The 42,802-nt window shown below is 70.9% G+C and carries 43 protein-coding genes and 1 riboswitch (1 of these 44 running past the window's edge); of the genes, 25 read left to right on the forward strand and 18 right to left on the reverse strand.

Annotation, left to right across the window (positions count from 1 at the left end; translation table 11 throughout):
- Positions 1-1,886 carry the 5' portion of an ATP-binding protein gene (locus P0W64_RS09565; RefSeq protein WP_275479859.1) on the reverse strand. It extends 649 nt beyond the left edge of the window, so 1,886 of the gene's 2,535 nt are visible here — the first part of the coding sequence; the start codon lies at positions 1,884-1,886; its stop codon lies beyond the left edge, outside the window.
- A complete protein-coding gene (locus P0W64_RS09570) occupies positions 1,883-2,632 on the reverse strand; it encodes a DUF3027 domain-containing protein (RefSeq protein ID WP_275479860.1) in 750 nt (249 codons plus the stop codon). Before P0W64_RS09570 ends, P0W64_RS09565 begins: the two co-directional genes overlap by 4 nt.
- 71 nt (positions 2,633-2,703) lie before the next feature.
- On the opposite strand from P0W64_RS09570, the gene P0W64_RS09575 reads away from it, so the two are divergent.
- Complete coding sequence (locus tag P0W64_RS09575; RefSeq protein ID WP_275479905.1) at positions 2,704-4,488, forward strand: MFS transporter; 1,785 nt, start codon at positions 2,704-2,706, stop codon at positions 4,486-4,488.
- A 13-nt stretch (positions 4,489-4,501) separates the two neighbouring features.
- The gene (locus P0W64_RS09580; RefSeq protein ID WP_275479861.1) at positions 4,502-5,026 is read left to right on the forward strand and encodes a DUF2771 family protein; all 525 of its coding nucleotides are present in this window, start codon (positions 4,502-4,504) and stop codon (positions 5,024-5,026) included.
- A 7-nt stretch (positions 5,027-5,033) separates the two neighbouring features.
- Here P0W64_RS09580 and P0W64_RS09585 read toward each other — a convergent pair whose 3' ends face one another.
- Complete coding sequence (locus tag P0W64_RS09585) at positions 5,034-5,447, reverse strand: cold-shock protein (RefSeq protein WP_275479862.1); 414 nt, start codon at positions 5,445-5,447, stop codon at positions 5,034-5,036.
- Between the two features lie 78 nt (positions 5,448-5,525).
- Between P0W64_RS09585 and P0W64_RS09590 the strand changes: the two genes are divergently transcribed.
- The 4 genes from P0W64_RS09590 to P0W64_RS09605 all read left to right on the forward strand — a co-directional run bounded on the left by P0W64_RS09590 (position 5,526) and on the right by P0W64_RS09605 (position 8,074).
- Entirely contained in the window at positions 5,526-5,729 is a 204-nt protein-coding gene (locus P0W64_RS09590) for a hypothetical protein (RefSeq protein ID WP_275479863.1), read from the forward strand.
- Complete coding sequence (gene moaA / locus P0W64_RS09595; protein WP_275479864.1) at positions 5,726-6,718, forward strand: GTP 3',8-cyclase MoaA; 993 nt, start codon at positions 5,726-5,728, stop codon at positions 6,716-6,718. Before P0W64_RS09590 ends, moaA begins: the two co-directional genes overlap by 4 nt.
- Positions 6,719-6,730: 12 nt before the next feature.
- The gene (locus tag P0W64_RS09600; RefSeq protein ID WP_275479906.1) at positions 6,731-6,970 is read left to right on the forward strand and encodes a MoaD/ThiS family protein; all 240 of its coding nucleotides are present in this window, start codon (positions 6,731-6,733) and stop codon (positions 6,968-6,970) included.
- Between the two features lie 268 nt (positions 6,971-7,238).
- A riboswitch (cyclic di-AMP (ydaO/yuaA leader) is annotated at positions 7,239-7,418 on the forward strand.
- Positions 7,419-7,429: 11 nt separating this feature from the next.
- Complete coding sequence (locus P0W64_RS09605; RefSeq protein ID WP_275479865.1) at positions 7,430-8,074, forward strand: transglycosylase family protein; 645 nt, start codon at positions 7,430-7,432, stop codon at positions 8,072-8,074.
- A gap of 40 nt (positions 8,075-8,114) precedes the next feature.
- Here P0W64_RS09605 and P0W64_RS09610 read toward each other — a convergent pair whose 3' ends face one another.
- The 4 genes from P0W64_RS09610 to P0W64_RS09625 are packed head-to-tail and all read right to left on the reverse strand — an operon-like array spanning position 8,115 to position 9,684.
- Complete coding sequence (locus P0W64_RS09610) at positions 8,115-8,546, reverse strand: molybdenum cofactor biosynthesis protein MoaE (protein WP_275479866.1); 432 nt, start codon at positions 8,544-8,546, stop codon at positions 8,115-8,117.
- Positions 8,530-9,030, reverse strand: a complete 501-nt coding sequence (locus P0W64_RS09615) for a molybdenum cofactor synthesis domain-containing protein (RefSeq protein WP_275479867.1) — start codon at positions 9,028-9,030, stop codon at positions 8,530-8,532. The genes P0W64_RS09610 and P0W64_RS09615 overlap by 17 nt, the downstream gene beginning before the upstream one ends.
- Entirely contained in the window at positions 9,023-9,451 is a 429-nt protein-coding gene (gene moaC, locus P0W64_RS09620) for a cyclic pyranopterin monophosphate synthase MoaC (RefSeq protein WP_275479868.1), read from the reverse strand. Before moaC ends, P0W64_RS09615 begins: the two co-directional genes overlap by 8 nt.
- Positions 9,452-9,495: 44 nt before the next feature.
- Positions 9,496-9,684: a hypothetical protein gene (locus tag P0W64_RS09625; protein WP_275479869.1), complete on the reverse strand. Its 189-nt coding sequence runs from the start codon at positions 9,682-9,684 to the stop codon at positions 9,496-9,498.
- A gap of 63 nt (positions 9,685-9,747) precedes the next feature.
- Between P0W64_RS09625 and P0W64_RS09630 the strand changes: the two genes are divergently transcribed.
- Positions 9,748-11,973 (forward strand): helicase-associated domain-containing protein, encoded by a 2,226-nt coding sequence (locus tag P0W64_RS09630; protein WP_275479870.1) that lies wholly within the window; start codon positions 9,748-9,750, stop codon positions 11,971-11,973.
- Between the two features lie 3 nt (positions 11,974-11,976).
- On the opposite strand, the gene P0W64_RS09635 is transcribed toward P0W64_RS09630, so the two are convergent.
- Complete coding sequence (locus P0W64_RS09635) at positions 11,977-12,879, reverse strand: hypothetical protein (RefSeq protein WP_275479871.1); 903 nt, start codon at positions 12,877-12,879, stop codon at positions 11,977-11,979.
- A gap of 118 nt (positions 12,880-12,997) precedes the next feature.
- On the opposite strand from P0W64_RS09635, the gene P0W64_RS09640 reads away from it, so the two are divergent.
- Positions 12,998-13,774 carry an S-methyl-5'-thioadenosine phosphorylase gene (locus P0W64_RS09640; protein ID WP_275479872.1) on the forward strand — a complete coding sequence of 259 codons (777 nt, stop codon included), beginning with the start codon at positions 12,998-13,000 and terminating at the stop codon, positions 13,772-13,774.
- 116 nt (positions 13,775-13,890) lie between these two features.
- Positions 13,891-14,952: an NAD-dependent epimerase/dehydratase family protein gene (locus P0W64_RS09645; RefSeq protein WP_275479873.1), complete on the forward strand. Its 1,062-nt coding sequence runs from the start codon at positions 13,891-13,893 to the stop codon at positions 14,950-14,952.
- Here the strand turns inward: P0W64_RS09645 and P0W64_RS09650 are convergent, their stop codons facing one another.
- The 3 genes from P0W64_RS09650 to P0W64_RS09660 are packed head-to-tail and all read right to left on the reverse strand — an operon-like array spanning position 14,953 to position 18,024.
- On the reverse strand, positions 14,953-15,993 hold the full coding sequence (locus P0W64_RS09650) for a HAMP domain-containing sensor histidine kinase (RefSeq protein WP_275479874.1): 1,041 nt from the start codon (positions 15,991-15,993) through the stop codon (positions 14,953-14,955).
- Entirely contained in the window at positions 15,978-16,691 is a 714-nt protein-coding gene (locus P0W64_RS09655; RefSeq protein WP_275479875.1) for a response regulator transcription factor, read from the reverse strand. The genes P0W64_RS09650 and P0W64_RS09655 overlap by 16 nt, the downstream gene beginning before the upstream one ends.
- A 10-nt stretch (positions 16,692-16,701) precedes the next feature.
- Positions 16,702-18,024, reverse strand: coding sequence for a hypothetical protein (locus tag P0W64_RS09660; RefSeq protein WP_275479876.1), 1,323 nt, complete (start codon positions 18,022-18,024; stop codon positions 16,702-16,704).
- A 113-nt stretch (positions 18,025-18,137) separates the two neighbouring features.
- Between P0W64_RS09660 and P0W64_RS09665 the strand changes: the two genes are divergently transcribed.
- From P0W64_RS09665 to P0W64_RS09685, 5 genes are read left to right on the forward strand one after another with little or no spacing between them, the layout of a single operon-like run.
- A complete protein-coding gene (locus P0W64_RS09665; RefSeq protein WP_275479877.1) occupies positions 18,138-18,797 on the forward strand; it encodes a glycosyltransferase family 2 protein in 660 nt (219 codons plus the stop codon).
- Positions 18,794-19,450, forward strand: a complete 657-nt coding sequence (locus P0W64_RS09670; protein WP_275479878.1) for a DUF2064 domain-containing protein — start codon at positions 18,794-18,796, stop codon at positions 19,448-19,450. Before P0W64_RS09665 ends, P0W64_RS09670 begins: the two co-directional genes overlap by 4 nt.
- Positions 19,447-20,073, forward strand: a complete 627-nt coding sequence (locus P0W64_RS09675) for a class I SAM-dependent methyltransferase (RefSeq protein ID WP_275479879.1) — start codon at positions 19,447-19,449, stop codon at positions 20,071-20,073. The genes P0W64_RS09670 and P0W64_RS09675 overlap by 4 nt, the downstream gene beginning before the upstream one ends.
- Complete coding sequence (locus tag P0W64_RS09680; protein ID WP_275479880.1) at positions 20,052-21,188, forward strand: molybdopterin-dependent oxidoreductase; 1,137 nt, start codon at positions 20,052-20,054, stop codon at positions 21,186-21,188. Before P0W64_RS09675 ends, P0W64_RS09680 begins: the two co-directional genes overlap by 22 nt.
- Positions 21,185-21,583, forward strand: a complete 399-nt coding sequence (locus P0W64_RS09685) for a hypothetical protein (RefSeq protein WP_275479881.1) — start codon at positions 21,185-21,187, stop codon at positions 21,581-21,583. The genes P0W64_RS09680 and P0W64_RS09685 overlap by 4 nt, the downstream gene beginning before the upstream one ends.
- Here the strand turns inward: P0W64_RS09685 and P0W64_RS09690 are convergent.
- On the reverse strand, positions 21,573-22,061 hold the full coding sequence (locus tag P0W64_RS09690; protein ID WP_275479882.1) for an SRPBCC family protein: 489 nt from the start codon (positions 22,059-22,061) through the stop codon (positions 21,573-21,575). The genes P0W64_RS09685 and P0W64_RS09690 overlap by 11 nt on opposite strands.
- A gap of 222 nt (positions 22,062-22,283) precedes the next feature.
- Here P0W64_RS09690 and P0W64_RS09695 point away from each other — a divergent pair, with 222 nt between their 5' ends.
- The 4 genes from P0W64_RS09695 to P0W64_RS09710 are packed head-to-tail and all read left to right on the forward strand — an operon-like array spanning position 22,284 to position 28,786.
- Positions 22,284-23,222, forward strand: a complete 939-nt coding sequence (locus P0W64_RS09695; RefSeq protein WP_275479883.1) for a diiron oxygenase — start codon at positions 22,284-22,286, stop codon at positions 23,220-23,222.
- Positions 23,222-24,790: a 4Fe-4S binding protein gene (locus P0W64_RS09700; protein ID WP_275479884.1), complete on the forward strand. Its 1,569-nt coding sequence runs from the start codon at positions 23,222-23,224 to the stop codon at positions 24,788-24,790. Before P0W64_RS09695 ends, P0W64_RS09700 begins: the two co-directional genes overlap by 1 nt.
- Positions 24,791-24,806: 16 nt before the next feature.
- Positions 24,807-25,535 (forward strand): TetR family transcriptional regulator, encoded by a 729-nt coding sequence (locus P0W64_RS09705; RefSeq protein WP_275479885.1) that lies wholly within the window; start codon positions 24,807-24,809, stop codon positions 25,533-25,535.
- An 11-nt stretch (positions 25,536-25,546) separates the two neighbouring features.
- Positions 25,547-28,786: a BTAD domain-containing putative transcriptional regulator gene (locus P0W64_RS09710; RefSeq protein WP_275479886.1), complete on the forward strand. Its 3,240-nt coding sequence runs from the start codon at positions 25,547-25,549 to the stop codon at positions 28,784-28,786.
- Here P0W64_RS09710 and P0W64_RS09715 read toward each other — a convergent pair.
- Both P0W64_RS09715 and P0W64_RS09720 read right to left on the reverse strand, forming a co-directional pair.
- Entirely contained in the window at positions 28,768-29,586 is an 819-nt protein-coding gene (locus P0W64_RS09715) for an ABC transporter permease (protein ID WP_275479887.1), read from the reverse strand. The genes P0W64_RS09710 and P0W64_RS09715 overlap by 19 nt on opposite strands.
- Positions 29,587-29,589: 3 nt before the next feature.
- Positions 29,590-30,579: an ATP-binding cassette domain-containing protein gene (locus tag P0W64_RS09720; RefSeq protein WP_275479888.1), complete on the reverse strand. Its 990-nt coding sequence runs from the start codon at positions 30,577-30,579 to the stop codon at positions 29,590-29,592.
- A gap of 230 nt (positions 30,580-30,809) precedes the next feature.
- Between P0W64_RS09720 and P0W64_RS09725 the strand changes: the two genes are divergently transcribed.
- A complete protein-coding gene (locus P0W64_RS09725) occupies positions 30,810-31,616 on the forward strand; it encodes an alpha/beta hydrolase (protein ID WP_275479889.1) in 807 nt (268 codons plus the stop codon).
- 14 nt (positions 31,617-31,630) lie between these two features.
- On the opposite strand, the gene P0W64_RS09730 is transcribed toward P0W64_RS09725, so the two are convergent.
- Positions 31,631-33,013, reverse strand: coding sequence for an aspartate aminotransferase family protein (locus P0W64_RS09730; RefSeq protein ID WP_275479890.1), 1,383 nt, complete (start codon positions 33,011-33,013; stop codon positions 31,631-31,633).
- A 9-nt stretch (positions 33,014-33,022) separates the two neighbouring features.
- The gene (locus tag P0W64_RS09735) at positions 33,023-34,540 is read right to left on the reverse strand and encodes a CoA-acylating methylmalonate-semialdehyde dehydrogenase (RefSeq protein ID WP_275479891.1); all 1,518 of its coding nucleotides are present in this window, start codon (positions 34,538-34,540) and stop codon (positions 33,023-33,025) included.
- Between the two features lie 81 nt (positions 34,541-34,621).
- On the opposite strand from P0W64_RS09735, the gene P0W64_RS09740 reads away from it, so the two are divergent.
- On the forward strand, positions 34,622-36,196 hold the full coding sequence (locus tag P0W64_RS09740; RefSeq protein WP_275479892.1) for a PucR family transcriptional regulator: 1,575 nt from the start codon (positions 34,622-34,624) through the stop codon (positions 36,194-36,196).
- 79 nt (positions 36,197-36,275) lie between these two features.
- Here P0W64_RS09740 and P0W64_RS09745 read toward each other — a convergent pair whose 3' ends face one another.
- Positions 36,276-37,919 carry a long-chain fatty acid--CoA ligase gene (locus P0W64_RS09745; RefSeq protein ID WP_275479893.1) on the reverse strand — a complete coding sequence of 548 codons (1,644 nt, stop codon included), beginning with the start codon at positions 37,917-37,919 and terminating at the stop codon, positions 36,276-36,278.
- 26 nt (positions 37,920-37,945) lie between these two features.
- On the reverse strand, positions 37,946-38,710 hold the full coding sequence (locus P0W64_RS09750; RefSeq protein ID WP_275479894.1) for an SDR family oxidoreductase: 765 nt from the start codon (positions 38,708-38,710) through the stop codon (positions 37,946-37,948).
- Between the two features lie 116 nt (positions 38,711-38,826).
- Between P0W64_RS09750 and P0W64_RS09755 the strand changes: the two genes are divergently transcribed.
- The 5 genes from P0W64_RS09755 (at position 38,827) to P0W64_RS09775 (ending at position 42,763) form a co-directional block, all read left to right on the forward strand.
- Entirely contained in the window at positions 38,827-39,018 is a 192-nt protein-coding gene (locus P0W64_RS09755) for a helix-turn-helix transcriptional regulator (protein ID WP_275479895.1), read from the forward strand.
- On the forward strand, positions 39,008-39,412 hold the full coding sequence (locus P0W64_RS09760; RefSeq protein ID WP_275479896.1) for a hypothetical protein: 405 nt from the start codon (positions 39,008-39,010) through the stop codon (positions 39,410-39,412). The genes P0W64_RS09755 and P0W64_RS09760 overlap by 11 nt, the downstream gene beginning before the upstream one ends.
- A gap of 16 nt (positions 39,413-39,428) precedes the next feature.
- Positions 39,429-40,199, forward strand: a complete 771-nt coding sequence (locus tag P0W64_RS09765) for a deoxyribonuclease IV (protein ID WP_275479897.1) — start codon at positions 39,429-39,431, stop codon at positions 40,197-40,199.
- Positions 40,196-40,810 carry a class I SAM-dependent methyltransferase gene (locus P0W64_RS09770; protein WP_275479898.1) on the forward strand — a complete coding sequence of 205 codons (615 nt, stop codon included), beginning with the start codon at positions 40,196-40,198 and terminating at the stop codon, positions 40,808-40,810. The genes P0W64_RS09765 and P0W64_RS09770 overlap by 4 nt, the downstream gene beginning before the upstream one ends.
- A gap of 117 nt (positions 40,811-40,927) precedes the next feature.
- Positions 40,928-42,763 (forward strand): acyl-CoA dehydrogenase, encoded by a 1,836-nt coding sequence (locus tag P0W64_RS09775; RefSeq protein WP_275479899.1) that lies wholly within the window; start codon positions 40,928-40,930, stop codon positions 42,761-42,763.
- Positions 42,764-42,802: the final 39 nt, after the last annotated feature.

The following is a 42,802-nucleotide window of genomic DNA, read 5'->3' on the forward strand; positions in this document are numbered from 1 at the left end:
ACGCCCGGAAGTTCGGCGATGAGGGCCAGTGCGGGTTCCCAGTGGTCCACGAGGTCGAGGTCGCGCACGGCGACGAGCCGCTCCGGCTCCTGCATGAGCGTGTGCCACCACTCGTCTGCGTCCGGTAGCCCGTCGTCCGGGCCGGTGGGGAAGTCCTCGCGCAACACCCCGAAGGTCCAGCCGACGCCGATCGACCGCAGCGCCTCGACGCTGTGGCATGCGGCCCATTCGGGGTCGACCGCGGCGTAGGGATGGTCGTCTGTGAGCGCGGCCCGCAGCGGCGCGTCCGGCAGCAGAGCCTCGTCGGCGGGGACCAACTCACCGCCGGCTGGGACTGCGAGCGCACCCAGGCCGGCGGGCAGGTCGAGTAGGCGGTCACCGACGAGCGCCAGCACCGATTCGGTGAGTCCGAGGGCGCTATCGGGATCGTCTGTGTCGTAGTCGATCTCGTCCAACTCACGCTCGAGCGCAGGGTCGGAGAGCAGGTCGACGACGGTGGCCGTGCGCGCCCCGGCGCGTTCCAGCAGAGGGTGCCGGGCGCCGAAGTGGACCACGCGTGCCCAGGACGGTCCGGGGGCTCCGTCCGGTAGGTCTGTGATCGACAACGCGCCCCGCGCGCCCGTCACGACGCGCCCGTCGGCGAGCGGGACCGGTAGCGCGCCGAGCTCGCCCGCGTCCATGCCGGCACCGTCGAGGGCGTCGTAGAGGCGGCCGTACCACGCCGGGTCCCGGTCCCGCGGAACGGCGTCCGCGATATCCGCCGCGCCGAGCACCGCTACGCCCAGCGCCTGCAGCACGGGCACGTCACTCGGCCTCGACAGGTCCGGCGGCAGCAGCGGGAGGGAGTCCTCCAGCAGCTCGTACAGCTCTTGCGTCACGCCGGGCACCAGGACCGATCTATCCGGCCTGCGGGAGCCGGGGAGCCACGTACCCGAGCGCAGGTCACCCTCGATCGCCTCTCTGAGCGCGGCATCGACGGGGCCCGCCGGAGGCCTGCGCGGCGGCAACATCGCCAGGGGGTCCGGTTGCGCCGCGACGAAGTCCGCGTAGCCGCGCGCGGCCATCGCGATGTCCGCATCGGGGTGCAAGCGTCGCCGGTCCGCCGTGACCGGCAGGTCGGTCACCACCCGCACGGGCAGGGTCAGAGGCTCGTCGGTGCGCGTGGGCGCGTGCAGGACCGCCGCATCCGCCCCGCGTATCCAGCGCGCGTGTGGCCCTGCACCTTCCACGAGTGCCGGCCGCCGATACGCCGCACCGTCGACGACGACCGACTCCAGGGCAGGCAGGTCGATGAGTGTGTCCTCGGCCTCTTCGGCGAACCGACGCACCAGGCCGGCCGCCGCGTCGGCGAGCACGATCTCCGAGTCGAATCCGTCCGCGGGCGGCGTCGCGACCTGGAACGGTAGACGCAGTACGGGAGCCTCACCGCCCGCGAGCTCCGCGGACCGCGCGGCCGAGAACGCCACTCCCCCACCGGCGGAGCGGAACTCGATCTCGGAGGCCACCGTCAATACGGCCCGGAACCCGACCCCGAACCGGCCCACCGAATCCCGACTCTCCTTAGCCGAGACACGTTGGGCTGCAAGAGAATGCACACCCTGCAGAGTGAGCGCAGCGCCCGTGTTGGCGATGTGCACGCCGTCGCCGTCGGCCCAGACGGCCACGCGCCCGGGTACGCCGGCCGTACGCGCGGCATCGGCCGCGTTCTGCAGGAGCTCCACCACCACGCGCTCGCGGTAGCCGACGTCGACGAGGTCCCGCTCCGTGGCCAGATCCTCGCGCAGCCTGGTCGGCGAATCCCGCCAGGCGGCGAGCACGCCCGCGCGCAGCCCGGCGGTGTCGAACGGATCCGCCACCGACGGCTCGCGCGGCGCGGTGGGCGTCACACGCCGCCGGCCGCTTCCAGGGCGGCTGGGATCTCCACGTTCTCGACCTCACCGTCGTCGTACGGCGGATAGGCCGGGCTCCCGGAACCCGACGATCCTGTCGCCGACGAGTGCGCGCCGCAGCCGTAGTGCGCATGCACGACCCGGCCGTCCGCGGCGAACTCGTTGCCGCACACACCGAAGGCCGCCCGCAGGACGCCGGCGAGCGGCAGATAGAACGCACAGTCGCCGCAGTGGAAACGCGTGGAGCGTGCCATCTCGGCTTCGGGGCCGAACTCGGACTCCAGCCAGCGGCCGGCGGCCTCGGTGCGGCCCAGACGGGTCATGACGCGCTCCAGGTTCACGCCGATCTCGCCGGCGACGGCGTCCTGCTCGGGATCGCCGCTCAGCATGTAACCGGGCTCGAGCCGCGGATCGCCGTGCGCCGGCGGGAGCACGTCGCCGGGCGCCAGGTCCCCCGCACGGACGCGCTGATCCCAGGGCACCCACGCGGGCGGCGTCAGGGCGTCCGGTCCGGGGAGCAGGGCGGTCTCGGAGACGGTCACCTCGCCACCGGGGCTGGCTGCGACCACGGCACACCACTGCCAGCCGCGGTACGCGGGGAGGTCCGCCTCGAAGTAGTGGGCCACGGAGAAGTCGTCCTCTGCGACGGACGCCACATGCGCACCGACAGCTGCACCCTCGTCGGTCTCGAGCGCCGCGCGCGCGACATCCACGGCGGCGCTGGTGTGCAATGCGGAACTCACGCGACCAGTCTGCCGCAACACCCACGCAGACCGACAGGTGGGTGCGGCGGCGCCGCGCCCGATGCGGAACAATCGACGGAGTGAGCGGACACCCCGGGGATCGCCAGTACCCGCCCGACGGCAGCGGCCGGCCGGGCGGCGGCGCGTCGCGTCCGCCCCGTCGCTCCCAGCCGCCGGGGCCCGGGCACACGCGCCGGATCGGAGACACCCGCCGGGAGAGCCGGGGCAGCGAACCGGACGCCCCGCCGCAATACCGGACCAACCACCACCTGCCCCCCATCGATGAGACCGACCGCCGACGCCGCGAGGAGCGTGCGGAGGCGGCACGCGCACAGCGCATGCCGCGCAAGCTGACGGTCACCCGCGTCGCCGCGATGCGAGGACGGGAATTGACCGGCCGCGGCATCGCCAAGTGGAACCAGGCCGCCCGCGCCGACGGAGCCGACAAGTCCGGGCTCACGGCGCTGACATACCCGGTGATACTCAACAACGCAGTCGACGCGGCGCTGATGGTCGCACTGGCCAACACGCTCTTCTTCGCGGCCGCGCAGGCCGAGTCCAAGACCAAGGTGGCCCTGTACCTGGTCGTGAACATCGCCCCTTTCGCGGTGATCGCACCGTTCATGGGACCGCTGCTGGACCGCATCCAGCACGGCCGCCGCATCGCACTCGCCGTCTCGTTCGCGGCCCGCGCCGCGCTGGCGATCACGCTCATCGCGAACTGCAGCTACGACCCCGTCGCGAACACCGTCAACTTCGACCCGTGGGTGCTCTACCCGTGCGCGCTGGGCATGCTGGTCCTGTCCAAATCGTTCTCGGTGCTGAAGTCGGCGGTCACACCGCGGGTGCTGCCGCCCTCCATCGATCTTGCGCGCGTCAACTCCCGGCTGACCCTGTTCGGCCTGGTCGCGGGCACCGGACTGGGCGGCGGCATCGCCGCGGCGTGCGAGTTCGGGCTCGGGCGCGGCCTGCACATCCCCGGCGCCATGTACTCCCTGGTGGTGATGGCTGCGGTCGGAGCCTGGCTGTGCCTGCGGATTCCGAAATGGGTGGAGAACACATCCGGCGAGGTCCCGACGACACTGACGTACACCGGCAAGCTGCGCCGCACCGCGCCGGACGCCGGTCCCGGCTCCTTCGAGGCGGCACACGGGTCCGGAACGAAGGCGGCGACCGCGAAGGCCGCGGCGGCGTTCAAGCACCTGCGGACCCCCCTGGGCCGCACCGTCGTGACCGGTCTGTGGGGCAACGTGACGATCCGCATCCTCACCGGCTTCCTCACACTCTTCGTCGCCTTCTACGGCAAGGCGCAACAGGCACACGGCAGCACGGGGTGGCAGCAGCTCGCGATGATCGGTTCGGTGGGCGCGGCAGCGGGTGTCGGCAACTTCATCGGTACCGGGATCGGCGCGCGCCTGAAGCTCGGCCGACCCGCACGGGTCATCGTGTCCGCGACCGTGTCCGCGACCGCCGCTGCGATCGTCGCGGCCGCGTTCCACAACCTGCTGTTCGCAGCCGTGGCGACGTTCGTCGCGTCCGGCGCCTCCGCGGTCGGCAAGGTCTCGCTCGACGCATCCATCCAGGACGACCTACCCGACGAGTCCCGCGCTTCGGCGTTCGGGCGATCGGAGACCGCGCTACAGCTCGGCTGGGTGTTCGGCGCCGCGCTCGGCGTGCTGCTGCCGCCGACACTGTGGATCGGCTTCACCACGGTCGCCGCGCTGATGGTGCTCGGCACGGTGCAGACCGTGCTCACGTACCGCGGCTCCTCGCTGATCCCCGGCATAGGCGGCAAGCGGCCCGAGCGCGCCCCGTCCCCCGGCGGGGACGTCCATTACACTCCCGTCCAACCATGACAAGGCGCACCCTGTGATCCCCAAGCCCAGCCGCAACGTCGTCATCGCGGCCGTAGCCGCGCTCGTGGTGGCCGCAATCGCGATCGGACTGACGGTGTTCGCAGCGGTGCGGCACAACCGCGACGCCGTCGACCGCCCGCAACTCAGCGTCGCCGGCCCCTCCGGCCTGCGCTACGTGAGCCCCTACCTGTACTGCGACGACGTCGGGCAGGGCAGGTGTGATCCCAAGGGCAGCCCCGCGAAGATCCCGCTCGAGCCCGGCCAGACCATCTGGGTCTCGATGCCTTCGTACATCTCCGAGCGGCCCTGGGACGTGTCGGTGCAGTACCTGTTCCCGGGCGGCGCCTCGACGGTCGAGAACACCACGCACCTCGAACCCGGGCAGTCGATGCTGACCCTGATGTCGAAGCCGGACGCCCTGGTGGCGCAGATCGAGGTGCACGTGCCGTCGGTCGTCCAGGACTCGTTCGGCAATCTCCTCACGCAGGCCGCCTGGTCTATCGACACCCTCCCGGCGCACCTCGCACCCAAGCGGTGACGGAGTCCTACGAGTCGAGCTCGCGCGCGATCTCCCGCAGCACCTTGGCGATCTGCTCCGCGTTCTTGCGGTCGGGGTAGCGGCCCTTGCGGAGCTCCTGCTGCACGCCGGTATCGAGGAGCTGGATCATGTCCTCGATCATCCCGTGCAGCTCGTCCGCGGGCCGCCGGTTGACCGGCTTACGCGTGCGTTGGGCGGCGCCGCGCGAGACGCTGGGGGCCGGTTCGAGCACGGCGAGCCGCAGGGCCTGCGGTCCGCGGCGACCGGCGGCCATGTCGAACTCGACCTTCTGACCCGGCTTGAGCGTTTCGACGCCGCCGGGCAACGCGTTGGCACGGACGTACACGTCTTCGCCGCCGTCCTGAGACACGAAGCCGAAGCCCTTCTCCGCGTCGTACCACTTGACCTTGCCGGTAGGCACCTTCGTTTCACCTGCTCTGTCGAAACAATCAAAAACGCCCCACGAGTCGCGGGACGCCTTGTCAACTATCGTAGCGGTGTGGGCAAGGTGGTTTCGTACGCGGTCCGGATGGGCATACTGCTCTTCGCGGTGGGTCTCGTCGCCATCATCGCGCTGTTCGTGACGCCGGCCGTCGATCACGGCGTCACCGCCCCGCTGTGGGTCTATCTGTGTACACCACTTGCGCCGATCGGGCTGGTCCTGGCGATCGCCGCCGTGGTGGTGGGCGGCATCCGGCGATGACCGCGCGTCTGGTCGACCGGTACGGGCGAGTGGCCCGTGATCTACGCGTGTCCCTCACCGATCGGTGCAATCTCCGCTGCACGTACTGCATGCCCGCGGAGGGCCTCGACTGGATGGCCAGCACCCACGTGCTGGCCACCGACGAGGTCTGCCGCCTGGTGTCGCTGGCCGTGCGCGATCTCGGCGTCGAACAGGTGCGCTTCACCGGTGGCGAACCACTGCTCCGGGCGGACCTGGCGGCGATCGTCGGGCACACGGCGGCGTTGGATCCGCGCCCCTCTATCGCGCTCACGACCAACGGACTGTCTCTCGCCCGTAAGGCGGAGCGCCTCGCCGGAGCCGGTCTCGACCGCGTGAACGTCTCGCTCGACACCGTCGACCGCACGGAGTACGCGGCCGTTACGCGCCGCGACCGGCTCGACGATGCGCTCGCAGGCCTGCAGGCCGCACAGGCCGCGGGACTGACCCCCGTCAAGGTGAACGCCGTGCTGGGCCCCGGCCGCCTCGGCGACGCCGTTCCACTGCTCGAGCTGTGCCTCGAGGCCGGATACGAGTTGCGGATCATCGAGCAGATGCCGCTCGACGCCGGGCACACCTGGGAACGGGATCGGATGGTCACGGCCGGCGACGTACTCGAAGAGCTCGGCCACCGGTTCACGCTCGCGCCCGCGGACGAGGCGCGCGGCAGCGCACCCGCGCAGCGGTACACCGTCGATGGGGGCCCGGGCACCGTCGGGATCATCGCGTCCGTCACGCGGCCGTTCTGCGGCGACTGCGACCGCGTCCGGCTCACGGCCGACGGCCGCATCCGCACATGCCTGTTCGCGCAGGAGGAGACCGACCTCCTGACGCCTCTGCGCGCGGGAGCCACCGACGGCGAGTTGGCGGGCCTGTGGCGCGCCGCGATGCTGGGCAAGCAGCCGGGCCACGGGATCGACGATCCCTCCTTCCTGCAGCCCGCCCGCCCCATGAGCGCGATCGGCGGCTGACGCGTGCACCACGTGCACGTGCGCTACTTCGCTGCCGCACGGGCCGCGGCGGGCGTCCACGAGGAAGCGGTGCCGGCACCGGATACGGCGACCGTCGCCGACGTGGCGGAGCTTCTGGCGGAGCTGCATCCCGGACTCGCCACGGTGCTCACCCGCTGCTCGTATCTGCTGGACGAGGTCGCCGTTCGGCATCCGGCGACCACGCAGGCGAACGGTGTCCTGGACGTGCTCCCGCCCTTCGCGGGCGGGTAGAACCGGCGTGTCCGCGCCGCGTGTCCCGGAACTCAATGTGAGGTTCGTCACATCACATTTGGATAACAAGTGTGCAACGAACGGGGTATTCCTTGATTCGACCTGCGGATTTCCCAAGAATTCGGTTGCGCAGCGGCTGCTCGACGGTCACGAACCGATAACAGCGAAAGAGATGACATCCGTCCGCGCACCACGTACCGTCGATCGCGGCCGCAGGAGCGGCCCCTCAGCCGGACGCCGCACCCAGCTTCGTCCAGCAGCCGGCAGGGGCACACGACTACTACTTCAGCAGGACGAAGACGGAGGAACCACCACATCGCTCCACCTGGGGCGATGCGGGCCGCAAGGCCCTTGGGGTCAAGCCGGGAACCGCATCGGCGGGAACCGGCCGGGCAACCTCTCGCCCGAACCCGACAGCTCACTTCGTAGGTGCGTGTAGAGAGGAAGAACAACACCGCCATGACCGGTCGCCATCGTAAGCAGTCCACCACCGGCCGTACCGTCGCCAAGGCCGCCGCCGCCGGCGCCCTCATCGGCGGTGCGAGTCTCGCCTTCGCCCCCTCGGCCAACGCCGCCACCGATTCCCAGTGGGACACCGTCGCCTCGTGCGAGTCCGGTGGCAACTGGGCCATCAACACCGGCAACGGGTACCAGGGCGGTCTTCAGTTCAGCCAGTCCACCTGGGACGCATACGGGGGGTCGCAGTACGCACCGTCGGCGAATCAGGCCAGCAAGGCCCAGCAGATCGCGGTCGCCGAGAAGGTGCTCGCCGGCCAGGGCAAGGGCGCATGGCCCGTCTGCGGCACCGGTCTCGGCGCGGCCACCCAGCGCAGCGTGTCGGCCACCGACACCAGCTCGCAGGCCCAGTCGGTCCAGAAGGCCAGCAAGCCGGCCGTGAAGAAGGCCACCAAGCCTGCCGAGAAGGCCGTCAAGGCCGCTGCCAAGAAGCCGGCCGTGAAGAAGGCCGCCGGGGCCGCGGCGCACCAGACCGCCAAGGGCTCCGCGGCGCTGCAGCAGGCGATCAACCACGCGCGCGCTCAGGGCAAGAACGTCGACCCGGCCGTGCTGAAGTTCCTGCAGGAGCTGCAGAAGTCCGGCTACTGACCTTCGAGGTCTCTCATACCGACGAATGGGTCGGCAGCGTTCAGGCGCTGCCGACCCATTCGTCTGTGCCGTCGGTGAAGACCTGGTGCTTCCACACCGGCAGCGCCGCCTTCACCTCGTCGACGAGCAGCGCACACGTCTCGAATGCCGCGCGGCGGTGATCGGCGGACACCGCGACGACGAGCGCCGGCTCCCCGACCTCGAGACGGCCCACGCGGTGCGACACGGCGACCGTACGCACGCCCTGCGCGCGTGCCGCAACGGCCGCGACGACCTCGTCCAGGACGCGGGCCGCCGTAGGGTGCGCGCTGTATTCGAGCCGTGTGACCGCCCGGCCCCGATCGTGATCCCGGACCGCACCCACGAACCCGACGATCGCGCCCGCGGCCCCGTCGGCGACGGCGCGCTCGTGCGACGGCAGGTCGATCGGTTCGTCCGTCAGGGTCGCGGTGTGTTCAGCCACGGTCGACATCCACAGCATGATCCCCGCCCGCGATCTGCGTCAGCGCGTGGTCGACCACGGCCCCCAGCACTGCGAGGCCGTCGCGTACGCCCCCGGGCGAGCCGGGCAGGTTGACGACGAGGGTGGTTCCGGCGATGCCCGCGAGCCCACGCGAGAGAACCGCGGTCGGCACGTTCGGTAGCCCGGCGGCGCGGATCGCGTCGGCGAGGCCGGGTATCTCGCGATCCAGCAGTGGCCTGGTCTGCTCGGGAGTCGCGTCCGTGGGCGTGACACCCGTGCCGCCGGTGGTGAGCACCAGGTGCGGGTCGTCTTCGAGGACCGAACGCAGGGCTGCGCCGAGCGGCGCACCGTCGGGCACAACCTTTGCGTCTGGGACACGAAAACCTCTGGCGCGCAGCCACTCCACGATGATCGGTCCCGTGCGATCGGATACGGTCCCCGCGGCCGCACGGGTGGAGGCGACGACGACCGCCGCGCGCCGCGGCTCAGGCACGGACCCACTCCCCGCTCTTGCCGCCCTCCTTGCGGAGCACACGCACGTCGGTGAGGACCGCGGCGGGATCGAGGGCCTTGACCATGTCGTGCAGAGTCAGCCCGGCGACGGTGACCGCCGTGAGGGCCTCCATCTCGACTCCCGTGGGGCCGGTGGCACGTGCGGTGGCGACCACATCCACAGCCGCGTCGGACAGTTCGATGTCCACGGACACCGACGTCAGCGGCACGGGATGGCACAGCGGGACGAGGTCGGGGGTGCGCTTGGCCGCCATGATGCCCGCGATGCGGGCGGTCGCGAGGACATCGCCCTTCGCGATCCGGTTCTCGGCGATCGCGGCGACGACATCACCGGTGGTACGGAACGTGGCCGCGGCCACCGCCGTGCGGACCGTCGCAGCCTTACCCGCCACGTCGACCATCCTGGCCGAGCCGGACTCGTCGACGTGCGTGAGGCGCGGTTCGGTCAGCGGTTCACCTTGGTGACGGGGTGGATGTAGGGGACGTTCTCCTGCGGGAAGGCCACCTCGCCGAACGGGGAGAGCGCCCCCACCAGCGGGGCCGCGAACTCGGACACGGCATGCTCGCCGGCGTCGGCGATCTCGCGGGGCCACCCGTTGTCGACATAGCTGTTGCTCTTCGCGGTCTCAGACACGTGGATATTCTGACACGCCCCGCGGCCGAGCCGGTGGCCACGGCGCCTTCTACCCTGTACGGGGTGACCAGCCCGACGCCCGACGATCCCGTCGCGGGCCTGGCGGTATGGCTGGGCGGCCGCCCGGACCGCGAGCTGACGCAGCTGCTGGGCGAGCGCAGAGACGTCGCCACGCCCCCGCCCCCGACGCTGACCGTGCTCGCGTCCCGGCTGAGCGCCGGGCCGTCGATCGCCCGCGCCGCGGAGGATCTGGACCTGCCCGCGATGGCGGTGATCGAGGTCCTCGTCGCGCAGCGGGCGACTCAGGAACCCGTGCCGGCCGAGGCCGTCTACACCGCGCTCGCGGGCCGGATCACGAAGGCCGGGATCACCGCGCGCATCCGGCGGCTGCGCGCGCTCGCCCTCGCATGGGGACCGGACGGCGCCCTGCGCGTCGCACCGACCGTTCGCGAAGCCCTGCCGTGGCGAACCCCGCAGCTCACCGGCCAGCTGCACACCGTCGCCGAGCTGCGGGAACTGCTGGACACGTGCTCCGAGGCCGAGACCGCGCTACTGCACCGCCTGGCCGCGGGGAACCCCATAGGCCGCAGCACGGCTGCGGGCGACACCGCACCCGCCGACCACCCCGTCCAGCGACTCTTCGCCAAAGGTCTGCTCGCCCGAGTGGACGAGCTGACGGTGGAGCTGCCCGCCGCAGTCGGCGCCCTCCTGCGCGGTGACGACCCTGCCGATCCGTGGCAGCTACGGCCTCCCGCCCTCGACGGCCCCGTCGTCGCCGATGTGGACGCCGCCGGAGCGTCCGAGGCGCTCGAGCTGCTGCGGCACGCCGAGGCCGTGATCGAGCTGCTGGGTGCGGTACCGGCCCCGACCCTGCGCTCGGGCGGGATCGGGATCCTGCAGCTGCGCCGCATCGCCAAGGCCACCGGCCTCGAGGAGGGTCGCGCCGCCCTCGTCCTCGAGCTGCTCGCCGAGGCGGACCTCATCGCCGCGGGCGACGTAGGCGAGGAGGTCGCGGTCGCACCCACGTCCGGCGTCGACGGCTGGCTCGCCGCGCCCGCGCCCGACCGCTGGGCCGACCTGGCACTCGCATGGCTGCGGATGCGGCGCCGCCCGTCCGCCATCGGCACGCGCACCGACGACGGTGTGATCGGGCCGCTCAGCGCGGGCGCGCGCAGCACCGTCGCGCCCCTCGACCGCCGGGCCGTGCTCGGCACGCTCGCGAAGGCGGACACCGGTGTGGCCCCGCCGGTGACCGCGCTGCAGAATGCGGCACGCTATGCGCATCCACGCTGGCAGCGCCGCCTCACCCGGGCGTCGATCGAGCACATCCTGGGCGAGGCGGCCGCCGTCGGGCTGGTCGCGCGCGGCGCGCTCTCCGGCATCGGCAGAGCCGCCCGCGACGGTGACTCGCGCGCCGCCGTCGCCGGGGTCGCGGCGGCGGCGCTGCCCGAGCCGGTCGAGGAGTTCCTGCTACAGGCGGACCTCACACTCACCGTGCCCGGGCCCATGGCACACGACTTCGCCGCGGTGGTGACGCTGGTCGCGAACCTCGAGTCCGCGGGCGGGGCCAGCGTGTACCGCGTGACCGAGGGCTCGCTGCGCCGTGCGCTCGACGCCGGCCGCGCAGCGGCGGAGCTGCATGCGTTCTTCGCGGCGCACTCCGCCACACCCGTCCCCCAGACGCTGACGTACCTCATCGACGATGTCGCGCGGAGGCACGGCCAGCTGCGCGCGGGCGTCGCATCCTCCTTCGTCCGGTCGGACGACCCCGCGCTGATCACGGCCGTCGCGTCCGCACCAGTCGCCGTCGATCTGGCGCTGCGCGTCATCGCGCCCACAGTCGCGATCTCGCAGGCGCCGCTCGCGGACGTCGTCGCCGCGCTGCGTCAGGCCGGTTACCCCGCGGCCGCGGAGAACGCTGCCGGTGCCGTCGTCGACCTGCGGCCCGCGCCCGCTCGCGTGCCTCCGCCGCGCCCGCGCCCCACCGGACCCGCAGGCCCGACACCGGAATCCCTCGCGAGCGCTGTCGCACGGATCCGGGAGCGTGAGGCGGAGCCACGATCCGATCCCGACGGCGAGGTGCGCGGCGCCGAGGCGGTGCTGCTCCTGGAGAACGCGAAGCTGACGGGCCGGGCGGTGGTGCTCGGCTACGTGGACGCCAACGGAACGCGTTCCCTGCAACGCGTCCGGCCTCAGGGGCAACGCAACGGACGCGTGCTGGTGCGCGACGAACGAGGGCTGGAACGCGAGTTCTCGCTGCACCGGATCACGGGTGTGCGGTACACCTGAGCGCTATCGACCACTCAGGCAGAGGACCACGTCTACGGGCCTGAGGGCCTCGTTGCTGGTCTTGATCCAGGTGGAGTCGCCGCACACGGAGCGGTCGGTCCCACGACCGGAGACCACGTACGCGGCACGGGCGTCCGTGCACGGGACCACCGTGAAGTCTGTGACCGACCGGCCCGAGCGGCCGACGGCGGCGCAGTCACCGACCTTCGCTGCGCGGACGCCGTCCTCGATGCGTCCGGCCGCGTCCCGGTGGGTCGGCGCCGCCGTCGTCGGCGCCGCGGTGGTCGGCGCCGCGGCAGCCGAACCCGGGAAAGTCGCCATGGTCTGGGGCGAGGCCTCGTCGCCGTCTCCCCCGCCGAGCACGCCGAACCGCACCAGCGCGAACACCACGGCGGCGAGAACCGCGAGCACGCCGATCGTCACGGTGACCGGCACGGCCTTCGACTTCGGCCGGGGCGGCGCGACCCAACCCGGTTGCACGTACTCGCGGGCGGGCGGCGCGGCGGCCCGGACCCAGGTCTCGGGCGCGTCGTCGATCCCGGGACGAACGACACCCGGCTGGGCGGCGAACGTATCGGAGTAGGCCTGCGGCCTCGGCGGGATGACGCGATTCGGCCCTCCGGGCACGGATACCTTAGGCGTGACGTCGGTCGACGGGTCGTACGTGTCGGGTTCCGGCGCCACGCCGCGCAGCTCCCGCGTCTGCGCGCGCGGACCGGGCGCGCCGGGGATCTCGCCGGTCGGCGAGTTGGGCGCATGAGCGAGTCGCCCGGTCGGGACGTCGACCATGCGGGTGGCCGACGAAGCACTCGGGAACTCGCCGGTCGTGGCGTCGGGATGTGCGTGCGGATTCGGGGGCAGACCCACCTGTCCCGTGTCCGCACCGTTCCCCCGGTCGTCGCTCACGTGCCCAGGGTATCGCCGTACGCACCGGCGAGCGGAACAGTACTGCACTACCTGGATCCGAACTGCGTCCGGACAGACGTGACTCGCGTCGCGCGGCGACACGCGCGATGCTGGTGGCATGACGTCCAACGAGCCCCATATCGCCGTCGTCGGTGGAACGGGCCTGTACCGCTTCTTCGACGGACCGACCGACGAACGCGTCGTCGATACCCCGTACGGCCCGCCGAGCGCACCCGTGTCGATCGGCACCGTCGGTGAAACGGCTGTCGCGTTCCTGCCGAGGCACGGACGCAGCCACGAGTTCGCACCGCACACCGTGCCGTACCGCGCCAACATGTGGGCCCTGCACAGCCTGGGGGTGCGAAAGGTGCTGGCCCCGTGCGCCGTCGGATCGCTCACGACGGAGCTTCCACCCGGTTCCATCGCTGTTCCGGATCAACTGGTGGACCGCACGACATCGCGGGTGTCGACCTACTTCGACGGGCCCGCGATCCACGTGGGATTCGCCGACCCGTACTGCCCCGGACTCCGTCGCGCGGCTCTCGGGACCGGTGCCGCGGAGGGCGGCACGATGACCGTGATCGAGGGACCACGGTTCTCGTCGCGCGCCGAGTCCCGCTGGTACGCCGCGCAGGGGTGGTCGCTGCTGAACATGACCGGCCTGCCCGAGGCAGCACTGGCCCGGGAGCTGAAGCTCTGCTACGCGGCCATCGCGCTGGTCACCGACTTCGACGCGGGTATCGAGCCCGGCGAAGGCGTGCAGATGGCCGACGTACTCGCCGAGTTCGGCAGGCACGTCGACCGGCTCACGGCCGCAGTGCGGACGGCCGTCTCGGCTACGGATCCAGAGGACGGTTGCCTCTGCGCCGCGGGCGAGCAGCCCCGCCCCGCCTGAGCGAGCCTGTCGGTTACTGTGCCCTCCTGCCCGTCCGCCGCCCCCGGATGTGACGAAACGGTGACCACCGGCCCGCCGTGCTGGCGGGTCCGGGTCCCGGGAACGAGGCTGGGGGCATGCGGATCCTTCTCACGGGCGCCGCGGGCTTCATCGGCTCGCACGTCCACGACGCACTCACCGCGGCGGGGCACGACGTGGTCGCCGTCGACGCGATGCTGCCGCAGGCGCACGGCCCGGGCGCTGCGCCGCCACCGGACATCCACCGCTGCGACGTCCGCGACGTCGACGGCCTGACGAGCCTGCTCCGCGGTGTCGACGCCGTGTGCCACCAGGCCGCGCTCGTCGGGATCGGCGTCGACATGCAGGACGCCCCCGGGTTCGCGGCGCACAACGACCTCGGCACGGCGGCGATGTCGGCGGCGATGCACCGCGCGGGGTGCGCGCGCCTCGTACTCGCGTCGTCGATGGTCGTCTACGGCGACGGCGCGTACGTCGACCGCCTGGGCCGGCCGGCGGCGCCACGGGAGCGCAGCGGATCCGACCTCGCCGCAGGCAGGTTCGAGCGCTACCTATCGTCGGGAGAGCCCGCCCGCTGGTCGCCGACAGGCGAGGACGCCCCACTCGCCCCGCAGAGCCTGTACGCGGCGTCGAAGGCGGCGCAGGAGCACTACTGCGCCGCGTGGGCCCGCGCCACCGGCGGCCACGTGGTCGCGCTGCGCTACCACAACGTCTACGGTCCGCGGATGCCACGGGACACCCCGTACGCCGGCGTCGCGTCGATCTTCCGGTCGGCGCTCGCGGCCGGGTGCGCGCCGCGCGTCTTCGAGGACGGCGGACAGACGCGCGATTTCGTCCACGTGTCCGACGTCGCGAACGCGAACGTTCTGGCCATCGAATCCCTCACCGACGGCGGCGGATTCGTGCCACTGAACGTGTGCTCCGGAACCCCGGTCACCGTTGGCGACGTGGCCCGGATACTTGCAGAACACGCGGGCGGGCCCGCTCCCGTCGTCACCGGGGAGTATCGCGCGGCGGATGTGCGGCACATCGTCGCCGACCCCGCACGGGCCCGAGAGCTCCTCGGCTTCACCGCGCGCATCGCCCCCGACGACGGCCTCGCCCGATTCGCAACCGACTCCCTGCGCGCGACGACGCCGAACGAGCCCCAGCGAGTGTGATCAGGCACCGCCCGACGCGAGTGGCAGGCGTATCTCGAATCGCGTACCCCGTACCAGGTTCTGCGCCGCGATCCCGCCACCGTGCGCCTCGACCAGGCCCCGGGCGATCGCAAGTCCCATACCGGATCCGGCGGGCAGCCCTTCCGTGTGGACGGGCGACCGGGACGCGGTCCCTCGGAAGGCGACGTCGAAGATCCGCGGCAGGTCGGCCTCCGCGATGCCGGTGCCGGTGTCGTCGACACGCAGCACCGCATCGCCGTCCTGCGCAACCGCCGACAGGACGATACGGCCGCCGGCGGGGGTGTGGGCGACGGCATTGAGAACCAGATTGCGCAGCACCCGCGCGAGCGCGGAGACACTCGCGTGCACGGGTACCGCACCCTCGGCACGTACCTCGACGGTGATCCCCGCGCGCACGGCCGCCTGCTCCAGTCCTGCGTGTACCTCGTCGACGACCTCGCGGGCGTCGATCACCTCCAGATCGAGGCGCAGTGCGCCGGAATGGATCCGAGACATCTCGAACAGGTCGTCCACCATGGCGGCGAGCCGCACCGCGTCGCGGTCGATGCGACGCGCGAACTCCGTGACCTCGCCGGGGTCGGTGACGACCGCGTCGCGCAGTGCCTCCGACATCGCGCGGATTCCAGCGAGCGGCGTCCGCAGGTCATGGCTCACCCACGCGACGAGGTCGCGCCGGGCGGCCTCCGCGACACGTTCCTGTTCGCGAATCTGCCTCTCCCACACTGTTCTCCGTGCCTGAAACCGCCCCAGTGCGACCGCGGCGGGAACCGCCACCACCGACACCGCACCCAGTACGGTAACCGTGCGCGTGAAGTCCGCCGTGAACATGAATCCGCTCACGCCCACGACGCCGGACAGGACCGCGAGGACGGGCACCAGGACCAGCACCACCATCGACACCTGGAGCGACATCGACCGCGCCCGCCACAGCACGACCGCGCCGAGCAGCACTACCGGCGCCGACCACAGCAGCGCTAGCAGGGCGATCTGCGGGATGTCCTGGCTCACTTCGCCTCCCACGGTTCGAGTCCATCGCGGCGGATCGGGTACGGAGTCCAGCGGTACCCGCGCCCCCACACCGTCTCGATGGGCGCATCGGCCCCCAGCTTGGCGCGCAGGCGGCGCACATGCACGGTCACAGTCGACAGGTCACCGAACTCCCAGCCCCACACCCGCTCCAGCAGCTCCTCGCGCGAGAACACCTCTCCGGGGTGCGCGACGAAATGGTGCAACAGATCGAACTCCCTTCGGGTCGTGGAGACCTCGCGCCCGTCGAGCTGCACGGCGCACGCCGCGGGGTCGACCCGCAGTGGCCCGTCGCACACCACAGCCGTCGCGAGCGGCGGCGCCGCTCGGCGCAGCACCGACCGGACACGCAACGCCAGCTCGCGCGGGCTGAACGGTTTGGCGACGTAATCGTCGGCGCCCGCCTCCAGTCCCGTGATCCGGTCGTCCTCGTCGCCGCGCGCCGTGAGCAGCACCACCGGAAGCGTGGGGTCTGCGCCGTCGCCTGCGCGAATGCCGCGGCAGAGCGCGATGCCGTCCGGAGCCGGCATCATCACGTCCAGAACCACCAGGTCGACACGCTCCTGCGCGAGTGCGCGCCGCGCGGCGCCGCCGTCGGCGACGACCGTCACCCGGTGGCCGTCACGCTCCAGATAGCGCCGCACGACGTCGCCGACCTCTACGTCGTCGTCCGCGACCAGGATGTGCGTCACCGCCGCCTCCTCACTGATAGACCTGCACGACGTGGGCGATGACCAACGCCGTCACCGCCTGCACCGCCAGCCAGGCCCGCGTCGCGCCGACCGGCGCACGGGGGGCTGAGAGCCCGGCGCCGCACGTCACCCACAGTGTGAACGGTAGCCAGATCCGCTCGACTTCGGCCTTGCTCAGCGCGGAGAGATCCGCTGCGACCATCGCGGCCGCCGCGCCGAGCACCAGGACCGCCAGCGCGGGGGCGGCACGGGGCCGCCGCAGCGACGCGCCCGCGCGAGCCAGCGCCGCGCCGCCGGCGGGCCCGAACGCGCACGCCGCGGCAGCGAGGTCGCCCCATACCCAGTACGAGAACGGCCGGAACGAGGCGATGCCCTGGTAGTACCGCATCATCACGGCGTGATAGCCGTCGAGCCACCAGAAGCCGCCCGCAGCGAACAGCCCCGCGACGACGACGGCCGCCGGCACCGCCGCGAGCAGCGGCCGGAGATTCCGGGCTGCGATCAGTACCGCGAGCGCGGGAAACGCAGCGAGCACCAGCCCATAGTTGAGGAACACCGCCCATCCGAGCAGCAGACCCGCCGCCCCTGCGCAGAGCCACGATCGAGCACCTCGCCGCCGCGCCGCGGCCACCGCGAGCAGAGCGAGCCCCCACGCCGCGACCCCGGCGAAGTAGGCGTCGCCCGACACCGCGAGCCAGAGTCCGCCGGGGAAGAGGGCGAGGAACGGCGCGCACGGCCGTGCGGCCGCCTCGCCCGCCAGCGCGCGGACCGCGATCAGCGCCGCCGCAGCGCCGCTCGCTCCGACCGCCACGCAGAAGAGCGCCGCCCACGTCCCGCCTCCCAGGCCTATGCGGTCCAGCGCGACGAACGTGAGCAGCGCGCCCGGCGGGTGCCCGGAAACATGCACCGTCCACGAATCCGGTTGGTGGTCCGGGATCCTCCTCGCGAACACGTGCAGGACGGCGATCCCCGGCACGCGCGGCACCTCGTGCAGGTATTGGTCGTAACCGGTCAGCTTGGTCGCGAACGCACGCCAACCCCCGACGGTCCCCAGGGCCAGCGACCACGCAGCGAGCGTCGCCGCGGTGCCCGCGACGAGTGCGCCGAACGGCGACCGCCGCACGGCCGCCGGCCCCCAGCACACCACCAGCGCCGCGATCGCCAGTGCCGGAACGGATCCCACGCCCAGGTGGGGATGGAAGCGCCCGAACAGCGGTGCGGCCTCGGCGACCAGGCGCATGCGGAAAGCCTCCGAAGCCAGACGCGGCACGGCCACGGCGGCCGCCACCAGGAGCACCGCCGCCGCAGCACCCGCGGCCTCTGTCCGTCGCACACCTAGACGCTAGCCGCCCACGGGCGCGCCGATCGCCGCCGCGCGACGACGTCATCGTTTCGTCATCACGCCGCACCTTCCCGCACCCGGCGCGCACGCCTAGCGTCGGTGACATGGCAGAGAACCCGACCGATGTCACGGTTATCATCCCGTGCCGCAACGAGTCCCGGAGCATCGGCGCCGTGGTCTCGGCGGTGCCGGGTGGGTTCGGCGTGCTGGTCGTAGACAACGGCTCGACAGATCGCACAGACGCCGCCGCGCGTGATGCCGGGGCACGCGTCGTGACCGAGCCGGAGCCCGGATACGGCGCCGCCGTACACACGGGGATCGTCGCCGCAGGGACGCCGATCGTGTGCACGATCGACGGCGACGGATCCTTCGACCCGGCCGATCTCACCGCCCTCGTCGGAGCGGTGCGACGCGGTGCCGACCTCGCCGTCGGCCGCAGGCGCCCTGCCCCCGGGGCCTGGCCCTGGCACGCACGCGCCGGCTCCGCACTGATCGCCCGCAGCCTGCGCCGGCGGTATGGGATCGACGTGCACGACATCGCGCCACTGCGCGCCGCTCGACGGGACGAGCTGCTGCAGCTGGGGATCCGTGACCGGCGGTCGGGCTATCCGGTCGAGCTCCTGACACGGGCCGCCCGCGCCCGGTGGGACGTCCGGGAGTTCGACATCGCATACGGCGCCCGGACCGCGGGCCGGTCGAAGGTGTCCGGTTCGGTGCGCGGCAGCGCGATCGCCGCCGCCGACTTCCTGAGGAGCGCTCTGTGAACACGATCCTCGTGGTCGCGAAGCGACCCGTGCCGGGCCACGCCAAGACGCGCCTCATACCGGGCTACGGCGCCGGCGGCGCCGCGCGGCTCGCAGCGGCGGCACTCCGGGACACCCTGCGGGCCGCGCTCGCGGTTCCCGACACGCGGTGCACGGTGGCGTTCCACGAATATGACTGGGGGCCGACAGCTCCCGCGGAGTGCGACGATCTCCTGCGGCGGTGCGATGTGTTCCTCCAGACGGGTACCACGTTCGCGGAGAGGCTCGCCGACGCGCATCGCCGCGCCGGGCCGGGCCCCGTCCTCCAGATCGGCATGGACACGCCTCAGGTCACACCCGAGCTCCTCGCGCACGGTCTCGATCAGCTCGGCGCCGGCACGGCCGTCCTCGGCCCCGCCCTCGACGGCGGGTGGTGGGCCCTCGGTCTGCACGGCGGTCGCGGAGCGGAAGCACTACTGCACGTGCGGATGTCGACACCGCTCACCGGCGCCGACACCCGCCGGGCACTGCGCAGCGCGGGCCTCTCGGTCACGATGCTGGCGCCATTGCGGGACGTCGACCGACCGTCGGACGTGTCCGTCGTCGCGGCCGCGTGCCCGCCGGGTAGCGAGTTCGCCACCACCGCGAGGCGGCTCGCGGTGGCCCGGCTGTGACCGCGGTGTGGGAGCCGGCGTTCGCCGGGGACACCGCGGCGGCCCTGGAGCGCGGTTCCGGTCGGTCGCATCCGCTGCCCGTGCGCCGCTGGCGCGCCTCGGACAACGAGGACACCGAGTTGGTCTCCACCATCGCCGGCTGGTGCCGGGGTCCGACGGTGGACCTGGGCTGCGGCCCCGGTCGGGTCGTGGAATCCCTTTTGCGGCACGGGGTTCCGGCGCTCGGTGTGGACAGCGCTCCGTCGGCGGTAGCTCTCACGCGGGCACGCGGCGGCGCAGCGATCCTGCGGGACGTGTTCGCGCCGCTGCCGGGCGAGGGTCGTTGGTCCTACGCTCTGCTGCTGGACGGCAACATCGGTATCGGCGGTGACCCACATCGGCTCATCGAGCGCGCCGCACGTCTGGTCGCGCGGCACGGATCGCTACTGGTCGAGGTCGATACCCGGATCCGCGGCATCGATCGGCACAGCGCACGCCTGCACACGGAATCATCCGTGTCCGAGTGGTTTCCGTGGTGCCAGGTCGGCCCGGACGCCGTCGACGGACTGGCGTGGGCAGCGCACCGACGCGTGCGGCGCACGGTCACCGTGGGGGGCCGGCGATGCGTGGAGCTGGCACCGTGATCCCGCCGCGGCCCGCGCTCCGTTCCACTCGGCTGACGGCGCACCTCGGCACGGCCCTCGGGATAGCGGTCGCCGTGTGCTTCGCGACGGGAATGCTGTCGCACCTGATCCAGCACCCGCCGTCATGGTTCGCCTGGCCCGCACATCCGGCGTGGCTGTACCAGCTGACACAGGGCGCGCACGTCGCTTCGGGCGTCGCCGCGATCCCGCTGACGCTGCTCAAGCTGGCCGTCGTGTATCCGAAGCTGTTCGCACGTCCCCTGATCGGCTCATGGCGCGCACCCGCAGCAAGTCTGCGGCGAGCCGCCGAGCGCGCCTCGATCGCCGTGCTGGTGATGGCGATCCTGTTCGAGCTGTCGACGGGGTTGCTCAACATCGCGCAGTGGTACCCGTGGCGGTTCTTCTTCCCCACCGCGCACTACGCGGTCGCATGGGTCGCCGCCGGCTCCGTCGCGATACACGTGGCCGTCAAGCTGCCCGATATCGCTGCGGCATACCGGAGGAGCCCCGAGAGCGAACCCGTGGCGGGGGTCTCGCGCCGAGCAGTCCTCTTCACGGGGCTCTCGGCGGCCGCCCTGGCAGCGCTGGCCGTCGGCGGCCAGAGCGTCCCCGGCCTGCGCAGGATCGCGGTGTTCGCGCCACGCTCGGGGGACGGGCCACAGGGCCTACCCGTCAACCGCACAGCCGCGGCCGCCGGCGTACGGGCAGCGGCGGCAGATCCCGGATTCCGGCTCACCGTGGCGGGGCCGCGCACCGTCGTGCTGTCTCTCGCCGAGCTCCGGGCATTGCCACAGGCCACCGTCCGGCTACCCATCGCCTGCGTCGAGGGATGGACGACGTGGGCCACCTGGACGGGCGTGCGGGTAGGCGACCTCGCCGCTCTCGCGTCCGCCCCCGACGGCGCCGCGCTCCGCTTCCATTCGCTCGAGACGGGGCTCTACGGGGTCTCAACGCTGCCCGCGCCGCACGTGCGCGCCACCGAGAGCCTGCTCGCGCTACGCGTGAACGGGGCGGAACTCGACCTCGACCACGGCTACCCCTGCCGGCTGATCGCGCCGAGCCGCCCGGGGGTCACCCAGACCAAGTGGGTACACCGGATCGAGGTGCTCGGGTGAGAGCCACACGGGCCGCGCTGGGCACCGCCGGGCTCGGCGCGCTCGCATACGGCGGATGGCTCGCGGCCGGCCTCCCGCCCGGTGACCTGGTCTCCGCCGCGCTGTGGGCAGCGGCGGCGCTGGCACTCCACGACGGGGTGTTCGCGCCCGTGTGCCTGCTCGCCGGGCATACCTCGCGACGGCTACTGCCCCCGCGGTGGTGGGCGGCCGCGCTGGCGGCCGGGGTGCTCGCGGTCACCATCGCCGTGCTGGCGACGCCCGTCACGCGCGGGTCCGGACGGCCCCCGAACGGAACGGTGCTCGACCGGCCGTACGGCATCTCGCTCGGCGTCGCCGCGGTATGCGTCGCGCTCGCCGCGCTCGGCGCCCGGCTCGCGACCCGCATCAGGCGCTGAAGTACTTCTCCGTGTCCCTGCGCAGCGACGCGACGATCAGCGTGAGGACCGGCGCCGCAAGCCGCGCCCCGATGCGGCCCCCGACGGGCTCGACCAACAGCGTCCACGTGAACACCGAGCCGCCGGTCGGTGCGGGCTCGACCCTGTAACGCTCGGCCAGGCGGCTGAGTCCGGGCGCGGTCGCAGACTGGACGTAGAACGCCATCTCACGGTTCTCACCGATCTCGTCCCACTGGAAGAACAACTCGTCGGCGCTCACGCCGGGTCCCAGGACGACCCGGCGCGTGGTACCCGCAGCGAAGGGCCGCGGGCTGGTCCAACGGACCGCGCGCAGCGACTTGCACCAGTGCAACGGGTTGTCGGATGTCAGCTCCTCCCACACCCAGTCGACGCTGCGCGCCGACCGGACGGAGAACTCGTGGACACCCGGCCGACCGGGCTGCAGGTCGGCGGACGGGACGGGGTGGAGGGCGGGCACTGGGATCCTCTTTTCGCGGCGGGGCAAAAGGGTGGCGCCGCGGCCGTGCCGAGGTTCCGACCCCGACGGTAGACCACCCCGCAGGGCCACCGTACCGGTCCCCGCGAGATCGGGCCGTTACATTGACACCGCCTATCCGCACGTTCGTTTCGTTGACACGGAGGCGCTGCGCGTCTAGGTTTGAGGTGTCAAAGTCGACAACGCGAGAGAGGTCTGGTGATTATGACTATCACCGAACGCCCCGAGGTTCAGTCTCCGCAGAACGCTGCGGTGAGCACGCGGGATCAGGGCGCGGAGCAGGTCTCGGACCGGCTCCTCGAGTCCGCCGCGAAACTCTCGCGCAACGCCTTCAACGAGATCGACTGGGATCAGCCGATGGACCCGTCGCTGCACGGCTGCAGCCCGGAGTGGTGCACCCTGTTCGGCACCGACTACTGGAACGAGCTGACGGAGGAGCAGCGCATCGACCTGACGCGTCACGAGTTCGCGTCGGTGATGACCAACGGCATCTGGTTCGAGATGATTCTGCAGGAGATGGTCCTGCGCGATCAGTACCTCGGTGAGTACCACACCTCCGAGTACCAGTGGGCGCTCGTCGAGGTCGCCGAGGAATGCCGTCACTCCCTCATGTTCGCCAAGGCGTCCGAGAAGATGGTCGGCAAGTCGTACCGTCCGTCGAAGTTCGTCGGCCGCGCCGGCCGCATCTTCAAGAAGGTCGCCGGCGGGGCGGTCGCCTACGCGGGCATTCTCGTGGCCGAGGAGGTCCTCGACGTCTTCCAGCGTGGTTGTATGCGCGACGAGCGCGTGCTCCCCTTCATCCGCACCGTGAACGAGATCCACGTGCTGGAGGAGTCGCGGCACATGAAGTTCGCGCGCGAGGAGGTGCGCGAGTCGCTCGCCGACAAGAGCCGGTGGGGCAAGATGTGGCGCGGCTACGTGATCTCGATCGCCGCGTACCTGATCGTGACGTCGCTACACGATCCGCAGGCCTACACCGACGCCGGCCTCGACGCCGAGCGTGCGGTCCGTGAGGCGAAGAACAACCCGTACTACAGGTCGCAGGTCCGCGAGAGCTGCGTCCACCTCATGGAGTTCCTCGATGAGTGCGGTCTGCTGAACCGTGCGGCTCTGAAGTGGTATCGCAAAGCGAACATGTACTGATGCCGCATGTGATCACCCAGGCGTGCTGTAGTGACGCGTCATGTGTCAACGTCTGTCCGGTCAACTGCATACACCCCACGCCCGGTGAGCCGGGTTTCGGCGGTTCGGAGATCCTGCACATCGACCCGGACACGTGCATCGACTGCGGTGCCTGCGCCGACGCATGCCCGGTCGACGCGATCTATCCGCTGGACCGGCTCGGTCCCGCCGATCTGCCGTACGCGCAGATCAACGCCGACTTCTACACCGAGCACCCGGAGATCACGTCGGGTTGGGACGCCGTCGAGTACCGGCCCGCGGTGCGCGTCGGGTCCGAGTACCAGATCGCGATCGTCGGCACCGGGCCGTCCGCGGGCTACGCGCTACGCGAGTTGGTCGCACGCACCGACGCGCACATCACCGTCATCGACAAGCTGCCCACGCCGGGCGGACTGGTGCGCGCGGGTGTCGCGCCCGACCACCCCGGGACCAAGGGCGTGCTCAAGGGGTTCGACTTGATGTATCGGCACCCGCGGGTCACCGTCGCCACCAACATCGAGGTGGGCCGCGACGTGAGCCCGGCCGAGATCGACGAGTACTTCGACGCGGTGATCTACGGCGTGGGCGCCTCATCCGCCCGCAAGCTGGGCATCGACGGCGAGGACCTGCCCGGCAGCACCGCCGCCACGGACCTCGTGGCCTGGTATAACGCGGTCCCCGACGTGCCGCGGCCCTTCCCCGATCTGCCCGCGCGCAGCCACCGCGCCGTCGTCGTGGGGACAGGCAACGTCGCGCTCGACGTGGCACGGATCCTGCTGTCCCCGGTCGAACGCCTGCGCACCACCGACATCGCCGACCGCGCGCTCGAGTACCTCACCCGCCAGGATCTGCACGAGGTGGTGCTACTGGGCCGTCGCGCGGCGACCGACGCCGCGTACACAGCTGCGGAATTCCGTGCGCTGCAGTCGGTTCCTGGGCTCGAGGTGGTCGTGGACGAGGACGACGGGATCGATGTCACCGCGCCCGCGGACCCGTCGCGGCGGCGCATCGTCCTGAAGTTCCACACCTCGCCCGTTGCGGCGGTGGGCGACGAGGCCGTCGAGGCCGTGCGGGTCGACGCCGCTGGGACCGTGCGCGACATCCCGGCCGATCTGCTCGTGCGGTCCATCGGGTACCGCAGCGTGCCGATCGACGGGTTGCCCTTCGACGAGGCCGCGGGGCGGTTCCCCAACGCCGCCGGCCGCATCACCGGCCCCGACGGCGGCGTCCAACCCGGTCGCTACGTGGTCGGCTGGGCCAAGCGCGGTCCGAGCGGCGGCATCGGCACCAACCGGATCGACGCCATCGCAACCGTCGAGGCCCTGGTCGAGGACGTCGCGGCCGGGAAGCTCGCGGGCGGCAGGGGTACCGGTTCCGAGGCCTTCGTCGGGATGGCCCGCCGCCGCGTCGGGCGGGTCGTCGACTACGGCGGCCTGCGGTCGATCGACGTCGCCGAGCGCCGTCGCGGCGAGGTGCAGGGCCGCCCGCGTGTGAAGTTCGAGCGATTCGCGGACATGCTGGCGTCGACCAGGCGCAGTCGCCGGACCTGACATGGAGGCGCCTGCGATGATGGAGTCCATGGTGGACCTGAATATCCGGTCACTGATCGGCGCCGGCAACATGCGCGAGCGGATGCGCGCGGAGGCCAGGCGTCTCCCGCTGCGTGCCATGACACGCATGGTGTCGCGCAGCACCGCCATCGAGGCCGCGCGCCAGATCCTGGTGGACAAGCCGTGGGCCGAGATCACCATGGCCGAGATCGCGACGCTGGCCGGAATCAGCAGGCAGACGCTGTACAAGGAGTTCGGGTCCCGGGACGGGCTCGCCGAGGCCTACGTGCTGCGCTTCGTCGACGGCTTCCTGCATATCGTGCGGCAGGAGGTCGACTCGCACCCGGGCGACCCGCACACCGCGATTCGCGAGGGCTTCGGGCAGTTCCTAGCCCTCGCGATCAGCGACCCCCTGGTCCGGCACGGTATCGCGGGCCCCGACCCGCAGACCGAGTTGCTCCGCCTGCTGACCACCGACGGCGGCAAGATCTACACCCACGCGACCGACGGCCTCACCGAGATCTTCATGAACAGCTGGGCGGCCGTACCCATCGACCGCGCTCGGGTCCTGTCCGACGGCCTGGTGCGCCTCGCGATCAGCAACGTCGCCCTCCGGCACGGCACACCGGATTCCATCGCCCGCAACCTGGCAGACCTGTTCACGCCGTTCATCGAGCGCGAGCTGGCGGCCGCCCGCACCGGGACGCCGGAGGACGACGGTATTCGAGACGACACGGGCGCCTGACCCTCACTAGGGTGGACGGAGTGTCGACCTGCCGCACCACCGTCGGGCTGCTCGGCCCCGTAGCGGCGGGGCCCACACCCGACCAGCTCACCGAGGTACCCGGGCTGCGTGCCAAGCGCCTGCTGGCCTCGCTCGCGCTCGCGAGCGGCCGCTACGTATCCGCCGACCGGCTCGTCGAGGACGTGTGGGGTGGACGGGCGCCGTCGACGGCCGCCCTGCACACGCAGGTCTCGCGTCTCCGGCAGACGCTGACCGCCGTCGCGCCGGGCGCGGTCCTCGAATCCGGCCCGGCGGGCTACCGGCTGACCGGAGTGACGACGGATCTCGAAGTAGGCGAATCGGACTCGTCGTCTGCCCACTGGCGCGGGGAGCCCGGCGCAGACCTCGGCGACGATCCGGGCGGCGTCGGCGAGGAGGTTCGGCGCCGCGCCGCGCGGCTCGCGCGGCTGCGCGACGATCGCGACCTCGCCGCCGCACTGGCCGCCGGCGATTACACCGCGGCCCGGCGGATCGCCGAGATCCGATGCACCGCAGACCCACTCGACGAGCCGGCACATGTCGCGCTGATGCGAGCGGCGGCGGGTGAGGGCAACGTGCCCGAGGCACTCGCCACGTTCGATCGGCTTCGGCGCGCGCTCGCGTCCGAGCTCGGGGTGGACCCGGGCCCCGAGGCAGCGGCCCTGCACACGCGGCTCCTTGCCGGCGACGGCGATTCTCCCCCAATGATTCCCGCAGACGCGGCGAGCGTCGGGTTGCGCGCCGAACCATCGGATCTGATCGGCCGCGGAGACGACGTCTCCGCCGTGGTCGACCTTACGGAGCGGCATCGCGTCGTCACGGTGCAGGGACCGGGCGGAGTCGGTAAGACTCGGATCGCGCACACCGTGGGCAACGCGCTCTCCGCTCGCGGGAGGACCGTGTATTTCGTTGCGCTGGCACCGGTCACGGACCCGGAGGCGGTGCCCGGCGCCGTCGCGTCGGTGGTCGGAATCGGCGAGACGGACCGCTCACCCACCGGACGCCCGCGGATTCCGGCCGGCCCACTCACCGCCCGCCTGGCAGCCGCGCTGCGGGACCGCGCCGCGGTGCTGATCCTGGACAACTGCGAGCACGTGATCGATGCCGCCGCCGCGCTGGTGGGTGAGCTCGCGGCGGCCGCGCCGTCGCTCACCGTCGTGACCACGAGCCGCGGCCCGCTCATGGTGCCCGGGGAGCGGATCTACCCGTTGCCGGTCCTGTCCGCGGACGGGCCCGACTCACCCGCCGTGCAGCTGTTCACCCTGCGGGCGCAGGCGATCCGACCCGGCGCCACGCTCGACCCCGGCACGGTGGCAGACCTGTGCCGGGCGCTCGACGGCCTGCCCCTGGCGATCGAGCTGGCGGCGGCGCGCGTGCGGACGATGACGGTGCCCGAGATCGCCGCGGGACTCAGTGAGCGATTCGCGCTGCTGCGCACCGCCGACCGGACCACCGAGCCACGGCACCGCACCCTGTTCGCGGTGATCGACTGGAGCTGGGAACTACTCGACGAACGCGCCCGTCGCGCGCTGCGCCGCCTGTGCCGGTTCCCGGGCGGATTCGCCGCAGAGGCTGCGGCTGCGGTCCTCGCGGACTCCTCATCACCCGATGGGTCAGGCTTCCGGCCTGCTGTCCAGGACGCGCTGTCCGCGCTGGTGGATCAGTCCCTGCTACATGTCACCGATGACGGCGAGCAGACCCGCTACCGCATGCTGGAGACGGTCCGTGAGTTCGGTGCCGAACGGCTCGCCGACGCCGGGGACGACGCCGAGGTCTACGGGGCGATGGCCTCCTGGGGCCGCAGCGTCGCGACGCGCGCCCGGCGCTTGTTCGACACCGATGATCACACCGGACTCTTAGAGCTGATGTCCGTCGAGGCCGAGAATCTTCAATGGATCCTGTTGCACGCCACCGACACCGGTGACGTGGATACGGTCGTTTCGCTCTTCCCCGCCCTGTCGGCGTTCTGGGCGGCGCGCGGGCTGCGAGGAGACGCGGGCGCGTGGACCGAACGTGTACTCGACGCCCTCGACCTGCACCCCACCGGGCTGTCGGAGGAGCAGCGGCAGGCGTGGCAGGCAACGGTGCTCGCATGCGGGCCGCAGGCTCTGGTCGACCGACGGACGCGCGCGGTCGCGCACTCCCGCCTCCTGCTACGCCGGCTGTACCGTCCGGAGCTGGCCACCGTCCGGCTCACCGACTTCCTGTCATCCCTCGCTCTCGCACGCGATCTACATACCGCGTTCCGACTCCTCTTGGAGGGCATACGTTCTGCGGATCGCGACATCGTGGTCACCGCGCTGTCGATGCGCCAGAACCTGCGCGAGAACGCCGGAAACATCGACGGCGCGATCCGCGACGCCGTACTGCTCCGGCGCCGCGCCGCCGTCGCCCCCTGGGCCCGTGCGATGACCGCCTCCAACGAGGCCGGGCTGTACGGGCAGCGCGGGCGCTGGTCCGAGGCGCTACCCATCTACCGCACGGCGGCAAAGGAACTCGACTTGTTGGGCGCACCCATGGAGACCGCGCAGATCCGGTGCTACGTGGTCTGCACTCTCGCCGCGCTGGGTGAGGTCGAGGAGGCGCGCCGGGAGCTCGAGGGCCTGGAGGGCTATCTCCCGGCGTCGGGGGCGGCGAACGCCGACCCCGAGCACCGCACGGCGCTGCTGGTAGTGCATGCGGAAGTAGCGCTCGCCGCCGGTGAGGACCCTCTGCCGACGCTCCGGGAGGCCGCAGACCGCCTGCTCCGCGAAGAGCTCGGCCGGTTCTCGGACCCGGGACTCATGATGCTCATCAGCCGCACCGCGTGCGGGCTGGTCCTGGCAGGCGACGCCGCCACCGCTCACAAGCTGCTGCCGATGCTGAGCTCGTCGGTCGAGAATGCGGTGTCCACGGATGCCTGGTACGACCTTCCCCAGGGCGGCACCGCCGCTCTCGCAGCGGGATTCGTACTCGCCTCGACTCACGACGACTCGACGGGCGACGACCGGCCCGCGCGACTGGCGCTGTTCGGCATGCGTCTGGGGTCGCGGCTCGATTCGCTGATTCTCGACCGCGCTCACCGCGAGGCTCGGGAACGATGCGGTCTCCCAGCTGCGGACTGGGACGCGCTCGCCGAGAAGGCCGCGCACACGCCACGGCGCCAGGCCGCGAACGAGTTGCTCGCGGTCCTGGCGTCGATTCCCGAGGCCCGTTCGGATATAGGAGCCGCGCGTCAGGCCTCACGCATGTAGGCACGCACCGCGAGGGGCGCGAAGATCGCGACGATCACCGCGGCGCCGATCAGCGACCACACTACGTGGATACCGACGTGTCCGTTGTTGGTCAGTTCGCGTACGGCGGTGACGAGGTGGCTGATCGGGTTGATCTTGACGAACGCCTGCAGCCAGCCCGGCATCGTGTTCACGGGAACGAATGCGTTGGACATGAAGGTCAGCGGGAACATGATGAGCATGGACAGGCCCTGCACCGCGGTCGCCTTCTTCATGAGGCAGCCCATCAGGGCGAAGATCCACGAGACAGCGAAGCTGCACACCATCACCAGCGCGACGGATGCGAAGACGCCGAACACGTCTGGGCGCCAGCCCATCGCTATGCCGATCGCGAACGTGATGACGGACGCGATGAGGTAGCGCACCACGTCCGCGAGCAGCGCGCCGGCGAGCGGGCTGATGCGGGCGATGGACAACGACCGGAACCGGTCGAACACACCCTTCTCCATGTCCTCCCGCAGCTGCGTGCCGGTGACCACCGAGGTGGTGATGACCGTCTGCACCAGGATGCCGGGGATGATGACGGGCAGATACGAGTGGATGTTGCCGCTGATGGCGCCGCCGAAGATGTAGGTGAACATCAGCGTGAAGATGATGGGTTGCAGCACCACGTCGAACAGTTGCTCGGGGTTGTGCCGGATCTTCAGCAGGCCGCGGTAGCCCATGGTGAAGCTCTGCCGCACGGCGGCGGCGAAGGGGATGGATCTGGGAACCGGTGCCAGCGCACCGGATTCGAGTATCACGGGGGTTGCGGTGGTCATGATTCAGGCCTCCTTCGGGCCGGTGAGGGCGAGGAATACCTCGTCCAAGCTGGGCTGCGCGACCGTGATGGTCGCGACTTCGATGTCCTTGTCGCGCAGGGCGATCAGCACGTCCGGAACCAGGTCCGGGCGGTGCAGCGGGGCCGTCACCCGTCCGGCCTCGGCGCTCAGCGCGGGAGCCGTGCCGAGCACGCGCTCGACTAGCTCGGCGCACCGCGCGACGTCGGCGCGGTCGGCCGGGGACAACACGAGCGTGCTGCCGCCCACGGAACGTTTGAGCTCCGCGGCGGTGTCGTCCGCGATGACGCGGCCGTGATCGATCACGGCGATGCGGTCGGCGAGCTGGTCCGCCTCGTCCAGGTACTGCGTCGTGAGGAGCACGGTCGCTCCCCCGGCGACGAGTCGCCGGATGGTGTCCCACATCTGCGAGCGGGTGCGCGGGTCGAGGCCCGTCGTGGGCTCGTCGAGGAACAGTAGCGGGGGCGTGGAGATGAGGCTCGCCGCGAGATCGAGGCGCCGGCGCATGCCGCCGGAGAAGTCCTTCAGCGGCCGGGTCGCCGCCTCCGTGAGGCCGAACTCCTCCAGCAGGTCGTCGGCGCGACGCCGGGACGCCTGGCGAGACAGGCCTAGCAGACGCGAGAACAGCACGAGGTTCTCCCGGCCGGACAGGTCCTCGTCGACCGACGCGTACTGCCCCGTGACGCCCACCAGGGAGCGCACGGCGACGGAGTCGCGGGTGACGTCGTAGCCGAAGACCCGTGCGCTGCCCTCGTCGGGCTTCAGGAGGGTCGCGAGCATGCGTACCGTCGTCGTCTTTCCCGCACCGTTCGGGCCGAGCACGCCGTAGACGGTGCCGGTCGGGACGACGAGGTCGACGCCGTCGACGGCGCGCGTGCTGCCGAAGCGCTTCACGAGGCCGGTGGCCTCGATGGCGGGCGCCGTGCCGGCGCCTGTCGATGTGGCCGTTGGTCCGGCCGTGGTTGTCGTAGTCATGGCGGTAACGATGCGCCCGCGCTCTTACGCGGCTCTGACGTCGCTCTGTCGCCGCCTTACACGAGCCGATGTGCCGCGGTCGCGGCACGCGCGTGACCGTCCCGCAGGCACCGCCCACGCAGCGCCTCCGGCGCAACGGAGCTGGTAGCCGGGCCGTCAGGCGCACCGGTCGCAACACCCGCCATGAGAGGTATTGCACATCCGTCTATCACGCTCTAGCGTATGTCCGCATGACACTGGCGTATGAGCGGTTCGGTAATGGAGAACCTCTGGTTCTCGTCCACGGGATCGCACACCGACGGCAGGCCTGGTATCCGGTGGCGGAACGCCTAGCCGAGCACCGCGAGGTCATCCTGTTCGACCTGCCCGGACACGGCGAGTCCCCCGCCCTGGACCTGGAAGGCCGCCCGGTAAAGGACGTACTGCAGGAACAGCTGGTCGACCTGTTCGACCACCTCGGTCTACACCGGCCGCACATCGCCGGCAACTCGCTCGGCGGCCGCGTGGCCCTCGAGGCCGCGGCCGACGGCCTCGCGAGCAGCGCCACGACCCTGTCCCCCGCCGGCTTCTGGCGCGGCGACGCCGACTTCGCGCTCATCCGGGCGCACTTCGCGATCCTGGTGACGTCCGGCCTGCTGGCGTCGCCGGTCGCTCCGACACTCACCCGCTCGGCCCTGGGACGCAAGCTCATGATGGGCACCCTCATGACGCACGGCGAGCGCCTCGACGCCGAGCGCGTCGCCGGCGACCTGGCCAACATGGTGAACTCGCGCCATGCGCTACACGACATCATCGGCGGGGCGTTCCCGTTCGACGGTGCCATCCCGTCCGACGTGCCGGTGACCATCGCGTGGGGCACCCGGGACCTCGTACTCCTGCCGTACCAGGCGCGGCGTGCGCGCAAGCAGCTGCCGCAGGCCGAGCACATCTGGCTCGAGGGCGCCGGCCACGTACCCATGTCCGACGACGTCGACTCCGTCGTCGACATCCTCCTGCGCGGGTCCTCGCACGGGCTGCGGGAGGCCCGCGCGGCCTGATCCGTGCCACCGCCCTACTCCGTGTACGCGTCGGCGACCGCGAGGGCCTCGTCGAGGACGGCGAGACCCTCGCGTGCCTCGTCGGCGCCGACGGTGCAGGGCGGCACGATGTGCAGCCGGTTGTAGGACGCCACGGGCAGCATCCCGCCCTTGCGGCAGGCGGCCATGGTCTCGTTGATCGCGGCGCTGGAACCGCCATACGGCGCCAACGGTTCCCGAGTCTCGCGGCTACGCACGAGCTCCACGGCCCAGAACACTCCCACACCACGGACCTCACCGACGGACGGATGCCGTGCCGCGATCTCGCGCAGGCCCGGGCCCAGGACGTCCGCGCCGATGGCGGCGGAGTTCTCGACGATCCCCTCTTCGCTCATCGCGTTGATCGCCGCGACCGCGGCGGCGGTGGCGAGCGGGTGGCCCGAGTAGGTCAGGCCACCCGGGTACGCGCGGTGCGCGAAGGTCTCCGCGATCGCCGGGGAGATCGCGACGCCGCCCAGCGGCACATAGCCGGAGTTGACGCCCTTCGCGAACGTCATCAGGTCCGGAACCACCGGCCCGTCGGCGGTGTCGCCGTGTTCGATCGCGAACCACCTTCCGGCGCGGCCGAACCCGGACATGACCTCGTCCGCGATCATGACGATCCCGAACTCGTCGCACAGGGCGCGTACGCCCGCCAGGTAGCCGGCGGGCGGCACCATGATCCCGGCTGTGCCCGGAATCGACTCCTGTAGGACGGCCGCGATGGTCGCCGGGCCCTCCTGCTCGATGACACGCCGCAGCTCGGCGAGCGCACGCTCGCACTCCTGCTCCTCGGTCTCGGCGTAGAACGCCGAGCGGTAGAGGAACGGCCCGTTGAACCGCACCACTCCGGCCGCGCCGCGGTCGTTGGCCCACCGTCGGTGATCGCCCGTCAGGTTGATCGCCTGCTCGGTTCCGCCGTGGTACGAGCGGTACCGCGCAAGCACCTTCACGCGACCCGTGTGCAGACGTGCCATCCGCACCGCGTGCTCCACCGCGTCGGCGCCACCATTGGTGAAGAAGATCCGGTTCAGCTCGCCCGGTGTGCGCTCGGCGATGAGACGTGCGGCCTCGGAACGGGATTCGTTCACGTGCTGCGGCGCCACGGTCGCCAGGCGGGTGGCCTGCTCGGCGATGGCCGCGACGACCTTCGGGTGTTGATGCCCGATGTTCGTGTTGACCAGCTGCGACGAGAAGTCGAGGATCCTGTTGCCCTCGCCGTCCCAGAAGTACGAGCCTTCGGCGGCCAGCACCGTCATCGGAGCGATATCGGCCTGCGCCGACCACGAGTGGAAGACGTGCCTGCGATCGAGTTCATATGCACGACGGCCGGATTCGACGGCGTCGGCCAGGTCGCGCCCATCGGGAAGCTGCGTCATCGTGGTCTCCTAGTCGTTCTGGGGGAAGCCGAGGTCGATACCTCGCTGGCTCGGATCCTGCCACCGCGTGGTGACCACCTTGCCGCGGGTGAAGAAGTGGACGCCCTCGGCGCCGTGAGCGTGCGTGTCACCGAACAACGAGGCCTTCCAACCGCCGAAGCTGAAGAACGCGGTGGGCACGGGGATCGGCACGTTGATGCCGACCATGCCGACCTCGACCTCGTTCTGGAAGCGCCGCGCCGCGCCGCCGTCGGCGGTGAAGATCGCGGTGCCGTTGCCGTACTGATTGGCGTTCACCAGCGCGAGCGCATCGTCATAGGACGCGACCCGCACCACCGAGAGCACCGGACCGAATATCTCGTCGGTGTACACACTCATATCGGCGGTGACGTCGTCGAGCAGCGTGGGCCCGACGTAGAAGCCGTCGGCGACATCGCCCCCGACGGGCGTGACGCCCCGGCCGTCCACGACGACGGATGCCCCCGCCTCCTCGCCCGCATCGATATACGAGGAGACACGGTCGGCGTGCGCGCGCGTGATCAGCGGGCCCATATCGACGCCCCGGGCACCGTCGCCGGTCTTCAGACCCCGAGCACGCTCGGCGACCTTGCCGACCAGATCGTCGGCGATGTCGCCCACCGCTACGGCCACCGAGATGGCCATGCAGCGTTCTCCGGCCGCTCCGAAACCGGCGTTGACCAGCGAGTCCGCCGCCAGGTCGAGGTCCGCGTCCGGCAACACGATCGCGTGGTTCTTCGCGCCGCCCAGAGCCTGGACGCGCTTGCCGTGCGACGTACCGACCTCGTACACATACTTCGCGATCGGGGTGGAGCCGACGAACGACACGGCCTTGATGTCGGGGTGGACGAGCAACTCGTCGACGGCGGTCTTATCGCCGTTGACCACGTTGAACACGCCGTCGGGCAGGCCGGCCTCGGCCCAGAGCCGGGCGATCCACATGGTCGCCGACGGGTCCTTCTCGGACGGCTTGACCACGACGGTGTCGCCCGCAGCGATGGCGATGGGGAAGAACCACATCGGGACCATCGCAGGGAAGTTGAACGGGGAGATGATCGCGACCGGGCCGAGCGCCTGGCGGATCGAGGACACGTCTACCTTGGTCGAGACGTTCTCGGACATCGATCCCTTGAGCAGATGATTGATGCCGCAGGCGAATTCGACGACCTCTTGACCGCGGGACACCTCCGCCAGCGCATCTGAGCGCACCTTGCCGTGCTCGGCCGTGACGATCTCGGCCAGCTCGTGCTTGCGCGCGTTCAGCAGCTCACGGAAGTTGAAGAGGACGGCGGTGCGCTTGGCGAGCGAGGCGTCGCGCCACGCCGGGAAGGCCGCCTTCGCGGCGGCGACGACGGCCTGCGTGTCCTCCGCCGACGCGAGGGCGACGCGACCGGTGACGGCACCGGTGGCAGGATTCGTGACGGGGGCGGTCTCGCCGGAGGTGCCGGCGAAGTCCGTGCCTGCGGCCCAGTGGGCGATGGTCTGTACCGGGATCTCGGTTGCGGTCATGCATCGACGATCACACCGTTGCGCCGTCGCGGATCCCGACGATCTGTAACTGTTTCGCATCTCGGCTTTACACTCTGTCGGGTGGAGGTCACCGTCGCTCGCGTGCTAGCGCTTCCCGAGGTCCGCGCCGGCCGGCCGGAGCTGCTCACCGACGCCCCGCTGGACAGCCCGGTCCGCTGGGTGCACGTGGGCGACGCTCCCGACGTGAAGGACCTGCTCACGGGCGGTGAATTGATCCTCACGACGGGCCGCAGCCTCTCCGAGGATCCGGTCGGCTACGTCGACGGTCTCGTCGTAGCCGGCGCGGTCGGACTTCTCGTCGAGCTGGGCCCGCGCCTGGCGGCCGTGCCCGACGGTGCCGTGGCCTCCGCCCGGCGTGCCGGCATGCCGCTCGCGGCGCTACATCGCCGGATCCGCTTCGTCGAGGTCACGGAGCAGGTGCACCGGGAGATAGTCGCGGGGCAGTATGCGGAGGTCGAATTCGCTCGGCACACCCACGAGGTGTTCACCGCGCTGTCCATGCGGCGCGCCGGTGCGGACGACATCGTCGGCGCCGCGGCGAATCTGCTCGGCACGCCGGTCGTCCTGGAGGACACCGCGCGCCGGGTCGTCGCCGTGGCCGCCCTGGGCCACGCGCCGGCCGAACTGTTGCGTGGCTGGGAGCGCCGCGCGTCCGACCCCGACGTCGGTACCGGCGTCGGTACCGACGTCGGGGTCGACCGCCGGGTGTTCGCACGCCTGGTCGCACCGCTCGCAGACGAGGAACGGAGAGGCCGAACGGAGACCGTGCTCGAACGCGCCGCGCAGGCCCTTGCGCTGCGCGAGATGGTGGAACGCGACCGTAGCCTGCTCGAGCAACAGGCACAGTCCGGGCTGCTCGACGACCTGCGGAACGGCCGGGTACCCGACGAGCCGAGCGCGTCTGCTCGCGCCCGCGCACTCGGTGTGCCCACGGCGCTGCGGTACCGGCCCCTGGCGGTCGTCTCGGACATCACGCCGGGGGCGCATGAGGTGGATGCGCAGCGCCGGCAGGTACAGATGCACGACGCGGTGCGGTACGCCCTGAGTGCCGCTGGACTGTCCGCCCTCACCGCGGCAGGCTCGGGCCGCATCGACCTGATCCTCTCCTGCCCCAAGGGATTCGACGAGTCCGCAGCCGAGGCGATCGGGCGGCGCATCGCAGCCGAGACCGGTCGCGTACGCGGGGTTCGGCGGACGGTTCTGGGCGCCGGCCCGGCCGCCGGGCGACTGATCGACGCGGCGGGCGGGCTCGCAGAGGCCGCGCACGTCGCACAGGTCGCGCTCTCGATGCCGCACTCCGGGCGACAGGCCGTGTTCGGCGCCGGAGACACGAGGCTGCGCGGCCTCGCCGCGCTGCTCCGCGACGACCCGCGCGTATCCGCTTTCGCCGAGGCCGAACTCCGTGGGCTGCTGGCGTCACCGCGGGCGGCCGAGCTCACCGATCTCCTGCGCGCCTATCTCGAGGAGGGCGGCCACAAGACGGCTCTCGCAGCGCGCCTACACCTTTCGCGGCCGACCCTCTACGCGCGCCTCGCCGATCTCCAGGCGGTGCTCGGGACCGACCTCGACGATCCCGAGTCGCGCACGAGCCTGCACGCGGCCCTGCTCTTCCGCGACTCGCGCGCGACCCGATGACGGCGCCGCCACACCGTGCTGCGAACTGCACCCCTGCGGTGCACTCCTCAGCACTCTCGGGGAGCCCCGCCCGCAGACATCAGCTGCGCGACTCGACCACCTCGTAGGCGCCGTCGGCGTACTGGGCACGGATGACCTTCTTGTCGAACTTTCCGACCGAGGTCTTGGGGACCTCGGTGACGAAGGCCCAGCGCTCCGGCACCTGCCAGCGCGGCACACGCTCGGCGAGGTAGGCACGCTGCTTATCGACATCGGCGTCGGCCGCGTCCTTGACCACGGCCAGGACGAACGGCCGCTCGTCCCACTTCTCGTCGGGCACGCCCACGACCGCAGCCTCCGCGATCGTCGGGTTCGCCATCACGGTGTTCTCCAGTTCCACCGAGCTGATCCACTCGCCGCCGGTTTTGATCATGTCCTTGGTGCGGTCGACGATCGTCATGAACCCGTCCGGACTGATCGTCGCGACGTCACCGGTGCGCAGCCAGCCGTCGTGGAACTTGGCCTCCTCACTGACCGGGCCGTCCGGCGAGTAGTACGCGCCGGTGATCCACGGGCCGCGCACCTCGAGCTCGCCCGCGGACTCGCCGTCCCAAGGCTGCTCGGTGCCGTCGTCGGCGATGAGCCGCGCCTGCACGGACGCCGGGAAACGCCCCTGCGTCACCCGGTAGGCGAACTCCTTCTCCGGATCTTCGATACCGAACGGCGGACGCGAGACGGTGCCCAGCGGGGACGTCTCGGTCATACCCCACGCATGCGTGATGCGGACGCCGTGACCGTCGAACGTGCGGATCATCGACGGCGGCACCGCAGCGCCGCCCACCACGACCTCACGCATGTGCGAGATATCCTGCGGCGCAGCCTCGAGACGCGCAGCAACGCCCTGCCAGATGGTGGGCACGGCAGCGGCGAACGTCGGCCTGGCCTCGGCCATGACCTGCAGCAGCGGCTCGGGCTGCAGGAAACGGTCGGGCATGACGAGCGTGATACCGGCCATCATCGCCGCGAAGGGCAGGCCCCACGACATGACGTGGAACATCGGGACGATCGCGAGCACCGAATCGGCATTGCCCAGCGCCATGCCCGACGAGGAGTTCACCTGCATCGAGTGCAACCAGATGCTGCGATGGCTGTATACGACGCCCTTGGGATCGCCCGTGGTGCCGGAGGTGTAACACATGACGGCGGGATCGCGTTCGGCGATCTCGGGCCACTCGTACGTGGTCGGCCTGCCGTCGATCAGTTCGTCGAACGAATGCACGGCGATGCCCTCCGGCGCCGTGAGCGCCTCCTTGGGCCCGTTGGCGACGACGACGTGCTCGACGTCGGGTGTGCCGGTCAGGTACTTCGAGAGGAGCGGCGCGACCGACGCATCGACGATGATCACCTTGTCGTTCGCGTGGTTGATGATGTAGACGGCCTGCTCCGGCGAGAGCCGCAGGTTGAGTGTGTGCAGCACGGCGCCCATCGCGGGCACGCCGGCGTACGCCACCTGGTGCTCGTTGTTGTTCCACATGAACGTGGCGACGCGGTCGCCGCGCTCGACGCCCAGCTCGGCCAGCGCGTTCGCGAGCTGGGCCGCCTTGTCCCCGATCTCGGAGAAGGACGCGTCCCGCAGCCCCTCCCCTGTCCACGTCCGGATACGGGCCTCGGGGAACACCCTCCGGCTGTACTCGACGAGTGCGGCGATTGTGAGCTCGCCTTCCATCATGGTGCTCTGGAACAAGGTGTCACGTCTCCTTCGACGGGCAGCTAGTGCGCGATGAACTTGTTGATCGTCCGGACCAAGGCCCTGGGAGCGAATTTACTCGAATTGGCCATCACGGTTGTGACCCTGCCCACTGAATAGTGGATGCGCGGCACCACCAGGACACCAGGATGTACCGCCTCCCAGATCTTGTCGGCGACCTGCTCGGGGGTGATGTTCACCCCGAGGGTCTTCGTCGACCCGTGGTCGACGTCGGCGAGCGCCGTCTTCGCCCACAACGGCCAGATCGCGACGACGCGGATGCCGTCCTCCTGCCACTCCAGGTCGAGGGCCTCGGACAGGCCGTGCACGTAGAACTTCGTCGCGCTGTAGGTCGCGATACCCGGCTGGCCGTAGATCGCCGACGCGGAGCACAGGTTGACCAGATGCCCCTTGTCCGCCCTCTTCAGGTACGGGTACGCCGCCTGCGCCCCGTACGTCAGGCCCAGCACGTTGATGTCGACCTGGAACTTCACCTGCTCGGGCGTGAGGTCCGCGAGGTCGCCGGCGACGAGGACGCCCGCGTTGTTGTCGAGCACGTCGATGCCGCCGCCGGTGTGCTCCGCGAACGCGGCGAGCGCCGTGTCCCACGACTGCGGGTCACGCACGTCCAGGTGCCCGGTAACGATCGCCGGGTGGTCGGCCTTCAAACCCTCCAGCGCCTCGTCGTTGACGTCGTATACGCCGACGGTCCAGCCTTCGGACAGGAAACGAAGGGCGGTCGCGCGCCCGATCCCGGCAGCTCCGCCGGAGATGAAGATCGATGACATGGGCCACAACCTACCTGCTGGTACCCGCCGAGTAAACGCCTTGTTGAACGCAACTCAACTGTCCCGGACGGAAAGTTCGCTTTACATATGGCAATGGAAAGGGTACTTTCCATTGCGTGCGGAACGATGTGCGGAGCCTTCGTAACGAAAGGGGCCTTTCACAGGCAGAACTCGGTGCGTCCCTTGGGGTCTCGCGTCAGACGATCAACGCGATCGAAGCCTGCCGATACAGCCCGTCACTGGCGCTGGCCATCGCGATCGCACGGCATTTCGGCACCACCGTCGAGGAGGTCTTCCATGTCGAGTAACACGATCCGAGTCCGGTACGCGAAGTGGTCCGTACCCGCGGTGGGCGTCGTCGCCGGGCTCGCGTACCTGGGGATCATGCTCGCGCGCGGCGAACCGGCTCTGGGCTTCGCGATGCTGGCGATCATGCTCACGTACGTCGCGGTGGTCGTGCTGCTGCGCCGCCGGTCCGAGACCGGGGCCCTGCTGGGCGGCGGCGAGGCCGACGAGCGGCAGCGCGAGATCGGCGTGCGCGCGATCGCGTTCACGGGCCAGGTGTTGATGCTCGCGATCCTCGGCGGCTTCTTCTTCACCCTCGCAACCGGCAGCTCGGCAGCCGCGATCTGGGCGGGACTGGCGGCGGTGGGCGGAGCGACGTTCGTCGCCGCGTGCATCGTGCTCCCCCGCCTGGGCTGACGACTACCCTGGTCGCATGCGCATCGGAGCACACGTCCGTGGTGACACGCACCCACTACAGACCGCAGAGCGCCTCGGCATCGACGTCATGCAGATGTTCGTGACCGATCCGCAGACCTTCGAGAAGCCGCAACCGCACCCGGAGCTCGAGGCCATCCGCGAGTCGTCCATCGACGTGGTGGTCCACTCCGCCTACGTCATCAACGTGGCGAGCCTGAACAACCGGCTGCGTATGCCGTCTCGGAAGTGCGTGGCGGACCAGGCGGCCGCGGCCGCGGATCTGGGCGCGTTCGGCCTCGTCGTGCACGGCGGCCACCTGCGCTCGGGCGAAGACCTCGCGGCGGGAATCGACAACTGGCGCAAGCTGTTCACGCGTCAGGAGGACAAGGGCGGGTTCGGCGTGCCGATCCTGATCGAGAACACCGCGGGCGGCGACGGAGCCATCGCGCGGCAGCTGGAGACCATCGGCCGGCTGTGGGACGCCGTCGGTGATCAGGGCGCCGGGTTCTGCCTCGACACATGTCACGCGTGGGCGGGCGGCGAGGACCTGCTCGGCATAGTCGAGCGGGTCATGGCGATCACCGGGCGCATAGACCTGGTGCACCTGAACAACTCTCGCGACGAGTTCGACTCGGCCCGCGACCGGCACGCGAATCTGCAGGACGGCACGATCGATCCCGACGTGCTCGCCGATGTCGCCCGGGCCGCGGGGGCGCCGATCATCCTGGAGACCCCCGCCGAAGGGCTCGCGGACGATGTCGCCTACATCAGGGAGGCACTCGCGTGAGCGGCCGGCACGAGCTGCCCCAGGCACCCGGACCCGAGGAGTGGGACGACCGCTACCGCTCGACCGACCTGGTGTGGGCGGAGCCGCCGACGCCGTGGGTGGTCGAGCAGACGACGGTGCTGCCGCCGGGCCGGGCCCTCGACGTCGGCACGGGCGAGGGGCACGACGCGATACACCTCGCGACCCGCGGCTGGGACGTGACGGCTCTGGATTTCTCGCGCGTCGGCCTCGACAAGGCTGCGACAGCCGCATCCCGGGCGCCGCGGAGCGTACGGGCGCGACTGCACTGGACGCTCGGCGACATCACCGTCGATCCGCTGCCCGAGGACGAGTACGACCTTGCCGTGTGGGCGTATCTGCAGCCCGCACCGTCGGATCTCGACCTGGCGATAACGAGGGTGTGCGACGGGCTCGCGGCGGGCGGCGTCCTGGTGCTGGCGGTGCACGAGCGCCTCGACGACCACCCCGAGATACCTGTGTTCGGCGCGACCGCGGTGTCCGGCGCTCTACCCGAGGACATGGTGGTCGAGCACGTCGAGTGGCGCGACAGTGACGCCCGCCACGGAACCGGCGTCGACCTGGCACTACGTGCCCGTCGCCGCGCTGCCTGACTACTTGTCTTAGTCGTGCGAGGCGACTATCCTGGCCTTATTACCGACTGGTAACTTACCCGGCGGTAAGACGCCGGTAAGCACAGAACAGCCCGCACACGAAGGTGGAACAGCCCCATGGGCCATTACAAGAGCAATGTCCGAGACCTCGAGTTCAACCTCTTCGAGGATCTGGGCGTCGGCGACGTACTGGAGTCCGGCGCATACGGCGATCTCGACAGCGACACCGCCAAGGAGATGCTGCGTGAGGCCGCCCGCCAGGCCGAGGGGCCGATCGCCGAGTCGTTCGCGACGGCAGACCGCAACCCGCCGGTCTTCGACCCCGAGAAGCACGACGTGACCATCGACCCGGCATTCAAGAAGTCGCTGGCGCAGTTCAACGACGGCGGCTGGGGCTACCTCGGCCTCGACGACGAGCTCGGTGGTACCGACGTGCCCCGTCCGCTCTACTGGAGCATCGCCGAGATGTTCCTGGGCGCCAACCCGCCCGTGTTCATGTTCTCGGCCGGCCCCGGCTTCGCGCAGATCATGTACGACCTGGGCACAGAGGATCAGAAGAAGTGGGCCGTGGTCTGCGCCGAGAAGGGCTGGAACGCCACGATGGTGCTCACCGAGCCCGACGCGGGCTCCGACGTGGGCGCAGGGCGCACCAAGGCGATCAAGCAGGACGACGGCTCGTGGCACATCGAGGGCGTCAAGCGTTTCATCACGTCGGCGGCCGTCGACGACATGTACGAGAACACCTTCCACCTCGTGCTCGCCCGCCCCGAGGGCGGCGCGCCCGGCACGAAGGGGCTGGGCCTGTACTTCGTGCCCAAGTTCCACTTCGACCCCGAGACCGGCGAGCTGGGCGAGCGCAACGGCGCCTTCGTCACCGGTGTCGAGCACAAGATGGGCATCAAGTCCTCGACCACCTGCGAGCTGACGTTCGGCGGACACGGCGTTCCGGCCCAGGGGTGGCTGGTCGGCGAGGAGATCAAGGGCATCGCGCAGATGTTCAAGGTCATCGAGCACGCCCGGATGATGGTCGGTACCAAGGCGATCGGCACGCTGTCGACCGGCTACCTCAATGCGCTCGGCTACGCCAAGGAGCGCGTCCAAGGCGCCGACCTGACGCAGATGGCGGACAAGACCGCGCCGCGCGTGACCATCACGCACCACCCGGACGTGCGCCGCTCGCTGCTCACGCAGAAGGCCTACGCCGAGGGCCTGCGTTCGGTGTATCTGTACACCGCCGCGCACCAGGACCCGCGCACGGCGAACGCCGCATCGGGCGCCGACGCCGAGATGGCGCACAAGGTCAACGACCTGCTGCTGCCCATCGTCAAGGGTGTCGGGTCGGAGCGTGCCTTCGTCCTGCTCGGCCAGGAATCGCTGCAGACGTACGGCGGCTCGGGCTTCCTCCAGGACTACCCGATCGAGCAGTACGTGCGTGACTCGAAGATCGACTCGCTGTACGAGGGCACCACCGCGATCCAGGCGCAGGACTTCTTCTTCCGCAAGATCCTCAAGGACCGCGGGGCCGCGCTCGGCCACGTCGCGGGCCAGATCACCAGCTTCGTCGAGGCCGAGTCGTCGGGCCGTCTGAAGGACGACGTGGCTCTGCTCGCCAAGGCCGTCGAGGACGTCCAGGCGATGGCCGCGACGCTGACCGGCTTCGCCATGGCGTCGCAGTCCGAGCCCAAGGAACTGTACAAGGTGGGCCTCGGTTCGGTGCGTTTCCTCATGGCGTTCGGCGACCTGCTGGTCGGCTGGCGCCTGCTGCATCAGGCCTCGATCGCGCAGGCCGCACTCGACGGTGGCGCGACCGGCGCGGACAAGTCCTTCTACGAGGGCAAGGTCGGCGTCGCAGACTTCTTCGCGAAGAACATGCTGCCGCTGCTGACCTCGACCAAGGACGTCATCGCCGCGCTCGACAACGATCCGATGGAGCTCGACGAGGCCGCGTTCTGATCGTTTCGCACCAGATATGAAGCGGGGGGGGGGGGGGGC

It is taken from the genome of Tsukamurella sp. 8F (assembly GCF_029167375.1).
Taxonomy (GTDB): domain Bacteria; phylum Actinomycetota; class Actinomycetes; order Mycobacteriales; family Mycobacteriaceae; genus Tsukamurella.

What these genes read in the sequence shown, in the direction of transcription:
- P0W64_RS09715 (WP_275479887.1), bottom strand. Translation starts at nt 29,586, where the DNA reads ATGACCACCGCAACCCCCGTGATACTCGAATCCGGTGCGCTGGCACCG.
- P0W64_RS09735 (WP_275479891.1), bottom strand. Translation starts at nt 34,540, where the DNA reads ATGACCGCAACCGAGATCCCGGTACAGACCATCGCCCACTGGGCCGCA.
- P0W64_RS09695 (WP_275479883.1), top strand. Translation starts at nt 22,284, where the DNA reads ATGACTATCACCGAACGCCCCGAGGTTCAGTCTCCGCAGAACGCTGCG.
- P0W64_RS09775 (WP_275479899.1), top strand. Translation starts at nt 40,928, where the DNA reads ATGGGCCATTACAAGAGCAATGTCCGAGACCTCGAGTTCAACCTCTTC.
- moaC (WP_275479868.1), bottom strand. Translation starts at nt 9,451, where the DNA reads ATGGTCGACGTGGCGGGTAAGGCTGCGACGGTCCGCACGGCGGTGGCC.
- P0W64_RS09700 (WP_275479884.1), top strand. Translation starts at nt 23,222, where the DNA reads ATGCCGCATGTGATCACCCAGGCGTGCTGTAGTGACGCGTCATGTGTC.
- P0W64_RS09705 (WP_275479885.1), top strand. Translation starts at nt 24,807, where the DNA reads ATGATGGAGTCCATGGTGGACCTGAATATCCGGTCACTGATCGGCGCC.
- P0W64_RS09730 (WP_275479890.1), bottom strand. Translation starts at nt 33,013, where the DNA reads ATGACGCAGCTTCCCGATGGGCGCGACCTGGCCGACGCCGTCGAATCC.
- moaA (WP_275479864.1), top strand. Translation starts at nt 5,726, where the DNA reads ATGACCGCGCGTCTGGTCGACCGGTACGGGCGAGTGGCCCGTGATCTA.
- P0W64_RS09610 (WP_275479866.1), bottom strand. Translation starts at nt 8,546, where the DNA reads ATGTCGACCGTGGCTGAACACACCGCGACCCTGACGGACGAACCGATC.
- P0W64_RS09720 (WP_275479888.1), bottom strand. Translation starts at nt 30,579, where the DNA reads ATGACTACGACAACCACGGCCGGACCAACGGCCACATCGACAGGCGCC.
- P0W64_RS09640 (WP_275479872.1), top strand. Translation starts at nt 12,998, where the DNA reads ATGACGTCCAACGAGCCCCATATCGCCGTCGTCGGTGGAACGGGCCTG.
- P0W64_RS09680 (WP_275479880.1), top strand. Translation starts at nt 20,052, where the DNA reads ATGCGTGGAGCTGGCACCGTGATCCCGCCGCGGCCCGCGCTCCGTTCC.
- P0W64_RS09665 (WP_275479877.1), top strand. Translation starts at nt 18,138, where the DNA reads ATGGCAGAGAACCCGACCGATGTCACGGTTATCATCCCGTGCCGCAAC.
- P0W64_RS09645 (WP_275479873.1), top strand. Translation starts at nt 13,891, where the DNA reads ATGCGGATCCTTCTCACGGGCGCCGCGGGCTTCATCGGCTCGCACGTC.
- P0W64_RS09750 (WP_275479894.1), bottom strand. Translation starts at nt 38,710, where the DNA reads ATGTCATCGATCTTCATCTCCGGCGGAGCTGCCGGGATCGGGCGCGCG.
- P0W64_RS09725 (WP_275479889.1), top strand. Translation starts at nt 30,810, where the DNA reads ATGACACTGGCGTATGAGCGGTTCGGTAATGGAGAACCTCTGGTTCTC.
- P0W64_RS09760 (WP_275479896.1), top strand. Translation starts at nt 39,008, where the DNA reads ATGTCGAGTAACACGATCCGAGTCCGGTACGCGAAGTGGTCCGTACCC.
- P0W64_RS09765 (WP_275479897.1), top strand. Translation starts at nt 39,429, where the DNA reads ATGCGCATCGGAGCACACGTCCGTGGTGACACGCACCCACTACAGACC.
- P0W64_RS09605 (WP_275479865.1), top strand. Translation starts at nt 7,430, where the DNA reads ATGACCGGTCGCCATCGTAAGCAGTCCACCACCGGCCGTACCGTCGCC.